50 protein-coding genes (2 of these 50 running past the window's edge) are annotated in these 57,671 nt (G+C 73.7%); 30 read left to right on the forward strand and 20 right to left on the reverse strand.

From position 1 onward, the window contains the following. From EKG83_RS12280 to EKG83_RS12325, 10 genes are all read left to right on the forward strand, one after another. Positions 1-1,115: the 3' portion of a family 43 glycosylhydrolase gene (locus tag EKG83_RS12280; protein WP_228122585.1), read on the forward strand. The gene continues 361 nt to the left of window position 1, outside the view; only the last 1,115 of its 1,476 coding nucleotides appear in the window; its start codon lies off the left edge, out of view; it ends in the stop codon at positions 1,113-1,115. Between the two features lie 165 nt (positions 1,116-1,280). Continuing rightward, positions 1,281-2,264 (forward strand): LacI family DNA-binding transcriptional regulator, encoded by a 984-nt coding sequence (locus tag EKG83_RS12285; RefSeq protein ID WP_033427357.1) that lies wholly within the window; start codon positions 1,281-1,283, stop codon positions 2,262-2,264. 198 nt (positions 2,265-2,462) lie between these two features. After that, positions 2,463-4,121, forward strand: coding sequence for a ribulokinase (gene araB, locus EKG83_RS12290; RefSeq protein ID WP_033427222.1), 1,659 nt, complete (start codon positions 2,463-2,465; stop codon positions 4,119-4,121). After that, positions 4,122-4,775: an L-ribulose-5-phosphate 4-epimerase gene (locus tag EKG83_RS12295; RefSeq protein ID WP_033427223.1), complete on the forward strand. Its 654-nt coding sequence runs from the start codon at positions 4,122-4,124 to the stop codon at positions 4,773-4,775. A gap of 20 nt (positions 4,776-4,795) precedes the next feature. Then, positions 4,796-6,304: an L-arabinose isomerase gene (gene araA, locus EKG83_RS12300; protein ID WP_033427224.1), complete on the forward strand. Its 1,509-nt coding sequence runs from the start codon at positions 4,796-4,798 to the stop codon at positions 6,302-6,304. Between the two features lie 29 nt (positions 6,305-6,333). Continuing rightward, a complete protein-coding gene (gene chvE / locus EKG83_RS12305) occupies positions 6,334-7,446 on the forward strand; it encodes a multiple monosaccharide ABC transporter substrate-binding protein (protein ID WP_033427225.1) in 1,113 nt (370 codons plus the stop codon). A 7-nt stretch (positions 7,447-7,453) separates the two neighbouring features. Then, positions 7,454-8,980: a multiple monosaccharide ABC transporter ATP-binding protein gene (gene mmsA / locus EKG83_RS12310; RefSeq protein WP_033427226.1), complete on the forward strand. Its 1,527-nt coding sequence runs from the start codon at positions 7,454-7,456 to the stop codon at positions 8,978-8,980. After that, positions 8,977-10,191, forward strand: a complete 1,215-nt coding sequence (gene mmsB, locus EKG83_RS12315; protein ID WP_033427227.1) for a multiple monosaccharide ABC transporter permease — start codon at positions 8,977-8,979, stop codon at positions 10,189-10,191. Before mmsA ends, mmsB begins: the two co-directional genes overlap by 4 nt. Positions 10,192-10,411: 220 nt before the next feature. After that, positions 10,412-11,536 carry a hypothetical protein gene (locus EKG83_RS12320; protein ID WP_033427228.1) on the forward strand — a complete coding sequence of 375 codons (1,125 nt, stop codon included), beginning with the start codon at positions 10,412-10,414 and terminating at the stop codon, positions 11,534-11,536. Between the two features lie 76 nt (positions 11,537-11,612). Further along, entirely contained in the window at positions 11,613-12,398 is a 786-nt protein-coding gene (locus EKG83_RS12325) for a DeoR/GlpR family DNA-binding transcription regulator (RefSeq protein ID WP_033427229.1), read from the forward strand. A gap of 336 nt (positions 12,399-12,734) precedes the next feature. Here EKG83_RS12325 and EKG83_RS12330 read toward each other — a convergent pair whose 3' ends face one another. The 4 genes from EKG83_RS12330 to EKG83_RS12345 form a co-directional block, all read right to left on the reverse strand. Beyond that, positions 12,735-13,691 (reverse strand): TolB family protein, encoded by a 957-nt coding sequence (locus tag EKG83_RS12330; RefSeq protein ID WP_033427230.1) that lies wholly within the window; start codon positions 13,689-13,691, stop codon positions 12,735-12,737. Beyond that, entirely contained in the window at positions 13,688-14,899 is a 1,212-nt protein-coding gene (locus tag EKG83_RS12335) for an MFS transporter (protein ID WP_033427231.1), read from the reverse strand. Before EKG83_RS12335 ends, EKG83_RS12330 begins: the two co-directional genes overlap by 4 nt. Positions 14,900-14,964: 65 nt before the next feature. Next, a complete protein-coding gene (locus tag EKG83_RS12340; protein WP_033427232.1) occupies positions 14,965-16,356 on the reverse strand; it encodes a CBM96 family carbohydrate-binding protein in 1,392 nt (463 codons plus the stop codon). Between the two features lie 121 nt (positions 16,357-16,477). Continuing rightward, positions 16,478-17,332, reverse strand: coding sequence for a LysR family transcriptional regulator ArgP (locus tag EKG83_RS12345; RefSeq protein ID WP_033427233.1), 855 nt, complete (start codon positions 17,330-17,332; stop codon positions 16,478-16,480). 69 nt (positions 17,333-17,401) lie between these two features. Between EKG83_RS12345 and EKG83_RS12350 the strand changes: the two genes are divergently transcribed. After that, a complete protein-coding gene (locus EKG83_RS12350; RefSeq protein WP_153278038.1) occupies positions 17,402-17,986 on the forward strand; it encodes a LysE/ArgO family amino acid transporter in 585 nt (194 codons plus the stop codon). A gap of 50 nt (positions 17,987-18,036) precedes the next feature. Here the strand turns inward: EKG83_RS12350 and EKG83_RS12355 are convergent, their stop codons facing one another. Then, complete coding sequence (locus EKG83_RS12355; RefSeq protein WP_084715839.1) at positions 18,037-19,029, reverse strand: arabinan endo-1,5-alpha-L-arabinosidase; 993 nt, start codon at positions 19,027-19,029, stop codon at positions 18,037-18,039. A gap of 103 nt (positions 19,030-19,132) precedes the next feature. Beyond that, positions 19,133-20,224, reverse strand: coding sequence for an epoxide hydrolase family protein (locus EKG83_RS12360; RefSeq protein ID WP_033427234.1), 1,092 nt, complete (start codon positions 20,222-20,224; stop codon positions 19,133-19,135). Positions 20,225-20,641: 417 nt separating this feature from the next. On the opposite strand from EKG83_RS12360, the gene EKG83_RS12365 reads away from it, so the two are divergent. Continuing rightward, entirely contained in the window at positions 20,642-20,962 is a 321-nt protein-coding gene (locus EKG83_RS12365) for an MmcQ/YjbR family DNA-binding protein (protein ID WP_211268969.1), read from the forward strand. Between the two features lie 108 nt (positions 20,963-21,070). Here EKG83_RS12365 and EKG83_RS12370 read toward each other — a convergent pair whose 3' ends face one another. The 5 genes from EKG83_RS12370 to EKG83_RS12390 form a co-directional block, all read right to left on the reverse strand. Further along, positions 21,071-22,273, reverse strand: coding sequence for a hypothetical protein (locus EKG83_RS12370; protein ID WP_051764213.1), 1,203 nt, complete (start codon positions 22,271-22,273; stop codon positions 21,071-21,073). Beyond that, entirely contained in the window at positions 22,270-23,778 is a 1,509-nt protein-coding gene (locus tag EKG83_RS12375; RefSeq protein WP_033427235.1) for an alkaline phosphatase D family protein, read from the reverse strand. Before EKG83_RS12375 ends, EKG83_RS12370 begins: the two co-directional genes overlap by 4 nt. Positions 23,779-23,903: 125 nt before the next feature. Further along, the gene (locus EKG83_RS12380) at positions 23,904-24,839 is read right to left on the reverse strand and encodes a hypothetical protein (protein WP_033427236.1); all 936 of its coding nucleotides are present in this window, start codon (positions 24,837-24,839) and stop codon (positions 23,904-23,906) included. A 113-nt stretch (positions 24,840-24,952) separates the two neighbouring features. Next, complete coding sequence (gene galK / locus EKG83_RS12385) at positions 24,953-26,047, reverse strand: galactokinase (RefSeq protein ID WP_051764215.1); 1,095 nt, start codon at positions 26,045-26,047, stop codon at positions 24,953-24,955. Continuing rightward, positions 26,037-27,035: a LacI family DNA-binding transcriptional regulator gene (locus EKG83_RS12390; protein WP_033427237.1), complete on the reverse strand. Its 999-nt coding sequence runs from the start codon at positions 27,033-27,035 to the stop codon at positions 26,037-26,039. Before EKG83_RS12390 ends, galK begins: the two co-directional genes overlap by 11 nt. A gap of 139 nt (positions 27,036-27,174) precedes the next feature. Between EKG83_RS12390 and EKG83_RS12395 the strand changes: the two genes are divergently transcribed. Beyond that, positions 27,175-29,898: an AbfB domain-containing protein gene (locus EKG83_RS12395; RefSeq protein WP_033427362.1), complete on the forward strand. Its 2,724-nt coding sequence runs from the start codon at positions 27,175-27,177 to the stop codon at positions 29,896-29,898. On the opposite strand, the gene EKG83_RS12400 is transcribed toward EKG83_RS12395, so the two are convergent. Next, positions 29,850-30,425 carry a hypothetical protein gene (locus EKG83_RS12400; RefSeq protein WP_033427238.1) on the reverse strand — a complete coding sequence of 192 codons (576 nt, stop codon included), beginning with the start codon at positions 30,423-30,425 and terminating at the stop codon, positions 29,850-29,852. The genes EKG83_RS12395 and EKG83_RS12400 overlap by 49 nt on opposite strands. Before the next feature lie 81 nt (positions 30,426-30,506). Next, on the reverse strand, positions 30,507-31,073 hold the full coding sequence (locus tag EKG83_RS12405) for a dienelactone hydrolase family protein (RefSeq protein WP_033427363.1): 567 nt from the start codon (positions 31,071-31,073) through the stop codon (positions 30,507-30,509). A 103-nt stretch (positions 31,074-31,176) separates the two neighbouring features. Between EKG83_RS12405 and EKG83_RS12410 the strand changes: the two genes are divergently transcribed. Further along, a complete protein-coding gene (locus EKG83_RS12410; protein ID WP_033427239.1) occupies positions 31,177-32,163 on the forward strand; it encodes a sensor histidine kinase in 987 nt (328 codons plus the stop codon). Further along, positions 32,160-32,792: a response regulator gene (locus EKG83_RS12415; protein ID WP_033427240.1), complete on the forward strand. Its 633-nt coding sequence runs from the start codon at positions 32,160-32,162 to the stop codon at positions 32,790-32,792. Before EKG83_RS12410 ends, EKG83_RS12415 begins: the two co-directional genes overlap by 4 nt. A gap of 45 nt (positions 32,793-32,837) precedes the next feature. Here EKG83_RS12415 and EKG83_RS12420 read toward each other — a convergent pair whose 3' ends face one another. After that, on the reverse strand, positions 32,838-34,010 hold the full coding sequence (locus tag EKG83_RS12420; RefSeq protein ID WP_033427241.1) for a S8 family peptidase: 1,173 nt from the start codon (positions 34,008-34,010) through the stop codon (positions 32,838-32,840). A 213-nt stretch (positions 34,011-34,223) separates the two neighbouring features. Here EKG83_RS12420 and EKG83_RS12425 point away from each other — a divergent pair, with 213 nt between their 5' ends. Then, positions 34,224-36,041, forward strand: coding sequence for a DNA/RNA non-specific endonuclease (locus EKG83_RS12425; RefSeq protein WP_033427242.1), 1,818 nt, complete (start codon positions 34,224-34,226; stop codon positions 36,039-36,041). A gap of 210 nt (positions 36,042-36,251) precedes the next feature. Here the strand turns inward: EKG83_RS12425 and EKG83_RS12430 are convergent, their stop codons facing one another. Further along, positions 36,252-36,965 carry an SDR family oxidoreductase gene (locus tag EKG83_RS12430; RefSeq protein ID WP_033427243.1) on the reverse strand — a complete coding sequence of 238 codons (714 nt, stop codon included), beginning with the start codon at positions 36,963-36,965 and terminating at the stop codon, positions 36,252-36,254. Positions 36,966-37,067: 102 nt separating this feature from the next. Between EKG83_RS12430 and EKG83_RS12435 the strand changes: the two genes are divergently transcribed. Next, positions 37,068-37,883: a helix-turn-helix transcriptional regulator gene (locus tag EKG83_RS12435; RefSeq protein ID WP_033427244.1), complete on the forward strand. Its 816-nt coding sequence runs from the start codon at positions 37,068-37,070 to the stop codon at positions 37,881-37,883. A 464-nt stretch (positions 37,884-38,347) separates the two neighbouring features. Here the strand turns inward: EKG83_RS12435 and EKG83_RS12440 are convergent, their stop codons facing one another. Then, positions 38,348-39,544, reverse strand: coding sequence for an FAD-dependent monooxygenase (locus tag EKG83_RS12440; RefSeq protein WP_033427245.1), 1,197 nt, complete (start codon positions 39,542-39,544; stop codon positions 38,348-38,350). An 82-nt stretch (positions 39,545-39,626) separates the two neighbouring features. On the opposite strand from EKG83_RS12440, the gene EKG83_RS12445 reads away from it, so the two are divergent. After that, the gene (locus tag EKG83_RS12445; protein WP_033427364.1) at positions 39,627-40,163 is read left to right on the forward strand and encodes a TetR/AcrR family transcriptional regulator; all 537 of its coding nucleotides are present in this window, start codon (positions 39,627-39,629) and stop codon (positions 40,161-40,163) included. Between the two features lie 6 nt (positions 40,164-40,169). On the opposite strand, the gene EKG83_RS12450 is transcribed toward EKG83_RS12445, so the two are convergent. After that, on the reverse strand, positions 40,170-40,844 hold the full coding sequence (locus tag EKG83_RS12450) for a phosphotransferase (RefSeq protein ID WP_051764217.1): 675 nt from the start codon (positions 40,842-40,844) through the stop codon (positions 40,170-40,172). 66 nt (positions 40,845-40,910) lie between these two features. Here EKG83_RS12450 and EKG83_RS12455 point away from each other — a divergent pair, with 66 nt between their 5' ends. The 6 genes from EKG83_RS12455 (at position 40,911) to EKG83_RS12480 (ending at position 47,904) form a co-directional block, all read left to right on the forward strand. Continuing rightward, positions 40,911-41,192, forward strand: coding sequence for a hypothetical protein (locus EKG83_RS12455; RefSeq protein WP_033427246.1), 282 nt, complete (start codon positions 40,911-40,913; stop codon positions 41,190-41,192). Between the two features lie 13 nt (positions 41,193-41,205). Next, positions 41,206-43,020: a glutamine--fructose-6-phosphate transaminase (isomerizing) gene (glmS, locus tag EKG83_RS12460; RefSeq protein WP_033427247.1), complete on the forward strand. Its 1,815-nt coding sequence runs from the start codon at positions 41,206-41,208 to the stop codon at positions 43,018-43,020. Positions 43,021-43,185: 165 nt separating this feature from the next. After that, positions 43,186-43,851 (forward strand): maleylpyruvate isomerase family mycothiol-dependent enzyme, encoded by a 666-nt coding sequence (locus EKG83_RS12465; RefSeq protein ID WP_033427366.1) that lies wholly within the window; start codon positions 43,186-43,188, stop codon positions 43,849-43,851. A gap of 88 nt (positions 43,852-43,939) precedes the next feature. After that, positions 43,940-44,098, forward strand: coding sequence for a hypothetical protein (locus EKG83_RS12470; protein ID WP_153278039.1), 159 nt, complete (start codon positions 43,940-43,942; stop codon positions 44,096-44,098). Positions 44,099-44,138: 40 nt separating this feature from the next. Continuing rightward, positions 44,139-45,821, forward strand: a complete 1,683-nt coding sequence (locus EKG83_RS12475; protein WP_051764219.1) for a caspase, EACC1-associated type — start codon at positions 44,139-44,141, stop codon at positions 45,819-45,821. 76 nt (positions 45,822-45,897) lie between these two features. Then, positions 45,898-47,904, forward strand: coding sequence for a DHA2 family efflux MFS transporter permease subunit (locus EKG83_RS12480; RefSeq protein WP_033427248.1), 2,007 nt, complete (start codon positions 45,898-45,900; stop codon positions 47,902-47,904). On the opposite strand, the gene EKG83_RS12485 is transcribed toward EKG83_RS12480, so the two are convergent. Further along, positions 47,894-48,499 (reverse strand): TetR/AcrR family transcriptional regulator, encoded by a 606-nt coding sequence (locus EKG83_RS12485; protein ID WP_033427368.1) that lies wholly within the window; start codon positions 48,497-48,499, stop codon positions 47,894-47,896. The genes EKG83_RS12480 and EKG83_RS12485 overlap by 11 nt on opposite strands. A gap of 62 nt (positions 48,500-48,561) precedes the next feature. Here EKG83_RS12485 and EKG83_RS12490 point away from each other — a divergent pair, with 62 nt between their 5' ends. After that, positions 48,562-48,789 carry a hypothetical protein gene (locus EKG83_RS12490; protein ID WP_051764222.1) on the forward strand — a complete coding sequence of 76 codons (228 nt, stop codon included), beginning with the start codon at positions 48,562-48,564 and terminating at the stop codon, positions 48,787-48,789. Between the two features lie 2 nt (positions 48,790-48,791). Here the strand turns inward: EKG83_RS12490 and EKG83_RS12495 are convergent, their stop codons facing one another. Beyond that, positions 48,792-49,685, reverse strand: a complete 894-nt coding sequence (locus EKG83_RS12495; RefSeq protein ID WP_051764224.1) for an effector-associated domain 2-containing protein — start codon at positions 49,683-49,685, stop codon at positions 48,792-48,794. Between the two features lie 130 nt (positions 49,686-49,815). On the opposite strand from EKG83_RS12495, the gene EKG83_RS12500 reads away from it, so the two are divergent. Beyond that, positions 49,816-51,123, forward strand: a complete 1,308-nt coding sequence (locus tag EKG83_RS12500) for a hemolysin family protein (protein WP_051764226.1) — start codon at positions 49,816-49,818, stop codon at positions 51,121-51,123. Between the two features lies 1 nt (position 51,124). Here the strand turns inward: EKG83_RS12500 and EKG83_RS12505 are convergent, their stop codons facing one another. Next, positions 51,125-52,564, reverse strand: coding sequence for an aminopeptidase P family protein (locus EKG83_RS12505; protein WP_033427249.1), 1,440 nt, complete (start codon positions 52,562-52,564; stop codon positions 51,125-51,127). A gap of 187 nt (positions 52,565-52,751) precedes the next feature. Between EKG83_RS12505 and EKG83_RS12510 the strand changes: the two genes are divergently transcribed. From EKG83_RS12510 to EKG83_RS12525, 4 genes are all read left to right on the forward strand, one after another. Beyond that, complete coding sequence (locus EKG83_RS12510) at positions 52,752-55,220, forward strand: hypothetical protein (protein ID WP_051764228.1); 2,469 nt, start codon at positions 52,752-52,754, stop codon at positions 55,218-55,220. A 153-nt stretch (positions 55,221-55,373) separates the two neighbouring features. Further along, entirely contained in the window at positions 55,374-55,769 is a 396-nt protein-coding gene (locus tag EKG83_RS12515) for a hypothetical protein (RefSeq protein WP_033427250.1), read from the forward strand. After that, the gene (locus EKG83_RS12520) at positions 55,762-56,163 is read left to right on the forward strand and encodes a hypothetical protein (RefSeq protein ID WP_033427251.1); all 402 of its coding nucleotides are present in this window, start codon (positions 55,762-55,764) and stop codon (positions 56,161-56,163) included. The genes EKG83_RS12515 and EKG83_RS12520 overlap by 8 nt, the downstream gene beginning before the upstream one ends. 321 nt (positions 56,164-56,484) lie before the next feature. Then, positions 56,485-57,671, forward strand: partial view of an efflux RND transporter permease subunit gene (locus EKG83_RS12525; protein ID WP_033427373.1) — the start only. 1,903 nt of this gene lie beyond the right edge of the window; 1,187 of the gene's 3,090 nt are visible here — the first part of the coding sequence; the start codon lies at positions 56,485-56,487; the stop codon falls past the right edge of the window.

A 57,671-nucleotide genomic window follows, 5' to 3' on the forward strand; every position in this document is an offset into this window, starting at 1 on the left:
TCGACGGCAAGTGGTACATCTACTTCGCCGCGGGCGACTCGGACCAGCCGTTCCGCATCCGCACCTACGTGCTGGAGTCGGCCAACGCCGACCCGCGCGAGAGCGGCTGGGTGCTGCGCGGCCAGATGGTCACCGCCTGGGACACCTTCACCCTCGACGCGACCACGTTCGAGCACCGCGGCAAGCGCTACTTCCTGTGGGCGCAGAGCGAACCCGGCATCAACACCAACAGCAACCTCTACATCGCGGAGATGGCCTCGCCGCTGGCCCTGAGGACCGCGCCCGTGCGCATCGCCCAGCCGACGCTGAGCTGGGAGGTCCAGGGCTTCCGGGTCAACGAGGGCCCGGCGGTGCTGATCCGCAACGGCCGGGTGTTCGTCACCTTCTCCGCCAGCGCCACCGACGCCCGCTACTGCATGGGCCTGCTGACCGCCGACGAGAACGCCGACCTGCTCGACGCGCGGTCGTGGACCAAGACGCCCACGCCGGTCTTCACCACGAACGACGCCACCCGCCAGTACGGCCCGGGGCACAACTCGTTCACCACCGTCGGCGACCGGGACGTGCTGGTCTACCACGCCCGCGACTACCGGGACATCACCGGCGACCCGCTGTTCGACCCCAACCGGCACACCCGCGTGCAGCGGCTGTACTGGAACGACGACGGCACGCCCGCCTTCGGCGTCCCGGTGGGCAAGGGCGGCCCGGCGGTGCGGCTGTCGCCGGTGGACTCGCCGCACCTGGTCGTCCGGCACTTCGAGTACCGGCTGCGGGTGGACGGCAACGTGCGCGAGCTGGCCGACTCCCAGTTCCGCATCGTGGACGGCTTCCTCGGCGCGGGCACGGCGGCGGTCCAGTCGGTCAACTTCCCGGACCGCTACGCCCGGGTCGACGGGACCTCGCTCCGGGTCGACCCGTACGAGGACGGCGACGCCTACGGGCGGCTGGCCTCGTTCGTGCGGGTCGAGGGGCTGGCCGATCGGGACGCGGTGTCGCTGCGGCTGTCCGCCGACCCGTCGGCGTACGTGGCCCACGACGGCTCCGGGCGGCTGGTGGTGACCAAGCCGGGCAACGACCGCCGGGCGCGGGAGCGGGCGACTTTCCGACTCGCTTGATCGAACCCACCGGTAGCGAAGGTCCCTGGTGGACAATGTGGCTGCTGGACAACGTGACGGGCATCGTCGCAGCGAAGAAGCGGTGTTATCGCTAACATCGAGGATGTAGGACAAGATGACTGAGATGGGGCGGTAGTGGAGCAGAAGACCTCGCGCGATCCCGCGATGACGGATGTCGCCCGACTCGCCGGGGTCTCGCACCAGACGGTGTCACGGGTGCTCAACGGCCACCCGAACGTCCGGGAGCAGACCCGGCTGCGGGTGCGCGCGGCGATCGCCGAGCTGGGCTACCGGCCCAACAAGGCGGCCCGCGCGCTGGTGACCGGCCGGTCCCAGCTCATCGGGGTGGTGGCGCAGAACTCCACCCTCTACGGCCCGGCCTCGCTGCTCGCGGCGTTCGAGCAGGCGGCGGCCGGTGCCGGGTTCGCGGTGAGCGTGGGCCGGGTGAACGTGCTGGACCGCACCTCCATCTCGGACGCCGTCGAGCGGCACCGCGACCAGCGGGTCGCGGGCATAGTGGTGATCGCGCCGACCGCGTCGGCCAACGACGCGGTCGGCGACGTCTCCGCGGGCATCCCGCTGGTCACCGTGGACGGCGACCCGGACCGCTCGACCCCGCTGGTGACCGTCGACCAGGCGGCGGGCGCCTTCGCGGCGACCCGCCACCTGCTCGACGCGGGCCACCGCACGGTCTGGCACGTCTCGGGTCCGCCCGACTGGTTCGACAGCGCCGGCCGCATCAGGGGCTGGCGCTCGGCGCTGGAGGCCGCCGGCCTGGAGGTCCCCCCGGTCGTGCCCGCCGACTGGAGCGCCGCCTCGGGGTACCGGGCGGGCCAGATGCTGGCCCGGATGCCGGAGGTCACGGCGATCTTCGCGGCCAACGACCACCTCGCGCTGGGCATCCTGCGCGCGATGAGCGAGCGCGGCCGCAAGGTGCCGCACGACGTGAGCGTGGTCGGCTTCGACGACGTGCCCGAGGCCGCCTACTTCATCCCGCCCCTGACCACCATCCGGCCCGACTTCGACGCCGTCGCCCGGGAGACCCTGGAGCTGTTGCTGGCCCAGGTCGGCGACGGCGAGGTGGGTGCCTCGCAGCGCACCATCGCGCCCAGGCTGGTGGAGCGGGACAGCGTCGCGCCACCCGCCTGACGGCCGGATCGCGACCCGCGCGCCCGGGACTTCCCGGGCGCGCAATTCTTTCGTGTTCCGGAACCGGTGCCGCCGCACCTAGGCTGGGTGCGGGACGCGGCGTCGTCCCAGGCTCCATTGTGCACGCTCACCAAGTCGTTAAGAGCACGTTGCAGGGGGGTCTTGACGTGATGAATGTTAGCGATAACACTGCCTCTCATGGCGAGTGAACCGTTGGTGGTGGGTGTCGACTTCGGCACGTTGTCCGGCCGCGCCGTCGTGGTGCGGGTGCGCGACGGCGCCGAGCTGGGCACGGCGGTGCACGAATACCGGCACGGCGTGCTGGACCGGGCGCTGCCCGACGGCCGCCCGCTGCCCCCCGACTGGGCCCTCCAGGTCCCGCAGGACTACGTCGACGTCCTGAAGAACGCCGTGCCCGCCGCCGTCGCCGCGGCCGGCGCGGACCCGGCGGACGTGATCGGCATCGGCACGGACTTCACCGCGTGCACGATGGTCCCGGTCAAGGCCGACGGCACGCCCCTGAACGAGCTGCCGGAGTTCGCCGGCGAGCCGCACGCCTACGTCAAGCTGTGGAAGCACCACGCCGCGCAGGGCCAGGCCGACCGGATCAACGCCCTGGCCGAGCGGCGCGGCGAGTCCTGGCTGCCCCGCTACGGCGGCCTGATCTCCTCGGAGTGGGAGTTCGCCAAGGGCCTCCAGCTGCTGGAGGAGGCGCCCGCGGTCTACGCGGCGATGGACCACTGGGTCGAGGCCGCCGACTGGATCGTCTGGCAGCTGAGCGGCACCTACTCCCGCAACGCCTGCACCGCCGGTTACAAGGGCATCTACCAGGACGGCTACCCGTCGCCGGAGTTCCTGAAGGAGCTCAACCCCGACTTCGCGGGCTTCGTCGCCGACAAGCTGGACCACCCGCTGGGCCGGCTGGGTGACAAGGCCGGGACGCTCACCGCCGAGGCCGCCGCCTGGACCGGCCTGCCCGAGGGCATCGCGGTGGCCGTGGGCAACGTCGACGCGCACGTCACCGCCCCGGCCGCGCGGGCCGTCGAGCCCGGCCAGATGGTCGCGATCATGGGCACCTCCACCTGCCACGTGATGAACGGCGACGTGCTGCGCGAGGTGCCCGGCATGTGCGGCGTCGTGGAGGGCGGCATCGTCCCCGGCCTGTGGGGCTACGAGTCGGGCCAGAGCGGGGTCGGTGACATCTTCGCCTGGTTCGTCGACCACGGCGTGCCGCCCGAGTACCACGAGCGGGCGCGCGAGCGGGGCATCTCGGTGCACGAGCTGCTCACCGAGCTGGCCGCCGAGCAGCGCATCGGCGAGCACGGCCTGATCGCCCTCGACTGGCACAGCGGCAACCGGTCGGTGCTGGTCGACCACGAGCTGTCCGGCCTGGTCATCGGCCAGACCCTGGCCACCCGCGCCGAGGACACCTACCGGGCCCTGCTGGAGGCGACCGCCTACGGCACCCGGGTGATCATCGACTCCTACACCGACGCGGGCGTCCCGGTCACCGAGCTGGTCATCGCGGGCGGCCTGGTCAAGAACGCGCTGCTGATGCAGATCTACGCCGACGTGCTGGACATGCCCCTGTCGGTGATCGGCTCCGAGCAGGGGCCCGCGCTCGGGTCGGCCATGCACGCCGCGGTCGCCGCGGGCGCGTACCCGGACATCCGCGCCGCCGCCGGGGCCATGGGTTCGGTCGAGCGGGGCGTCTACCAGCCGATCCCGGGCAACGTCGAGGTCTACGAGCGGCTGTTCGTCGAGTACCAGGAGCTGCACGACCACTTCGGGCGCGGCGCCAACGAGGTCATGCACCGGCTCAAGGCGCTGCGCCGCGCCGCCAAGGGGGAGAAGTAGATGTCGGTCCTGGAGGACCTGCGCCGCACGGTCGCCGACCTGCACCGCGAGCTGACCCGCTACGAGCTGGTGATCTGGACGGCGGGCAACGTCTCGGCGCGCGTGCCGGGGCGGGACCTGATGGTCATCAAGCCGTCCGGGGTGTCCTACGACGAGCTGGGGCCCGAGGCGATGGTCGTCACCGACCTGCACGGCAACCTCGTCGAGGGCGACCTGGCGCCGTCCTCGGACACCGCCGCGCACGCCTACGTGTACCGGCACATGCCCGAGGTGGGCGGCGTGGTGCACACGCACTCGCCCTACGCCACCGCGTGGGCGGCCCGGGGCGAGCCGATCCCCTGCGTGCTCACCATGATCGCCGACGAGTTCGGCGGCGACATCCCGGTGGGCCCGTTCGCGCTCATCGGCGACGACTCGATCGGCCGCGGCATCGTGGAGACGCTGCGGGCCGGCCGGTCGCCGGCCGTGCTGATGCGCAACCACGGCCCGTTCACCGTCGGCAAGGACGCCCGCGCGGCGGTGAAGGCGGCGGTGATGCTGGAGGACGTGGCGCGCACCGTGCACTTCGCCCGCCAGCTCGGCACGCCCCACCCGATCGAGCAGCACCACATCGACAGCCTCTACGCGCGCTACCAGAACGTCTACGGGCAATGAGCCCACGAGGGGAGCCCCGCATGTCCTCTGCTGCGAAGCCGCAGGTCTGGTTCCTCACCGGGAGCCAGCACCTCTACGGCCCGGACACGCTCGAACAGGTCGCCCAGCAGTCGCAGCAGATCCAGCGGATGCTCACGGGGTCGGGGCGGATCTCCGCCGAGCTGGTGTGGAAGCCGGTGCTGACCGACACCGCGGCGATCCGCGACGTGATGACGGCGGCCAACAGCGACCCCAGCTGCATCGGCGTCATCGCGTGGATGCACACGTTCTCGCCCGCCAAGATGTGGATCACCGGGCTGGACGTGCTGCGCAAGCCGCTGCTGCACCTGCACACGCAGCTGAACGAGGCGCTGCCGTGGGCCACCATCGACATGGACTTCATGAACCTCAACCAGGCCGCGCACGGCGACCGGGAGTTCGGGTTCATCCAGACCAGGATCGGCGTGCCGCGCAAGACCGTGGCCGGCCACGCGAGCGACCCGCGGCTGGCCGAGCGGATCGACGGCTGGGTCCGCGCGGCCACCGGTCACCACCACCTGAACGGGTTGAAGCTGGCCCGGTTCGGCGACAACATGCGGGGCGTCGCGGTCACCGAGGGCGACAAGGTCGAGGCGGAGCTGCGCTTCGGCGTCAGCGTCAACACCTACGGGGTCAACGACCTGGTCGAGGTCGTGGACGCGGTGGCCGACGCCGAGATCGACCTGCTGGTCACCGAGTACGCCGACACCTACCGGCTCGCGCCCGAGCTGGCCAAGGACGGCGCGCGGCACGACTCGCTGCGCTACGCCGCCCGCATCGAGGCCGGCCTGCGCCGGTTCCTCACCGACGGCGGCTTCGGCGCGTTCACCACGAACTTCGAGGACCTGGGCGGGCTGCGGCAGCTGCCCGGCCTGGCCGTGCAGCGGCTGATGGCCGACGGCTACGGCTTCGGCGGCGAGGGCGACTGGAAGACCTCGGCGCTGCTGGCCGCGGTCAAGGCGATGGGCGCGGGCACCGGCCGCGGCACCTCGTTCATGGAGGACTACACCTACCACTTCGGCCCCGGCGAGCCGAAGATCCTGGGCGCGCACATGCTGGAGGTGTGCCCGACCATCGCGGCCGACCGGCCGTCGTGCGAGGTGCACCCGCTGGGCATCGGCGGCCGGGAGGACCCGGTGCGGCTGGTGTTCGACGCCGCCGCCGGCCCCGCCGTGGTGGTCGGCCTGGCCGACCTGGGCGAGCGGTTCCGGCTGGTGGCCAACGAGGTCGAGGTCGTGCCGCCGGACGAGCCCCTGCCGAACCTGCCGGTGGCGCGCGCGGTGTGGAAGCCCGCGCCGTCGCTGTCGACCTCCGCGGAGTCGTGGCTGACCGCGGGCGGCCCGCACCACACCGTCATGACCCAGGCCGTGGGCGCCGAGGTCCTGCACGACTTCGCGCAGATGGTGCACACCGAGCTGGTGGTCATCGACGGCGACACGACCACCGCGTCGTTCGCCGACCGCCTGCGCTGGAACCAGGCGTACTTCCGACTCGCGCAGGGCCTGCGCTAGCAGCACCACCCTAGGGAGAGAGAGAAACAATGAGGTTTCCGCGGATCGCCGCCATCGCCGCGGCCGGACTGGTCCTGGCCGCGTGCGGGTCGACGGAGAAGACCGGCGACCAGCAGAGCGGTGAGGCCGGGGGCGCGCTGGTCGGCGTGACCATGCCGACCCGCTCGTCGGAGCGCTGGATCCACGACGGCGACAACATCAAGAAGGCGCTGGAGGCCAAGGGCTACCAGGTCGACCTGCAGTACGCCGAGAACGACATCCCGACGCAGGCCAACCAGATCGAGAACCAGATCACCAAGAACGCCAAGCTGCTGATCATCGCCTCGATCGACGGCACCGCGCTGACCGGCCAGCTCCAGCAGGCCGCCGACGCGAAGATCCCGGTCATCTCCTACGACCGGCTCATCCGCAAGAGCCCGAACGTGGACTACTACGCCACCTTCGACAACTTCAAGGTCGGCGTGCAGCAGGCCACCTCGCTGCTGACCGGTCTGAAGGTCATCAACGCCGACGGCAGCCCCGGCACCGCCACCGGCCCGCTCAACGTCGAGCTGTTCGCCGGCTCGCCGGACGACAACAACGCCACGTTCTTCTTCAACGGCGCGATGTCGGTGCTCCAGCCGTACATCGACAAGGGCACGCTGGTGGTCAAGAGCGGCCAGACCGACTTCAAGACCGTGTCGATCCTGCGGTGGGACCCGGCGACCGCGCAGCGGCGCATGGAGGACATCCTCACCTCCACCTACCAGGGCGGCGCCCAGGTCAACGGCGTGCTCTCGCCCTACGACGGCCTGTCCATCGGCATCCTGTCCGCGCTCAAGAGCAACGGCTACGGCACCGCCGGCTCGCCCTACCCGGTCGTGACCGGCCAGGACGCCGAGGTCGCCTCGGTCAAGTCGATCATCGCGGGCGAGCAGTACTCGACCATCCAGAAGGACACCCGCGAGCTGGCCGCGGTGACCGTGGACATGGCCGACGCCGTGCTCAAGGGCAACAAGCCGCAGGTCAACAACGAGAAGGACTACGACAACGGTGTCAAGGTCGTCCCCGCGTACCTGCTGGAGCCGGTCATCGTGGGCAAGGACAACTACAAGAAGGTCCTGGTCGACTCGGGCTACTACACCGAAGACCAGCTGAGGTAGCAGGGGCATGTCCGACGACATCCTGGTGATGCGCGGCATCACCAAGCGGTTCGCCGGGGTCACCGCGCTGCACGGCGTCTCGCTCGCCGTGCGGCGCGGTGAGATCCACGCGATCTGCGGTGAGAACGGCGCGGGCAAGTCCACGCTGATGAAGGTGCTCTCCGGCGTGCACCCGCACGGCTCGTACGAGGGCGAGATCGTCTTCGAGGGCGAGCCCTGCGAGTTCGCCGGCGTGCGCGACAGCGAGCGGCGCGGCATCGTGATCATCCACCAGGAGCTGGCGCTGTGCGGTCAGCTGTCCATCGCGGAGAACCTGTTCCTGGGCAACGAGCGGGCCCGGCGCGGGTTCATCGACTGGAACCGCACCAACCACGCGGCGGGCGAGCTGCTCGCCCGCGTGGGCCTGCGGGAGAACCCGACCACGCCGGTGCACGACCTGGGCGTGGGCAAGCAGCAGCTGGTGGAGATCGCCAAGGCGCTGGCCAAGGACGTCCGGCTGCTGATCCTGGACGAGCCGACCGCGGCGCTCAACGACGACGACTCCGCGCACCTGCTCGACCTGCTGGAGGGCCTGCGCGACGAGGGCGTCACCTCGGTGATCATCTCGCACAAGCTCAACGAGGTGAAGCGGATCGCCGACAGCATCACCATCCTGCGCGACGGCCGCACCATCGAGACGCTGCCCGCCGGTGACGTGAGCGAGGAGCGGATCATCTCCGGCATGGTCGGCCGCGACCTGGAGCACCGGTTCCCGCCGCGCACGCCGAAGGTCGGCGAGGAGGTGCTGCGGATCGAGGACTGGACCGTGCACAGCCCGTCGCAGCCGGACCGCGTGGTGGTGGACCGGGCCAACCTGGTGCTGCGGCGCGGCGAGATCGTGGGCCTGGCGGGCCTGATGGGCGCGGGCCGCACCGAGCTGGCGATGAGCGTGTTCGGCCGCACCTACGGCGTGGGCGTGTCCGGGCGGGTGCTCAAGGACGGGCGCGAGATCGACACCCGGTCCGTCCGCAAGGCCATCCGCAACGGCATCGCCTACGTCAGCGAGGACCGCAAGCGCTACGGCCTCAACCTCATCGAGGACGTCAAGCGCAACGTGTCCGCGGCCGGGCTGGGCAAGCTCGCCCCGCGCGGCTGGGTGGACGAGAACGAGGAGTTCTCCGTCGCCGAGCGGTTCCGGCGGTCGATGAACATCAAGACCCCCGGCGTCGGCACCCAGGTCGGCACGCTGTCCGGCGGCAACCAGCAGAAGGTCGTGCTGGCCAAGTGGATGTTCACCGACCCGGACGTGCTCATCCTCGACGAGCCCACGCGCGGCATCGACGTGGGCGCCAAGTACGAGATCTACTCGATCATCAACGAGCTGGCCGACCAGGGTCGGGCCGTGCTCGTCATCTCCTCGGAGCTGCCGGAGCTGCTGGGCCTGTGCGACCGCGTGTACGCGCTGTCGGAGGGCCGGATCACCGGTGAGCTGAGCCGGGAAGAGGCCAGCCAGGAACGCCTGATGCACCACATGACCCAGGGACAGACCTCATGACCACGAAGACCGCGCCGCCCCCGGTGAAGGCGCAGGCCGGGCCGCAGCGCCGGTTCACCATCAACATCCGGCAGTCCGGCATCTACGTGGCGTTCGCGTTCATCGTGGCGCTGTTCGCGGTGCTGACCGACGGCCAGCTGCTGCAGCCGCAGAACATCTCCAACATCATCGTCCAGAACTCCTACGTGCTGATCCTGGCCATCGGCATGATCCTGGTGATCATCGGCGGGCACATCGACCTGTCCGCCGGGTCGGTGGTGGCGCTGACCGGCGCGATCTGCGCGGTGCTGACCGTGCAGGCCGGCGTGCCGTGGTGGCTGGCCGTGGTGATCACGCTGGTCGCGGGCGCGGTGATCGGCGCGGCGCAGGGCTACTGGATCGCGTTCTTCGGCATCCCGGCGTTCATCGTGACGCTGGCGGGCATGCTGGTGTTCCGCGCGCTGACCCTGACCGTGCTGGGCAACCAGGGCATCGGCCCGTTCCCGAACCCGATCCGCACCCTGGCCAACGGCTTCACCGCCGGCTACCTGGGCAACGTCGGCCTCGGCCCGCTGGGCGGCGCCGACCTGGTCAGCCTGCTCGTGGGCGTCGCGGTGGTGGCCGGGCTCGCGTTCGCGCAGTGGCGCAAGCGCAAGGCCCGACTGGGTTACGGCCAGGTCGTGGACCCGTTCCCGGTGTTCGTGCTCAAGATCGTCCTGGCGGCCGCGGTCGTGCTGGCCGTGGTGGTGCAGCTGGCCCGGTTCCGCAACCTGCCGTGGGTGCTGGTGCTGCTCGCGGTGCTGGTGCTGGGCTACTCGGTGATGGCCGACCGGTCGGTGTTCGGCCGGCACATCTACGCCATCGGCGGCAACCTCCAGGCGGCGACCCTGTCCGGCGTGAAGGTCAAGCAGGTGACCTTCTGGATCTTCGTCAACATGGGCGTGCTGTCCGCGCTGGCCGGCGTCATCTTCGCGGGCCGGCTCAACCAGGCCGGCCCGACCGCGGGCACCTCGTTCGAGCTGGACGCGATCGCGGCGGCGTTCATCGGCGGCGCGGCCGTGCAGGGCGGCGTGGGCAAGGTGGTCGGCGCGATCACCGGCGGCCTGATCATGGGCGTCATCAACAACGGCATGTCGCTGATCGGCGCGCCCAGCGAGCGGGTGATGCTGGTCAAGGGCCTGGTGCTGCTCGCGGCCGTGGCCTACGACGTGTGGACCAAGCGCCGCTCCTGACCGGGGGTGCGCCGTCGGGGGCCCGGCCCTTGACGGCGCACCGCCGTTCCGATTCACTCTGGGAACGCTCCCAGCCAGAACCGGCCGGCGAGCCGCACCAACTCCGGCGGCGGCCCCCCGTCCCCCGGTGGACCGCCGCCACTCCCGCGAAGACCGGAACCCGCAGGACATCCGCCGCCATGGAGGAAAGCGCTTACCAACTCGATCGGGAGACCAGCAGATGAAAGCCCTACTCGCCGTGTCGGCGTTGACCGCGGCGTTGCTCCAGGTCGTCACCGCGCCCCAGGCCCAGGCGGCCTGCGGCGACGGCTCGTACCAGGCCGAGGTGACCGGGTCCGGCAGCAGCTTCACCGCCCGCCGGGGCGGCGGCACCGTCTACACCGGCAGCAGCCTGCGCGCCGCCCTGCAGGCCGCCAACGACAGCCTCACCGCGAACCGCACGTCCAAGGAGCGGATCGTCGTCCGGGCGTCCGGCTCCATCCCCGCGGGCGAGCGGTACTCGATGCGCAGCTACACCGCGATCGACGTCTGCGGCACCATCAACGTGTCCGGCTCCGGCTCGGGCGACTACGCCCCGGTCTACGCGCGCGGCGTCCGCGACATCGAGGTCCAGAACCTCACCCTCACGGGCACCCCGGTGTACGGCATCTTCATGCGCAACGTCACCAACGTCGTCATCGGCAACGTGAACATGCGCCTGTCCAGCGGCCTGGGCGTGCGCATCGACAACCGCGGCGACACCAGCCAGTGGACCCGCAACGTCCGCATCGACTACGCCTACGTGCAGGGCGCGAGCTCGCACGCCGTGGAGACCTACGGCGTGGACGGCCTGACCATCGGCACGGTCGTGGCCCGCGGCGTCGGCGAGTCGGGCCTGCTGCTCAACCAGACGATCAACGCCACGGTCGGCACCGTCGACGCCGACAACGCGGGCGCGGGCACCGGCTACGCCGCGTTCCGCACCGCCAACCGCAACGGCCGCATCGGCGACAGCTACCCGATCAACGTCCGGGTCGGCCAGGTCATCGCCCGCGGCGGCGGCCGGGGCATCTTCTGCGTCTCGGAGAGCGGCGGCCTCCAGGTCGACCGGGTCGACATCGCCAACACCGGGAGCAACTCGATCCTGATCGAGAACTGCTACAACGTGAACCTCGCCGCGCAGAGCGGCACCGTCACCGGTCCGGGTGACATCCGGCTCGCCGCGCGCACCGAGTTCCCGGTGACCCGGGACGTCGTCATCCAGAACCTGAGGGTGACGAACTCGGCCATCCGCGAGAGCCCGTGCGGCACGAACACCACGTTCCGCAACAACACGCTGGTCAACAGCAGCCAGAGCATCTGCTGAGACGCCCCGGCCGGAACGTTCCGCCGCCCGCCCCCGGATCGGTAAGGTGCGGTGCCGGGGCGCGGGAGGTGGCGGGGTGAACCGTTACGACCGGTTGAACGCACTGCTGGAGCTGGTGGCCGAGCGCGGCCGCGTGGAGGTCGACGACATCGCCGAGGAGCTCGACGTCTCCGGCGCGACCATCCGCCGCGACCTCGACCACCTGGCGGAGCAGCAGCTGCTCACCCGGACCAGGGGCGGCGCGGTGGCCCACGCCGTCGCCTACGACCTGCCGGTGCGCTACCGCACCGTGCGCCGGGCGGGTGACAAGCAGCGCATCGGCCGCGCGGCCGCCGGGCTGGTCAGCCGCGGCGCCGTGGTCGGGGTGACCGGCGGCACGACCACCACCGAGGTGGCCCGGGCGCTGGCGACCAGCGCCGAGTTCGGCGGCGCGGAGGGTGACGGGCTGGTCACCGTGGTCACCAACGCGCTGAACATCGCCGGCGAGCTGGCCGTGCGGCCCCAGGTGAAGCTGGTGGTGACCGGCGGCGTGGCGCGGCCGCAGTCCTACGAGCTGGTGAGCCCGCTGGCGGGCCGGATCATCAACGCCCTGAGCCTCGACGTGGCCTTCCTGGGCGTGGACGCGATCGACCCCGACTCGGGCGCCCACGCGCACCACGAAGGTGAGGCCGAAGTCAACCGGATGCTCGCCGCCCGCGCCAGGCGGGTCGTCGTGGTGGCCGATTCCTCGAAGGTGGGCGCGCGGGCGTTCGCCGAGATCTGCCCGATCACCGACGTCCACGTGCTCGTCACCGACAGCGACGCCGACCCCGATGACGTGCGGCGATTCCGCGAACGGGGGGTGGAGGTCAGGCAGGTCTGAGGCGGTCCACTGTGGTGGTTCAGACGAGCGTTCCTCTAGATCGGCCGGCCCGGGTTGCGGTCCGGTCACGCCGTCCGGGGAAGTGCTTGACACCGCGCTGTGGCGCGAGACACAGTGACCGCCGTTCCGAAGCGGGTCGAACGCGGGGCGCCGGGGTCTGATGTGGACGACCGACGGCCCCGGCGGGGACGACGTGGACGACTGGGGGCGGGAGAACACGTCTTGGCGGAGGACCACCGAGGACCTGACCGCGAGCCGGGAGACAGCTGCGCGGTCCGCAAGGGCCGGCCGTCACGTGATGGGAGAGCCCGTGACGGCCGGCCACCGCGGCGCGGGTCAGTCGGGCGCGGCGGGCGAGTTCGCCTCCGGGACCAGCACGGACGGGGTGCCGGTGCCGTCGGCGGGCACGGACCACACGTCGTTGACGCCGTCGCCGCGCTGGAGCCCGTAGGCCACGGTGCGGTCGTCGAGCCACGCGGGCTGGTCGTCGACGCTGCGGGTTTCCGCCAGCGGCGTCACCGCCCCGGTGGCGAGGTCACGCACGGACAGCCGCCAGCCGCGCCGCGGGTCGCCGCCCACGGCCGCCTTGTAGGCGATGCGCGTGCCGTCCGGGGACAGCGACGGGCACTCGACGCCGTCGGCGACCGACCGCAGGGTCCGCGCGGCGAAGTCGCCCTCCACCAGGTAGCGGTGCCCGCCGGTGGACATCGTGGCGTAGAAGCGGTTGTCGTCGGCGGCGAACGTGACGCCCCAGAAGTTGCGGTCCGCCGCCGCGGTGACCACACCGTCCACCGAGGACGTGAACTCCTCCAGGGACGTGACCAGCGCCCCGGTGCGGGTGTCGAGGACCCCGGCGCTGGTGGAGAACCCGTTGGCCGCGTACGAGTGGCCGTCCACGAACAGCGTCCAGGCCACCATCCGCCCGCCGGCCGACACCCGGGCCCGGTTCGGGAACCCGGTCAGCGGCACGGTCCGGACCTCGCGCAGGGACGCGTCCAGCACGGCCAGCCCGCCCGCCCCGAACGCGCCGACCGGCCGCAGGCACGCGGTGGTGCCGCCCGCGCTGTAGGCCCGGTCGCACCGCTGGTCGGTGACCTCCCGGGGCCCGGCCGGGTCGGACCGGGAGACCGTCGACAGCAGGCCGTTGCTCAGCACCACCAGGCGCGGCCCGCTCACCGCGCCCGCCGCGGGCGCGGCCCCGGACGGGCCGGACAGCACCGCGTGGCCGACCACCACGCCACCGAGCAGCACCGCCACCGCCGCCGTGACCAGCAGCTTCGCCCTCGTCCTCATGAACGCCCCCGCACCAGCGCGAACGTGGCGACCAGGGCGAGCACGGCGCCCGCCGCCGCCAACCGGGTCGCGGCCCCGGGCCCCCACGCCTGCCAGGCCAGGCCGAACAGCACGGACGACCCCAGGTACCCCAGGGCCTGTCCACTCTGGATCACGGCGATGCCGGTGGTGCGCAGCCGCTCCGGCAGCAGCGGCCCGGCCAGCGCCATCAGCACGCCGTCCGTGGCCGCGTAGAACACGCCGTAGAGCGCCACGACCACCACCACGAGCGACCAGCCGCCCAGCGGGCCGGCGACGAGCAGGTACACCGCGGCGAGCGCCGCGTACCCGCCGAGCACCACCGGCAGCCTGCCCACGCGGTCGGCCAGCGCGCCCAGCGGCGCCGCCAGCAGCAGGTAGACCAGGCTGGTGCCGACCGCCAGCAGCGGGAACCAGCCGATCGCCAGGCCCTCCCGCTCCTGGAGCAGCAGGTACACGAACCCGTCGCCGACGGTGGCCAGGCCGAGCAGGGTCGCCGCGAGCACGACCCGCCGCACGCCCGCGTCCCGCCACAGCCCGCCGACGGCGGAGACCCGCACCGGTCGCGCCGGCAGCGCCGAGCGGTGGTCGCGCACGAACAGCACCAGGACCAGCACGCCCAGGGCGGCGACGCAGGCGCTGGTCACGAACACGGAGTCGAACGACCCGCCGGTCGCCGCGAGCACCGCCAGGGCGACCAGGGGGCCGAGGAACGCGCCCACGCCGTCCATGGCCCGGTGCGCGCCGAACGCCCGGCCGAGGTCGCCCGCCGGGGTCGACAGGGTGATCAGCGCGTCCCGGGGCGCGGTCCGCAGGCCCTTGCCGGCCCGGTCGAGCGTGATCACCGCGCCCAGCGCGGCGGTCGAGGTGCCCGCCGGCAGCAGGCCCAGCTTGGCCACCGCCGACATGCCGTAGCCGAGGGCCGCCACCGCCTTGCGCCGGTCGGTGCGGTCGGCGAGGTAGCCGCCGACCAGCCGCAGCAGCGTGGTGGCGCCGGTGTGGAGACCGTCGATGACGCCATAGGCGGCCGGACTGAGCTGGAGGCCGACGACGAGGTAGAGCGGCAGGACCGCGGTGACCATCTCCGACGAGACGTCGGTGACCAGGCTGACCGCGCCGAGCGCGAAGACGTTCCCGCTCAGGCCCTTCCAGCCCAGCGCTCTGGGGCGGGGGATCGTGGACAGGTACACGGCGCACCTCCGGGGCGGGGTGCCGCACCCGGCCCGGGCGGACCGGGTGCGGCTCGGTGGCGGGGTCAGTGGCAGGCGGTGGTGCCGTTGTCGGTGAAGCTCCTGCCCGCCTCCGGCACGAACTGCCAGGAGAAGCCGTCGCTGTGCAGGGTCAGCTTCAGCACGCCGTAGGTGTCGCTGTTGCGCACCTCGCTGTTGGGCTTGATGGTGCCGAACGAGTAGTGGCTCGCGCCGCCCATGCCGGCCACGAACGTGCGAATGCCGCGCGCGGTGTCCAGCGCGCCGCTCGGGTTCTGCGGCGCGAATCGCTCGTACTGGTGGTTGTGGCCGAACAGCACCACGTCGGCGTTGTAGTCGTACAGCGCCTGGAACAGCGGGCGCGTCGCCGTGGACGGGGCGTGGTTGGCGCCCGAGGTGAACAGCGGGTGGTGCCAGTACGCCGCCGTGCACGGCTTGGTGTTGGCGGCCAGGTCCGCGCGCAGCCACTTCTCCTGCGCGGAGCCCGCCGAGGTGGTGATGTTGGAGTTCAGCGAGACGATGTGCCAGTTGCCCAGGTCGTACGAGTAGTAGCCCTGGCCGGACGGGCCGGCCACCGAGCCGAAGTAGTTGTAGTAGCCGGTGGCGCCCGACGTGTTGTAGTCGTGGTTGCCCGGTGACGGGCGCGTGCGCGCCTTGTGCCTGCCCCACGTCGGGTCGTAGTAGTTGGTGAACTCCGCGGCGGTGCCGTTGTCGTAGACGTTGTCGCCGGTGGTGAAGACCGTGCCGGGGATGCCGTCCAGCAGCGCGGCGGTGGCGCTGTCGCCCGAACCGGAGTCCGCGATGTCGCCCGCGCCGACCAGGACCGGGTCGCCGCCGGTCCCCGGGGTGGTCGTGGTGGTGCCGGTGGTCAGGACGAGCTGCGGCGCGGTGGCCGAGCCGGACTCGCGCGAGTCGTAGTCCGCGCCGTCGGTGCTGGTCGAGGTCACCGCGATGCCGTAGGTGCCGTTGGCCCTGACCAGCGAGGTGACGTCGACCTCGTACCAGGCGTTGCGGGACACCGGACCGAGGCTGGTGAGCGACACCCCGTCGACGGCCGGCTGGTTGTTCCAGGTCACCGACGTCTCCGACCAGGTGGTGTCGGACATCGCCCGGAACGCGCCGCCGGACGGGCCGGCGGAACCCGACACGTCGTCGGTGTGCAGGCGCAGCTTGGCGTTGGTCACCGCCCCGGACACGCCGGAGACGGTGAACTTGAGGAAGATCCGCTTGACCGGCGAGCCGTCCACGCCGAGCTGGCCGGAGGTGCCGAAGTTGGTGCCGGTGGCGGAGTCGTCGACGTAGGTGTCGGCGACCGGGGTGAAGGTGGCGGTGGCCGCCGACGCGGCCGGGAGGTTGTCGGAGGAAGCGACGACGGTGAGGGCGGCGGCGGTGACGACACCGACGGCGAGCACCGCCAGTGGAGCTCTGCGACCTTGCATGCGAAACCCTTCGCTTCGGGTTGCCCGGACAGAGGCGTCGCAGAGAGTAGGCGGGCGTGGACAAGGCGTGGCCATGTCCGAGGGGACGGCAGGTGAACGTCGGGCGAAGCGCTCCCGCCGCTCAGTGCAGCTCGGCCGCCGCCGCCCGGAACACCGCGTCGGCCACCCGCGACAGCGGCGGCGAGTCGAGCTTCCACTGCTGCCAGTGCAGCGGCACGTCCACCGGGCGGTCCGGGGCCAGGTGCACCAGGCCGCGGTGCCGCCGGACCTGCTGCTCGGTCAGCATCGCCCAGCCCGCGCCCGCCACCACGGCGTCCTCGAACACGTGCCCGTCCGGCAGGTGGTGGCGCCGCGCCGCCGCGTCGCGGCCGGTCAGGTCCCGGCAGAACGCGTCCTGGAGGTCGTCCTTGGCGTCGAACACGATCACCGGCGCCTCGTGCAGCGGCCGGTCCGCCCAGCGGCGCGCGAACCGCTTCGCCGCGACCGCGTGGTAGCGGATGCTCCCGAGTGGACGGGCGCGGCAGCCCTGCACCGGTTGCGGCGACGACGTCACGGCCGCCACGACCAGGCCCCGGCGCAGCAGGTCCGCGGTGTGGTCCTGGTCCTCCCGCCGCACGGCCAGCACCAGGCCGTCGTCGCCGGCCAGCTCGGTGACCACGCGGCGGAACCAGCTCGACAGCGAGTCGGCGTTGACCGCCACCGGGATCGGTGTCGGGTCCTCGACCAGGCCCAGCGCCTCGCGCGCGTCCCGGTCCAGCAGCGCCTGCTGGCGGCCGTAGCGGGCGATCACCTCGCCGGAGTCGGTGAGGCGGGCGGGTTTGGAGCGCACCAGGAGCACCCGCCCGGTGCGCTGTTCGAGCTGCTTGATGCGCTGGCTCACGGCCGAGGGCGTGACGTGCAGCGCCCGGGCCGCGGCGTCGAACGTGCCTTCGTCCACAACGGCCAGCAGGGTGCGCACGCACTCCGGATCGAGCATCACGCCTTCTAATGATAGGTAAGGAACTGTAGCTGGTCTTATGGGTCGTTCGTTCCTACCGTCGGTGCCGTGATCCCCGCTGTGCTCGCCGGGCTCGGTACCGGCCTGTCCCTCATCGTCGTCATCGGTGCCCAGAACGCCTTGGTGTTGCGGCAAGGCGTGCTGCGCCAACGGGTCCCGGTCATCGTGACCATCTGCGCGGGGTCCGACGCGCTGCTCATCGCGCTCGGGGTGGGCGGTGTGGGCGCGGCGTTGACGGCCTGGCCGGGCGCGTTGGAGGTGGTGCGGTGGGTCGGCGCGGCGTTCCTGGTCGGGTACGGGGTGCTGGCGGCGCGGCGGGTGCTGCGGCCGGCGGCGCTGGAGATCGGCGGCGCGGCCTCCGCGGCGATCGCCACGTGCCTGGCGCTCACCTGGCTCAACCCGCACGTGTACCTGGACACCGTGCTGCTGCTGGGCACCGCGTCCACCGGGTTCGGCGGGGACCGCTGGTGGTTCGGCCTCGGGGCGATGGCGGCCAGCGCGCTGTGGTTCGGCGGCCTGGGGTTCGGCGCGCGGTGGCTGTCCGGGGTGTTCACCCGGCCCTCGGCCTGGCGGGTGCTGGACGCGGCGGTCGCCGTCGTGATCACGGCGACCGGCGTCTCCCTGGTGCTCTAGGCGATGGCGGGAGGCGGGGCGCCGCGAGCCCGTGGCGCCCCGGCCCGCGGTCAGTGCGCGTACGGCCAGCCCGACGAGTCGTAACCCAGCAGGTTGACGCCCAGCAGCGAGGCGCCGCCGGAGGTGTAGTAGTGGTAGGCCAGGATGTCGCCGTCCACGTCGGTGAACACGTCCTGGTGCCCCGGGCCGATGACCGCGTCGTGGGTCGCCAGGATCTCGGTGCCGCCACCGGAGTTGAGGTCGCGGCCGCCGCGGTCCAGGTACGGGCCGGTGACGGAGGTCGAGCGGCCGACCATGACGCGGTAGGTGCTCGACGCGCCGCGGCAGCAGTAGTCGAACGACACGAACAGGTAGTAGTAGCCGCCGTGCTTGACGATGGTGGGCGCCTCGACGGGCCCGCCGTTGCGGCTCGCGACCGACCGGATCGTGCCGTCCAGCCGCTTGCCCGTGGACGGGTTGAGCTGGACGAGCTTGATGCCCGACCAGAACGAGCCGAAGCTCAGCCACCAGCGGCCCTGGTCGTCGACCACCAGGTTGGGGTCGATGGCGTTGAAGTTGTCGCTGGTGCGCGACTCGACGACCAGGCCCTGGTCGGTCCAGGAGCCCGCCGCGCCGGTGGTGCTGGTGGCCAGGAAGATCGCCGACCGGTTCGAGCCGAAGCTGGACGCCGAGTAGTACAGGTGGTAGCGGCCGTTCTGGTACGACAGGTCCGGGGCCCACAGGTTGCGGCTCCCGTTGGTGTAGGTGGTCGTCCACGGCGCGCCGTTGGGGAAGACCTGGCCCGCGTTCCGGAAGGCGATGCGGTCGGTCGAGGTCTTCAGCGCGATGTTGTCGCCGGTGTGCGCCACCAGGTAGCCGCCCTCGGGGCGCTTGGCGAACGACGGGTCGTGCACGCCCACGTCGCCCGTCACCCGACCGGGGTTCGGGTAGGCCATCGCCTGGATTGCGTTAGCGCTACCACTGATCGTCAGGCTGGCTGCCGCGGTGAGGGCGGTTAACGTTGTTGCTGCCCACGCGATCGCCTTTGACCTGCGTGTTTGCATGCTTCGCCTCCTTGCGAGCATCGCTGGGAACCCTCCCAGGTGGGGCCAACTATCCCGAGCGCGACGTTCCGGCGTCAAGGGTTGAGACGATTCAATGTGAGCGCTAACAGGTGGCCCGGGGTGCCCGTCCCGCGAAGAACGCCCGGATGTCGGCCACCAGCAGGTCCGGCACCTCCAGCGCGGCGAAGTGGCCGCCCCGGTCGAACTCGCTCCAGTGCTCGACCCGGTGCGTCCGCTCGGCCAGCGGCCGGACCGGCAGCACGATGTCGTGCGCGAACACCGCGACGCCCAGCGGTGCCGGGCAGGCGGGCTTCGGCGCGAGGCCGCTCTCCCGGGTCAGCCGCGCCGACGAGCCGGCGGTGCCGGTGAGCCAGTACAGCATCACGTTGGTCAGCACCCGGTCCACCGGGATGGCCGAGGCGGGGTCGGTCCACTCGGTGAACTTCTCCGCGATCCACGCGAGCTGCCCCGCCGGCGAGTCGGTCAGCGCGTAGGCGACGGTCTGCGGGCGGGTGCCCTGCAGGACCTGGTAGCCGGGGCGCTGCCGGAGGTACCCCTCGATCCGGTCGAGCCTGCGCCGGTCCTCTCCGGACAGTTCGACGCCCTCGACCGGCGGCGTGGGCAGGTAGTTGACGTGCACCCCGACGACGCGGTCCGGTGCCACCGCGCCCATCGCCTGCGCGATGCCCGAACCCCAGTCGCCGCCCTGCGCGCCGTAGCGGGGGTAGCCGAGGCGGGTCATCAGCTCGGTGAACGCCCGCGCCACGCGCGTCACGTCCCAGCCGCGCTCGGTGGTGGGGCCGGACAGGCCGAAGCCGGGGATGGACGGCACGACGACGTGGAAGTCGCGCGACAGGGGCCCGACCACGTCCAGGAACTCGACCACCGAGCCGGGCCAGCCGTGGATCAGGACCAGGGGCAGGGCGTCCGGGCGCGGTGAGCGGACGTGGAGGAAGTGCACCCGCTGGCCGTCGACGTGCGTGGTGAACTGGGGGAACGCGTTCAGCTCGGCCTCGTGCCGCCGCCAGTCGTAGTGGTTCAGCCAGTGGTCGGCCAGCGCGCGGGCGCGGGCGAGGGGGAAGCCGTAGTCGAAGCCGGCGCCGGGCAGCTCGTCGGGCCAGCGGGTGCGGGCCAGGCGGTCGGCCAGGTCGTCGAGGTCGGCTTGCGGCACGTCCAGCTCGAAGGGCTCGATCATCGCTTACTCCGTTGGTGTGACCAATGTTGGTGACACCAACGATAAGTGATGGACGTTGGTCTTGCCAACGGTTTGGTGGTTCCGATGGGCTCGCGGTGGACGGTGGGGGCGCTGGAGCGGGTTGGCGCGCGGGTGGTCCCGGGAGAGCCACCTTTTCGCGGTCTCGTGCTCGTCCTGGTCCTGGCCGGTCGTCTCCCGCCTTCCGGACGGGGTCCCGATCCGGGCGAGCAGGATGATCGAGGCCGGCGGGAAAGCGCGCCGGCGCCCGGGAAGGCGAGTACGACGGGAATGGTCCGGCCGACGATGCGACCCTTTTCCGTGGTGTCGTCATCGTCGGGGGGACAGTCCGGCGTTGTGCCGCGCAACCCCGGTCGGGCAACGGGTTCGGGTGCGGATGCCCCGGGACGCGGTACCAGGTTGATCACCACGGCTACCCGGGACGACGTGCGCCGCATCGCCACCGCGCTGCCGGAGGTCACCGAGCGCCCCGCGTACGGCATGACCGCCTGGCGGGTGAGGGACAGGCTGTTCGCCCGGGACCGGCCGCCGAACAGGACCGACCTCGCCGCCCTTGGCGACCGGGCGCCGGACGGGCCGGTCCTCGCGGTGCGCGTGCCGGACCCCGGCGCGAAGGAGGCGCTGCCGGCCGACGACCCCGCCCGCTGCTTCACCACCCCGCACCCGGACGGCGGCCCCGTGGTCCTGGTGCGGCTCCTCGACGTCCGGTCGACGAGCTGACCGGGCTGATCACCGGAGCCTGGACCTGCCGGGCGCCGAAGCGCCTCGTCGAGCGGTTCGAACGGGGGCGGCGCGGCGCCCCGGGGGTGGGCGCCGCGCCACCCGGGGTCACCAGGTGCTGTTGACCAGCCCGGTGCCCAGGTAGACCTGGTCGAACCCGTTGCCGTCGTTGTCGTCGGTGTACGCGACGGTGATGCGGCCCCACGGGTCGACGCCCAGCGCGGGCTCGTCCTGGCGGCCGGTGGCCGTGCTGACGGTGGTCTGCCGGGGCAGCCTGCCGTCGACCGTGCCGTCCGGGTTCAGGCCCTGCGTCACCACGTCCTGCGCCTCCGCCCACGTCACCACGACGTTGAGCTGGTCGTCGACGCCGATCCGCGGGTCCGCGCCGGCCAGCACGGTGTCGGTCGCGGTCCGGGGCGCGCCCGCGGCGGTGAACGACCTCGCGGCCACGGCGGGGGTGCCGGTGTGGTCGGTCTCCCACGCCACCGCGAAGTCGCCGTTGAAGTTGGCGGCCACCACGGGGTGCCGCTGCTGGCCGTCGCCCGCGGCGTTGGCGGTGCCCTGGGCCACCTTCACCCCGCCGGCGGGGGTGAGGACCTTCCGGCCGACGTTGAAGAAGCCGTTGCCGTCGCCGTCCTCCTCCCAGACGACGATCGCGTTGCCCGCCGCGCCCACGGCCACGTCCGGGCGCTGGTGGGTGCCGCCCGCGGGGTGGACCTGGGCCTCGTAGGTCTTCGAGGTGACCGAGGCGAAGCCCGCCACCCGCACGGTCGGTGCGGCGGTGCCCTGCCGGTCCTCCCACGCCACCGCGAAACCGGCGCCGTCCGGGTCGGCGGCCACGGCCGGGTCGAGCTGCTGGCCGTCCGCGCTCGCGTTGGCCCGCGCGGAACCGGTCACGGTGCCGGTGGTCGACAGGGTCCGCACCTGGACGTTGTAGTAGCCGTTGCCGTCGCCGTCCTCGGACCACGCGACGACCGCCGTGCCGTCCTCGTGCAGGGCCACGTCCGGTTGCACGTGCCGCCAGTCGCCGGTGCCGCCCGCGGACAGCTTGACCTCGTAGCGGGAGGCGCCGTCGCGGAACAGGCGGACCCACACCTCGCTGTGCAGCGGGTCGGTGGGCGTCGCGGAGTCGCGGTCGTCCTCCCAGGCCACGGCGGTCCAGCCGTTGCGCGTGGCCGACACCGCAGCGTTGTCCTGGTCGCCGGTGGCGGTGCTGTTCGCGGTGGTCCAGGTGGCCGCCGCCGAGGCGGTGCCCGGGGCGAGGAGCACCAGGCCGCACGCGACGGGGATGGTGATCAGCTTCTTGTTCACGGCGCCTGCAATCCGGGGTTGCCCGCCTCGACGACGTAGCTCTGCACGGTCTTGACCGGGTAGTCGCGGGTGGTGACCCGGTCCACGCAGCGGAAGTCCACGCCCACCTGCGCGGGCGTGGTGACGGTGCGGACGTAGCCGCGGAGGTTCTTGTGGAACTTCACGTGCGGGTTGAGGCTCGACAGGCCGGTGTCGGCGGCGTTGCCGTCACCGCCGGAGGTCACCGAGGTGGTCACCAGCTCCGTGCCGACCACCCGGTCCTGCCGGTCGTAGTCCAGCATCAGGTCCGCGGCCCACGACCGGTGCACGTCGCCGGTCAGCACGACGGTGTTGCGCAGGCCCGCCGCGTCCCAGCCGCGCTGGAGCCGGTCGCGGTTGGCGGTGTAGCCGTCCCACGAGTCCATCGACCTCGCGCCGTCGGCCGAGGCGAGCTTCTGCGCGAAGAACACCTGCTGGCCCAGGAAGTCCCAGGTGCCCAGGCGCTGCCGCATCCCGTCGAGCAGCCACGCCTCCTGCGCCGCGCCGGTCAGCGTGCGGGCCGGGTCGTCGGCCTCCGCGCACACCTTCGTGCCGTCGCCGCACGCCTGGTCGTCGCGGTACTGCCGGGTGTCGAGCAGGTGGAACGTGGCCAGGCTGCCCCAGCGGACCCGCCGGTAGAGCTGCATGTCCTCGGCGACCGGCCGCTGTGCGGCGCGCAGGGGCATGTGCTCGTAATAAGCCTTGTACGCGGCCGCGCGGCGCGCCCGGAAGTCCCCGGCGGGGGAGGTGTTGGCCCGCACCAGGCCGGCGTAGTTGTTCTCCACCTCGTGGTCGTCCCACACCACCAGCCACGGCGCGGCGGCGTGCGCGGCCTGGAGGTCCACGTCGGTCTTGTACTGCGCGTGCCGCACCCGGTAGTCGGCCGGCGACGCGATCTCCGCGGCCGGCGCGTGCCGGCGCACCCTGGTGGTGGTCGCGGCGCCCTCGTAGATGTAGTCGCCCAGGTGCAGCACCAGGTCCGGGTGCTCCTCGGCCATGCGCCGGTAGGCGGTGAAGTAGCCCTCCTCGTAGTGCGAGCAGGAGGTGAACACCGCGGTCAGCGCCGGGCTGGTGCCCACCGCGGGCGCGGTGACGGCGCGGCCCACCGGCGAGATGTGCCCGGCGGCGCGGAACCGGTAGGAGTACTCCCGGCCGGGCTGGAGGCCGGTGACCTCGACGTGCACGCTGTGCGCCCAGTCCCGCGCGGCGGTGGCGGTGCCGCTGCGGACCACCCGGGTGAACCGGCTGTCGTCGGCGACCTGCCAGTCCACGGTCACCGGGGCGCTGGACATGCCGCCCAGGCCGTCGGCGTCGAGCGGGCTGGGCGCCAGGCGCGTCCAGATCACGAAGCCGTCCGCGGCGGGCTCGCCGGAGGCGACGCCCAGGGTGAACGGGTAGGCCAGGGCGTTGGCGGTGGTGGGGACGAGGACGGTGCCGGCGCCGGCTATGCCGCCGGCGATGAGCGTTCGTCGGGTCAGCGGGGACATCGCTCTCCTCGGTGCGGGGCCGTGGGGACACCTGCCTACCGGGTGGAGGTGATCACCGCGTGTACGCGCGGTGGATGTCGGGGGCGCGACGGGAGGGACAAGACGGGAAGCCGTAGCGGTGCGGGTCAGCGCGACCGGGAGCGGCCCCGGCGCGGGGAGTCGGCGTCGGGCAGGTCGACCCGGCGCAGCGCGTCGATCGCGCTGGACAGGTCGGCGAGCATGATGTCGAAGACCATCGGGCTGTTCTCCTCGCCGATGGCGGCCCTGAACTCCTCGGCCCTCCGGCGCGCGGCGTCCAGGTAGTCCACAGTGGACCGCAGCGTCTCCTCCGGCGGGAAGCGGACGTGGTCGCACAGCAGGCCCTCCAGGGCGATCTCCGCCTTCAGCACGTCACCGGTCATGACCGCGAAGACGTCCCACGCCTCGGGGCCGACGGCGTCGGTCCGGGCCAGGGCCTCGTACGCCGTGTTCTTCCGCCCCACCGACTCCCGCAGGTCGCGGCGGATGCCGATCAGCTTCTGCCGCTCCTCCGGGTCGAGGCGGTACCGCTCCGGCCCGCCGGTCCCGCTCAACGCCCGGCGCAGGGTCACGGCGTTGGCGAAGACCTTGTCCAGGTCGGAGACGACCACCCGCAGCAGCGGGGCGTGCCGGTAGAAGTCCAGCACCTGGGACTGGGCGTGGTAGTACTCGGAGAGACGGTCCTGGGCGGCCTCGACGTTGCGCTCCAGCAGCGCGATCCCCTCGAACACCCCGTCCCGGTCCAGGCGTCGCCGCACCACGTCGTCCAGCGCCTCCCCGACCGGTCCGGGGGGCGCCCGGCGGATCAGGTCGAGGGCCGCGTCCTCGTTCGTCCGGCTGAACGCCCTGGTGAAGCACACGCCCGCGAGCGAGGCCAGCAGGCCGACCACGAAGTCCTTCTGCGAGTTGTAGACCTCGCGGAGGTTGGAGAAGGCGAGTGCCGCGATCACGATCGCGACCACGACGCCCAGGGTGGCCCACATCAGCTGGGACCGGGAGAGGCTGAAACGCCGTTGCGGGACCGGGTCGGCGCTCTCCGGCATGTCCGCCCCCCGTGTGGTCGAGCGCTCTCGCGAAGTCCGACGAGTATGCCAAGGGCCGGGCCACGGGGCGGTGGATTCCGTCCTTCCGTCACCCGTTCGTGGCGTTCGGGACGTCAGCCGGCGGGGTCGACCCGGTGCGCGCCGCCCGCCGCCGTGGCGGTCCAGCACTCCGGTGCGGTGAAGCCGTTGCCGGCGAAGGCCGAGCGCACGGCCGCCGCGGCGGCGTCGACGGCGTCCTGCTCCACCAGGGCGATCACGCAGCCGCCGAAGCCGCCGCCGGTCATGCGGGCGCCCAGGGCGCCCTCGTGCAGCAGCGCGTCGACCGCCACGTCCAGCTCCGGCACGGTCACCTCGTAGTCGTCGCGCAGCGACTCGTGCGAGGCCGTCAGCAGCGGGCCGACCTCGCGCAGCCGGCCGGCCCGCAGCAGGTCCGCCACCGCCAGCACGCGCGCGTTCTCGCCGACCACGTGCCGCACCCGGCGCTCCAGCTTCTCCGGCAGGTCCCAGTGCTCGCCCACCAGGTCGCGCAGCGCGGCCACGCCCAGCAGCTCGGCGGCCCGGTGGCAGTCGCGGCGGCGGGCCGCGTACTCGCCGTCCACCAGCCGGTGCGGCGCCCTGGTGTCCACGACCAGCAGCGCGAGCCCGGCGGCGGCCGGGTCGAACGGGATGTGCTCGACCGCGAGCGTCCGGGTGTCCAGCAGCAGCGCGTGCCGCTCCCAGGCCAGCAGGGACGCGGACTGGTCCATGACCCCGCACGGCACGCCGACGAAGTCGTTCTCGGCGCGCCGCGCGACCCGGGCCAGCTCCCGGCGGTCCAGCGCGACCCCGGACAGCTCGGTCACCGCGAGGGCCACCGCGCTCTCCAGCGCCGCCGACGAGGACAGGCCCGCGCCCCGCGGCACGTTGCCGTCGACCAGCAGGTCGAAGCCGCCGACGGGGTGCCCGGCCGCGCGCAGCGCCCACACCACGCCCGCCGCGTACGCGGCCCAGCCGGTCACCGCGCCGGGCGCCAGGTCGGTCACCCGCACCTCGGTCACGCCCGCGGCCTGCTTCGACGCCACCCGCAGCACGCCGTCGTCGCGGCGGGAGGCGGTCACCCGCACCGAGTGCGGCAGCGCGACGGGCAGCACGAAGCCGTCGTTGTAGTCGGTGTGCTCGCCGATCAGGTTGATCCGGCCCAGAGCCTCGAACACCCCGTCACGCGCCACCCGTGCTCTCCCTCAACCGCAGCGTGAACGGCGTCCGGACGTGCTCCGTCGGCCGCTCTGGGTCCTCGACGCGCCGGCGCAGCAGGTCCACCGCGGCGCGCGCGATGGCCGCCTTGTCCGGTGCGACCGTGGTCAGCGAGGGGAGGCTGTAGGTGCCCTCCTCGGTGTTGTCGAAGCCTACGACAGCAAGATCGGCGGGCACGCGCACACCCCGCTCGGCGGCGGCGCGCACCGCGCCGACGGCCAGCAGGTCGTTGAAGCAGAACACCGCGTCCGGCGGCTCGGGGGAGTCCAGCAGCCGGGCCATGGCCTCCGCGCCGTCCCGGCGGTGGTAGTTCAGCGCGGTCGCGACCAGCTCCTCGCGCACGGGCAGGCCAGCCTCGGCCAGGGCGAGCCGGTAGCCCTCCAGGCGCAGGGCGGCGGTGCCGCGGTGGGGGTGCGCGCCGATGGCGGCGATCCGGGTCCGGCCGAGGGACGCCAGGTGCGCCACGGCCTCGCGCGCCGCGGCCACGTTGTCGATGCCGACGTGGTCGAACGGCACGTCCACGTCGTGCTCGCCGAGCAGCACCACCGGGATGCCGGGCGCCAGCTCGCCGAAGTCGCGGGCCTGGAGCGCCTCGGGGCTGACGATCGCGGCGTCGATCATGTGCGGGCCGAGGGCGGCGAGCGTGTCCCGCTCGCCCTCCCGGGTGCCCAGGGTCTGCTCGATCAGCACGGTCCACTCGTGCGCCCGCGCGGCCCGCAGCACCAGACCCGCCAGCTCGGCGAAGTAGGGCACCACCAGCTCGGGCAGCACGAGGGCCAGGAAGCCGGTGCGGCCCCGGCGCAGATTGCGGGCGCCCAGGTTCGGCCGGTAACCGGTGGCGGCCAGCGCCCGCTCGACCCGGCGGCGGTTCTCCGGTTTCACGAACTCGTAGCCGTTGACCACGTTCGACACCGTCTTCACCGACACGCCCGCCAGCGCGGCGACGTCCTTGAGGGTGGCCAACCGACGCCTCCGCAAGATCGGTCCTCGGGAACGACCGGTAATGGTAGCCGGCGCCGGAAATCCTTTACAACGTTGTATCAACGATGTAAGAACGGGAGTGACCCACGTCACCACCTTTCGGCCGACCGTGGAGCAAGCCATGCGCAAGCTGCTGTCCGGCTTGACCGGACTCCTCCTCCTGAGCACCCTCGTGACCGTGCTGCCCCCGACCGCGCACGCCGCGGTGTGGCAGCCCAAGCCCGCGCCGCTGACCACGCCCTGGACCGGTCAGGTGTCGCCCGCCAACGCCCTGCCGGAGTACCCGCGCCCGCAGCTGGTCCGCCCCGACTGGCTCAACCTCAACGGCGTCTGGGAGTTCGCCGGCGCGCCGGACCTGGGGTCGCCCCCGTTCGGCCGGACCCTCGCCGAGGGCGTCCTGGTGCCCTACCCGGTCGAGTCCGCGCTCTCGGGCATCAAGCGGCACGAGGACCACATGTTCTACCGCCGCTCGTTCACCACCCCCGCCGGCTGGGCCGGTCGCCGGGTGAAGCTGAACTTCGGCGCGGTCACCTGGGAGACGCGGGTGTGGGTCAACGGCGTGGCCGTCGGCACGCACACCGGCGGGTTCGACTCGTTCTCGTTCGACGTCACCGACGCCCTGCGGGCCGGCGCCAACGAACTCGTCGTCGGCGTGCGCTCGACCGTCGACGGCAGCGCCTACCCGGTGGGCAAGCAGCGCCGCTCGCCGAGCGGCATCTTCTACACCGCCGCCTCGGGCATCTGGCAGACCGTCTGGCTGGAGCCGGTCGCGGCGGAGCACGTCACCCGCCTGGACACCGTTCCCGACGTGGCCGCGGGCGTCCTGGACCTGGTCGTGCGGGGCACGGCCGGCCGGCAGGTGCGCGCCGAGGTGCTGGCCGGCGGTCGGGTCGTCGGCGCGGCCGACGGCACGACGGGCGCGCACCTGCGGGTGCCCGTGCCCGACGCCCGGCTGTGGTCGCCGGACGACCCGTTCCTCTACGACCTGCGGGTCACCCTGGGCAGCGACGTCGTCACCGGCTACTTCGGCATGCGCTCGCTGGGCAAGGCGGTGGTCGGCGGGGTCGTGCGGCCCCTGCTCAACGGCGAGTTCGTCTTCCAGCTCGGCACCCTGGACCAGGGCTACTGGCCCGACGGCGTCTACACCGCGCCCACCGACGCCGCGCTGCGGTCCGACCTGGAGCGGCAGAAGGCGCTCGGGTTCAACATGGTGCGCAAGCACATCAAGGTCGAGCCCGCCCGCTGGTACTACCACGCCGACCGGCTCGGCCTGATGGTGTGGCAGGACATGCCGTCGCTGGACGCGGTCGACGAGGTGCCCGGCGGGCGCGCCAACTACGAGTCGGAGCTGCGGCGCGTGGTCGACCAGCTCAAGGGCGTCACCTCGATCGTGCAGTGGGTGCCGTTCAACGAGGGCTGGGGCGAGTACGACGCGGGCCGCATCGTCGACCTGGTGCGCTCGATCGACGACACCCGGCTGGTCAACCACAACTCCGGCTCGAACTGCTGCGTCTCCGACCCGGACCCGGGCAACGGCGACGTCATCGACGACCACGCCTACCAGATCTCCTCCACCACCCGGCAGCCCGACCGCGACCGGGTCGCGGTGCTCGGCGAGTTCGGCGGCCTGGGCCGGCGGGTCGTCGGCCACGAGTGGCAGCCCGGCGCCGGGTTCGCCTACGGCGCGCTGTACCCGGACGAGGCGTCGCTGACCAACCGGTACGTGGAGATCACCCGAGAGGTCGGCCGCCTCGTGCACACCCGCGGCCTGTCCGCGTCGGTCTACACCGAGCCCTACGACGTGGAGAACGAGGTCAACGGCTTCTACACCTACGACCGGCAGGTGCTGAAGGTGACCGAGGCGCGGGTCCGCGAGGTCAACCTCCGGGTGCTGGCGCAGGCCGCCGGCACGGAGGTCGGGCGCGGCGAGGCGGTCTCGCTGCGCGTGACGACCGAGGGCTACACCGACCGCTACCTGCGCCACCGCGACGGCCTGGCCCGCACCGACGTCATCGGCGACGACACGGGCCGCCTGGACGCCACCTTCCACGTGCGGCCCGGCCTGGCCGACCCGGCGTGCGCCTCGTTCGAGTCGCGGAACTTCCCCGGCCGGTTCCTGCGGCACTCGGCGTACCGGATCAGGTCCGACGCGAACGACGGTTCGGCGGGCTTCGCGGCGGACGCCACGTTCTGCCCGCGCGCGGGCGCCGGCGGCACGGTCCTGGAGTCGCGCAACCACCCGGGCCACTTCGTCCGGCACTACGCGGAGGCGGTGTACCTGGCCCGGTCGGGCGGGCCGAACCCGTGGGACACGGCCACGAGCTTCGCGGCCGACACCACGTGGGCGGCCTCGGTGCCGCTGTGGCGCAGCGGGGCCGACCTGCCGCTGGACCAGGCGCGGTCGTTCCGGGTGACCACGCCCGGCTACACCGACCGCTACCTGCGGCACCGCGACGGCCTGGCGCGCACCGACGTGGTGGGCGCCGGCAGCGCCGCCCTGCTCAAGGGCGACGCCACGTTCGTGGTCCGGCGCGGCCTGGCCGACCCGTCGTGCTACTCGCTGGAGTCGCGCAACCTGCCCGGCCTGTACCTGCGGCACGCGGACTTCCGGGTCCGGCTGGGCGCACCGGACGGCTCCGAGCTGTTCCGGCGGGACGCCACGTTCTGCGCCCAGCCCGGTGCCGGCGGCGTGCGGCTGCAGTCGATCAACGAGCTGGGCGCGAGCGTCCGGCACTACGCGGAGGAGGTCTGGGTCGCGGTGAACGGCGGTGCGCACACCTACGACAACCCGTCGTCCTACGACGCGGACGTGACGTGGGCCGTGGTCGCGGCCTGGGCGCCGTAGCGGGTCCTCAGCGACAGCGCCAGCCACACCAGGGAACCGCCGACCACGACGTGCAGCCCGCTGGTCAGCACGGTGTCCGGCAGGCGGGCGGCGAGCGTGAACACCGGCAGCGCCACCGCGTAGGCCCAGGCCGGCACGGGCGGGTGGGCCTTCGCCCGCAGCATGGCGACGCCGAACAGCACGCAGCCGACCGCGAAGACCAGGGCGCTGACGAGCAGGACCACCCGGGTCGGTGCGGCGAGCACCGGGGCGCCCAGGTGGAAGACCACGATGTTCAGCGCGTACGCCGCCGCGCCGAACAGGCCGAGCCCGACGGTGTTGACCGCGTAGGCGACGTCGCCCAGCCGCGTGCGCGGCTGGGTCAGGTGCAGGGCGGTCAGCAGGGGCGCGGCGAGCGCCGGGGAGACGCCGATGACGAGGCTCGTCACGGCCGTCTCCCCGGTGACCGCCTCCACCGCGCCGGGGATCGCGATCAGCAGTCCGGACAGGGCGCCGCACACGGCGCCGAAGCGCAGCAGGAAGTTCATGCGGCGGACGCTATTGCCGGCCCCGGGGGTGCCGGGAGTGCCGACCGACCGGTCCGGGGGGTGCCGATCGGCACGTGCCGGTCAGGCCCGGCGCGCCAGCAGGGCCAGCGACCGCTCCACGACCAGCCCGGTGGCCGCGGCGTCGTAGACGTCCAGGCCGCTGTCGGTGAACAGGTGCGTCGACCCGCGGTAGGTGAACAGCTCCGCGTCCGGCGCCTGCTCCACCAGCGACCGCATCACGTCCAGGTCGCCCCAGTCGTCCTCGTCGTTGACGTGCGCCTGGATCGCCACGTCGGGCGGCCAGGAGTCGCCGTAGGTGTCGGCGGGCACGGCACCGTGGTAGAGCAGCACGGCCAGGGCGCCGGGGCGGGTCTGGGCGAGCCGCTGCGCGGGCATGGCGCCCAGCGAGAAACCCGCGTAGACGACCCGCTCGGGCAGCTCGGACGCCGCGTCGACACCGCGTTGGACCACCGCGTCGAAACCGATCCCCTCGACGTGCGCCACGCCCTCTTCGAGGGTGGCGAACGTCTTGCCGTCGAACAGGTCCGGGGTGGCGACCCAGTGGCCGGCGGCGCGCAGGCGGTCGGCGAAGGCCCGGACGCCCGGGGTGAGGCCCTGGACGTGGTGGAACAGGATGATGTCGGTCATGGCGGGCAGTGTGCCGGCGGGGTGCGACACCCCGCGGCGTCGGGCGGATGCGGCCGAGGTGAACGCCGGCCCCGGCCGGCCGCCCGCCGCGTAACCTGCGCCTGTGCGTCGCGTGCCGTGGTTGTCGCCCCTGCTGTGCGGGGTGGTGTTGGTGGCCGGTGCCTACGCGGGGCTGGCCGGGCTCGGCGAGACCCGCTGGGTGCCGTTCGCCGCGGGGCTCGTCGGGCTGGTGCTGGTCGACCGGGTGCGGTGGGTGCCGTGGCTCGGGTTGGCGCTCCAGGCGGGGCTGGTGGTGCTGGTCGCGTTCTCCGACGGGTCGGGGATGGCGCGGGTGCTGTTCCTGCTGCTGCCGTTCGGCGCGTACTTCGCGTTCGGGCGCGCGGTGGCGGTCGGGGTGGGCGTGGGGTGCGCCGCGTTCATGGTCGTCGCCTTCCAGGTGACCGCGCCCGGCTGGACCCGGTCGGTCGAGCACGTGTCCGACCTGCTGATGTTCGGCATCGGGGTGGTCCTGTCGCTGGCCATGGCGGAGCTGTCGGCGGCGGCCGAGCGGAACCGGGTGGCGCGCGACGTGCACGACGGGGTCGGGCACCACCTGACGGCGGTCGCGGTGCTGCTGGAGAAGGCGGTGGCGTTCCGCGGGCACGACGCGGCGGTGGCGGACCGGGCGGTGGAGGACGCGCGCGAGTCGGCGCGGCGGGCGCTGGGGGACGTGCGGGCGTCGGTGCGGGCGCTCAGCGGGCCGTTCCGGTTGGGGGACGCGCTGCGGCAGCTCGTCGGGGGACTGGACGTGACCGTGGAGTGCTCCGGTGACGAGAGCCGGTACGCCGCGCCGACGCTGCTGGCCCTGTACCGGGCGGCGCAGGAGGGGGTGACCAACGCGTTGCGGCACGGCGGGGGCGCGCGGGTCGAGGTGACGGTCCACTGTGGAGCCAGCAGGGCCGAGCTGACCGTGGTCGACGACGGGCCCGGGTTCGGGCGGCGCGAGGGGTTCGGGTTGCGCGGGCTGCGGGAGCGCGTCGCCGAGGTGGGCGGGTCGGTCGACGTCGACGGCAGCGGCGGCACCAGGCTCACCGTGGTGGTGCCCCGGTGAGCGACGTGCGCGTGGTCGTGGTCGACGACCAGCGGCTGGTCCGCGAGAGCGTCGCCGCGCTGCTGGACCTCCAGCCGGGCATCGCCGTGGTCGGCACGGCCGGGGACGGGCGGGAGGCGGTCGAGGTGACCACCGCCGCGGACCCGGACGTGGTGCTGATGGATGTGCGCATGCCGGACCTCGACGGGATCGACGCGCTGAACGCGCTGCGCGCCCGCGGCTGCCGCGCCCGGGTCGTGGTGCTGACGACGTTCGACGACGAGGAGTACGTGGTGCGCGCCCTCAAGGCCGGCGCGAGCGGCTACCTGCTCAAGGACCGGCCGGCCGCCGAGCTGGCGGCGGCGGTCCGGCTGGCGCACTCGGGCGTGGTCCAGTTCGACCCGGCCGCGGCGGCGCGGCTGGCGGACGCGCTGGTGCCCGGCAGGCCCCGGGAGGAGCACGACCTGACCGGGCGCGAGGTGGACGTGCTGCGCCTGGTCGCCACCGGGGCCACCAACCGGGAGATCGCCCGCCGGCTGCACCTGAGCGAGGGCACGGTGAAGAACCACGTGTCCCGCATCCTCACCCGGCTCGGCCTGCGCGACCGCACGCAGGCCGCCGTGTACGCCCGCGACCACGGCATCGGCTGAGCGCTGAACGTTGAACGTTGAAGCCGTGGTCGCGGGCCGGTCGGGCTACGCCGGGATCATGCCCATGTAGAGCAGCAGGTTCGGCGAGCCGGCACCGGGGTTGACCACCACGCCGGGCGTGGCGTTGGCGGTCAGCGCCGCCGCCACCTGCACCGCCGAGTCACCGGGGAAGCGCTGCCGCCACAGCGCCGCCACGCCCGCCGCGTGCGCGGAGGCCGCCGAGCCGCTGATGGTCGAGTACGCCGTGTCCGACGTGCCCCACGCCGACGTGATGTTCACGCCCGGCGCCCACACGTCGATGCAGCCGCCGTAGTTGGAGAAGCCCGCCTTGTTGTCGTTGGCGTCCGTGGCGCCCACGGTGGTGGCGAGCGGCGTGCTGCCGGGGGAGTAGTTGCACGCGTCGGCGTTGGAGCTGCCCGACACCACCGAGTAGTGCACGTTCGCGTTGATCGACGCGGTGATGGCGTCGTTGAACGCCTGGTGCCGCGGCCCGCCCAGGGTCATCAGGGCCACCGCCGGCCGCCCGCTCGCCGCCGCGTCCCGGGTGATCCAGTCGATGCCCTGGATGACCTGGGCGTAGGTGCCGGAGCCCTGGCAGTTGAGCACCCGCACGGACACCAGCGCCACGTCCTTGGCCACGCCGGTGGTCCGGCCGCCGATGATGCCCGCCATGTGCGTGCCGTGCCCGTTGCAGTCGTTGCCGGGCGGGGTGACGCCGCCGACGTTGTCCAGGCCGGGCACGGCCGCGCCGTCGAACTCCTGGTGGGTGTAGCGGATGCCGGTGCCGACCACGTACGCCCGCACGCCCGGCGCGGTGTTGGGGTGGTGGTACTTGGCGTCCAGCGGCAGGGTGCGCTGGTCGATCCGGTCCAGCCCCCAGGACGGCGGGTTGGGCTGCACGTCGAGCGCGGCGGCCTCCAGGCCCACCTTGAGGTCCTGCGCCACGTAGGCCACGCGCGGGTCGGCGGCCAGGCGGCGGGCGGTGGCGGCGTCGGCGTGGACGGCGAAGCCCGGCAGGGCCGAGCCGTAGGTGCGGGTGATGCCCGGCACGGCGGTGCGCGCGGACGCCAGGTCGGCGTGCCGCTTGAGCACCACGATGTAGCTGTCCGCCACGGCGTCGGGGTGCCCGCTGTAGAGCACGGGCGCGGCCGCCTGGGCGGGTGGTGCGGCGAGCCCGGCTAAGAGCGCGGTCGCCGCGACCAGGGTCGGGAATCTCATGGCTCCTCCAACAAGGCAGGGGGTCGTCAGGGGAACTCGCCTCTGCACCACAGCACGTCTCGGCGTCACGCAACAGGGGAAGATCACCCCACTGTGGCAGTTGGACGCCCACTTTAGGCTGAATGGGTGAACACATTCGGTGGCCGCTAACACTCGTTCGGAGGAGGTCGACAGCAAGGCCAGCGATACGCGCACACCAGGGGGACCGCGCTCATGGCCAGGAAGAAGAACGAGACACCCAAGTCGCTCCGGCAGTTCGTGCGCACGAAGGGCGCCGGCTACCTGCGTGACCCGAACGTGTCATCCATCGGGATCGGGTACAAGGTGTCCGGCGGTCGGACGACCGCCGAGGTGGCCATCCAGTTCACGGTCCGGCAGAAGGCCGAGCCGGAGGACCTGGGCGCCCTGGGCACCGCGCTGCTGCCGGACGTGATCGAGGTGGACGGCGTGCCCGTGCCCACCGACGTGCTCCAGCGCGACTACCGGGCCGAGTTCCGGGTGCTGGCCGAAGCGGAGGTCGACCCGCGCAAGACGCGCGTGGACCCGGTGGTGCCCGGTGTGAGCGTGGGGCACGTGCGGGTGTCCGCGGGCACGGTCGGCTGCATCGTCTACGACCGCGAGGACGGCACGCCGTACGTGCTGAGCAACTGGCACGTCCTGCACGGGCCGCACGGCGCGCTCGGCGAGGACGTGGTGCAGCCCGGCGTGCACGACGACAACCGCACCGACCGCAACCGCCTCGGCCGGCTCGTCCGGTCGCACCTGGGCGCGGCGGGCGACTGCGCGATCGCCACCATCGAGGACCGCGCCTTCGCCGCGGAGGTGCACGGGCTGGGCGTGGGCGTGGAGAAGATCGGCGAGCCGGACCTGGGCGACAAGGTGGTCAAGAGCGGCCGGACCACCGGCGTGACGCACGGCGTGGTCCGGCGCGTCGACGTGCTGGCCAAGATCGACTACGGGGCGGGGATCGGCCACCGGGAGATCGGGTGCTTCGAGATCGGCCCCGACCGCGCCAAGCCCGCGCCCGACGGCGAGATCAGCACGGGCGGCGACTCCGGCGCGGCGTGGCTGTTCAAGTCCGCCAACGGCAGGCCGGGCCGGACCCTGGCCGGCCTGCACTTCGCCGGCGAGGCGGCGAGCAGCCCGGACGAGCACGCGCTCGCGTGCCTGCCCGGCTCGGTGTTCGAGAAGCTGGGCATCGCGGTCAAGCCGCCGCGGAAGCCCGCGGTCGCCGAGCGCGGCTTCGACCCGGACTTCCTCGGCACGCCCGCGGGCCTGCCCGTGCTCGGCGACGCGACCCGCGCGGACGCCGTCGTGCTCGACGGCTCGCCCGTGATCGACTACACCCACTTCTCGCTCGCGCAGTCGAGGACGCGGCGCTTCGCGTTCTGGGTGGCCTGGAACATCGACGGCGGCGGCCTGAAGAAGATCAACCGCACCGGCATCCCGTTCGTGCTCGACCCGCGCGTGCCCGCCGAGCACCAGGTCGGTGACGAGCTGTACCGGGACAACCGGCTCGACCGGGGCCACCTGGCGCGCCGCGCCGACCTGCTGTGGGGGCCGGACGCGGAGCAGGCCAACGTCGACTCGTTCTACTTCACCAACATCACGCCGCAGATGGACGACTTCAACCAGAGCGCGCGGCGGGGGCTGTGGGGGCGCCTGGAGGACGCGGTGATGGCCGACGCGCAGGTGGACCGCCTGCGCGTCAGCGTCTACGGCGGGCCGGTGTTCCGCGAGGACGACCGGGTCTTCCGCGGCGTGGCCCTGCCGCGCGAGTACTGGAAGGTGGTCGTGTTCGTGTCGGGTGGGGTGCTGACCGCGCGGGCGTTCCTGCTGAGCCAGAACCTGAACGCGCTGGAGTCGTTGGAGCTGGACGAGTTCCGGGTGTTCCAGGTGAAGGTGGGCGAGGTGGAGGAGCGCTGCGGGTTCGCCTTCCCGGAGGAGGTGCGGGCGGCGGACACGCTCGTGCTGCCGTCCGCTGTGGACGAACGCGCGCCGCTGGGGGCGTTGAGCGACATCGGGTGGTGACCGGGTCGCCGGGCGGCGCGCACCGCCCGGCGACCGGCCGGTCAGACCCGCCCGAGCGCCCGACCCGCCCGACTGCCCGCGCCCGCGCCAGCCCCGCCTGAGCAGCCCGACCCGCCAGACTGCTCGCGCCAGCCCTGCCCGCACCTGCCTCGCCCGCACCTGCCCCGCCTACGCCGCTTGCCCCGCCCGCGCCTACCCCGCCCGCGCCGGTCACACCAGCCGGTGCCCGCCGTCCACGTGGATCACCTCCCCGGTGAGGAACCCGTTGCGCAGCACGGCGTCGAACGCCCCGGCGACGTCCTCCGCCCGCCCGACCCGCCCCACCGGCAGCCGCCCCGCCATCGCGGCCAGCCGTTCGTGCTTGGCCTCGCCCGCCAGCACGTCCCAGACCGGCGTGTCGACCCAGCCGGGGGAGACGACGTTGACCCGCACCGGCGCCAGCTCCAGCGCCAGCGCGCGGGCCAGGGACTCCAGCGCGCCGTTGGCCGAGGCGATCACCGACGCGCCCGGACCGGGCCGGTAGGCGGCGACGCCCGACGTGAACGTGATCGACCCGCCGGGGTTGGGGCGCACGTGCTTGGCCACCAGCCACGGCCCCAGCAGCTTGGTGTCCACCACGGCCCGCGCCCGCTCCAGGTCGAACTCGCCCAGCGGGGCGTAGGCGCCGGTGGCGTCGGCGGCGGTGACCACGACGTGGTCCAGCGGGCCGGTGTCGGCGAGGTCGCGGACCTGCTCCTCGCGGGTGATGTCGAGCTGCCGGGTGCGCAGCAGGCCGGGTGCGCCGAGCACCGCGGCCGCTCGGGCGAGCCGGTCGGCGGACCGGCCCGCGATGGTGACGCGGTCGCCGCGGTCGAGCAGGAGCCGGGCCAGCGCCAGGCCCATGCCGGAGCCGCCGCCGATGACGAGGACGTGCTGGGTTGTCATGCGACCACCGTCGCCGGTCGCGCCCCGGCCGCGGAAGGCCGTGCCGGTCCTGGTCCCCGCAGGGCCACCCGGCGCGGCCGGGGCGAGTGGCAGACTCTGCTCGTGAGCAGCGCACTGGGGGAGTTCCTGCGCCACCGCCGCGGCCGCGTGCGGCCCACCGACGTGGGCCTGCCGGCGGGACCGGGGCGGCGGCGGACGTCCGGGCTGCGCCGCGAGGAACTGGCCGCCCTGGCGGGCGTGAGCGTGGACTACTACACGCGGCTGGAGCAGGGCCGCGACACCAACCCCGGTGACGCGGTCCTGGACGCCCTGGCCACCGCGCTGCGCCTGGACGACGACGAGCGCGCCCACCTGCACGGCCTGGTCCGCCGCCCCCGCACCGCCCCCGCGCCCGACCGCGCCCGCCCCGGCCTGCGGTCGCTGCTGGCGGCGGTCCGGCCCCTGCCGGGGTACGTGCTGGACGCGGTCAGCAACGTGCTCGCGCTCAACCCCGAGGGCGCGTGGCTGCTGCCGGGCCTCGACGAGGCGCCGCCGGAGCGCCAGAACCTCGTCCGCTACGTCTTCACCCACCCGGCCGCGCGGCAGGTGTTCGCGGCGTGGGAGGGCATGGCGCGCGACTGCGTGGCCCACCTGCGCACCGTCCCGGACGACGCGCCGGGGCGGCGGGAGCTGGTGGACGGGCTGCGCGCGGCCGACGCGGACTTCGCCGCGCTGTGGGCGGACTACGAGGTGCGGGTCAAGAGCGGCGCCCCGCGCCCGTTCCGGCACCCGCGCGTGGGGCGGCTGACCCTGACCTCCGAGGTGCTCAACGCCGTCGACGGCCAGCGCCTGGTGGTGTTCCGGGCCGAACCGGGCACCCCCGACCACGACGCCCTGCGCCTGCTGGCACCCGCGTACGCCCGCGGCACCGCTCCGTAGCCCGCTCACCTCAGTATGATCATCTCCGTCGAGGGGAGCCGGGACGAGGTCGTCGGTGACGCGCATCAGGTGCTCCTCGGGGGTTTGATCGTCACCGCAACCCTCCGGCGGGAACGGGCCCGGAACAACGTCGACCCGTGGCACGACCGTGAAGCCACGGCTGACGGTGCGGTGGAGCGGCGGGTCGGCGTCACCGAGGGAGTCGTCGGTGCGGGTGCCCGGTGGTCGTCCTCCCATCCCACCGCCGGGCTCCCGCACCTCCTGGGGAACCGCTCCCCCCGAGTCGGCTCCCACTCCCATTGCTACGCCACCGGGGTTTGTTCAGCCTCGGGCGATGGACGCTGAACAGCCCGGACTGAACAATCGCCCGGCAGGGAGGGGCGGTGGCGATGGCTCGGAACGAGAGTCCGCCCCGGGCGACGTGGTGTGGCGTTCCTCCCCGACCTGCCGGACGACCCGCCCTGCTAGCGCCGCGCCGGCAGCGGGTACTCCGGCAGCTCCACCGAGTCGTGCAGGCGCAGGCCGCTGCGGTCGAGGCGGACCAGGAGGCGGCCCAGGGGCGTCGGCAGGTGCTTGAAGGCCCTGATGCCCTGCCGCAGCACCCAGAGGTCGCGCTTCGAGGCCGGTACCAGGCGCTTGGCCGCGCCCAGCGCCAACTCCCGGCTGCCGCGCACGTACTCGCCCATCCGGGCCTCGTAGGAGCGGAACGCGCGTTCGTGGTCGTCGCGCGCCGCGGCGAGTTCGCCTGCCAGCGTGTACGCGCCGACGACGGCGAGGCTGGTGCTGCCGCCGACCGCCGGGCCCGGGCAGTAGCCCGCGTCGCCGACCAGGGTGACCCGGCCGCGCGACCAGGTGTCCAGGCGGAGCTGGGTGACCGAGTCGAAGTAGAACGAGCCCTCGCGGTGGTCCAGCCAGCCGGACACCTCGGGGTCGGCCCCGGCGAACGCCTCGTTCAGCAGTTCGCGCTGCCGCACGACGTCGCGGTGGTGGTAGTCCAGCGGTTCGTCGGTGCGGAACAGGAACACCGCCCGCGCATCCGGCAGGTGCCGGGCGGTGTAGACGCCGGCGAGCCGGCCCACCTCCGCGTGCATCACCGTCCCGTCGGCCGGGGCGCGGTCCTTCGGCAGCGACAGCACGGCCAGGTGCGCGCCGATGAAGTGGTCCGGCACCTGCCCGAACACCAGCCGCCGGACGTTGGAGTGCAGGCCGTCCGCGCCGACGACCAGGTCGAACCGGCGGGGCGCGCCCCGCTCGAAGGTGACCTCGCCGTCGTCGGAGATCGAGGTGATCGAGTCGCCGAACACGTACTCCACGTCGTCGCGCGTCGCGTTGTAGAAGATCTCCGCCAGGTCGTCGCGCATCACCTCCACGTGCCGCTCGCTCATCGCGCCGAAGAACCGGCGCATGTCCATCTCGACCGGGCGCGCGCCCGGGCTGCGCACGACCAGGCGCTCGGTGCCGGTGGCCTTGTCCAGCACCTGGGGCAGCACGCCCATGCGCTCCACCACGTCCATGGCGGGCCGGAACAGGTCCACCGCGTGGCCGCCGGTCTTGCGCAGCGCGGGCGCGCGCTCCACCACGGTCACCTCGAACCCGTACCTGCTCAGCCACCACGCCAGCGCCGGTCCGGCCACGCTCGCGCCGGAGATCAGGACCCCCATGACGCCATCCCCCTTACTTAACGGTTGGTAAGTACGACGGTAGCAGCGGCTTGCTGAGAGTCGGGGTCGTTAAGCTGCGGTGGTGTCCAGAGCGAAGTCCGATACGAAGGCGCGCGCCCAGGCCGTGGCGCGGGAGCTGTTCCTCCGGCAGGGGGTGCGGCGGACCAGCCTGCAGGACATCGCCGACCGGCTCGGCATCACCAAGCCCGCGCTCTACTACCACTTCTCGTCGCGCGAGGAGCTGGTGCGCAGCATCGTGCAGCCGCTGATCGAGGACGGCGACGCGTTCATCGCCGAGGCCGAGGCCCGCGCGGACGACGACCCGCGGGTGCTGCTGGAGGGCTACTTCGACTTCCAGTTCGCGCACCGCGAGGTGGTCGCGCTGATGATCCGCGAACTCGTCGCGCTGGCCGACCTCGGCCTGGTCGCCAAGGTCCTGGACTGGCGCACGCGGCTCGCGGTGCTGCTGGTCGGCGAGGACCCGCCGCTGGCCGACGCCACGCGCGCCACGGTCGCCCTCGGCGGCCTCTCGGACTGCGTGATGGTGTTCGCCGACCAGCCTGTGGAGGCGGTGCGCGCCGCCGCCGTGGCGGCCGCGCTGGACGCGCTGGGCCGGTGAACCCCGCTACGACAGCGCCTGGCCGACGATCCCGCTGGGGGACAGGGCGCCTTCGAGGTGCGCCAGCGCCTCGGCGGCGTCGCGCGCGTGGTCGAGGACCCGGGTGGCGGCCTCGGTGACGTCACCGAGCGCGCGGGTGCAGCGGAAGTGCGCCAGCAGCTCCCGGTTCGCCCGGTACGGGCCGTAGCCCTCGAAGAACCACACCTGCTGCTCGCCGGTCACCGGCCGGTGCGGCAGCACCCCGCCGCCCAGCACGAACAGCAGGTCCTTCTCGGGCGGCGCGAGCACGGCGCGGTCGAAGCCCGCGAACTCCACGTCGTCGGGACCGGTCGGCACCACGTTGCCCTGGTGCAGGTCGGCGTGGCAGGGCACGACCGGCGACGGCCGCACCGGCACGAGCGCGCGTCCGCGCACCGCCCGCAGCCGCCACCGCTCCGCCGCCCAGCGCTCGACCAGCCGGCGCGCCGGCTCGTCCTCCGGGACGTGCCGCGCCACGTCCCGGTCCACCCGGTCGAATGCCTCCACCAGCGGGCCGACGTCGTAGGTCTCGCGGGGCAGCCGGGCGATCCCGCCGGTCACCGGCCGGGCGTGCAGCTCCGCGAGCCGCCGGCCCCAGGCGACCCAGTGGGCGCGGGTCGCGGGGCCCGTCGTCCCCGGGGCGGGGTCGGGTCGGAGGTCCACGCGCCCTTCTTACCGCCCGTGCCCGAAAGCGGGCACGGATTTTGGTTCGGTGGTTGTCTGGTCGCCATGCTGGGCCGCGTGGGCGACGAGGTGCCGGAGGACCTGCTCCGGCACGTGGTGCGCACGACCGGGCTGCCGCCCGCGCTCGCGCACCGCGTCGTCGCCGACGTCATGGGCTACTTCGTCGAGACCACCGAGGAGTACGTGCTGCGCCGGCACGCGGAGCTGCGCCGGGGCGGCCTGCCCAACGCGCGGATCTGGGAGCTGCTGCGCGCGGAGCTGGACGTGCGGCCCGTGGCGGCGCCGCCGCTGTCCGAGCGCCAGTTGCGGCGGATCGTCTACGGCTAGGTGAGGGGTCGGCATGTGCGGGATCGTGGGTTACGTCGGGGTCGAGGACGCGGTGCCGGTGCTGCTGGAGGGCCTGCACCGGCTGGAGTACCGGGGCTACGACTCGGCGGGCATCGCGGTCGCGGGCGACGGGCTGGAGGTCGTCAAGACCGCCGGTCGCGTCGGCGACCTGCGGCGGGCCGTCCCCGCGGGCACGTCCGGGCACGCGGGCATCGCGCACACCCGGTGGGCCACGCACGGCGAGCCCAGCGACCGCAACGCGCACCCGCACGTGGACGCGGCGCGGCGGGTCGCCATCGTGCACAACGGGGTGTTCGAGAACTCCGACCGGCTGCGCGCCCGGTTGCGGGAGGAGGGCGTCGAGCTGGCCTCGGACACCGACTCCGAGGTGCTGGCGCACCTGGTCGCCCGCAGCGGCGCGGCGAACCTGGAGGACGCGGTGCGCGAGGCGTTGGCGCGGGTCGAGGGCACCTACGGGGTGATCGTGCTGGACGTCGAGCGGCCCGGTGAGCTGGTCGCCGCGCGGCGCGGCAGCCCGGTCGTGCTGGGCGTGGGCGAGCGGGAGATGCTGGTCGCCTCCGACGTCGGCGCCCTGGTCCGCCACACCCGGCAGGTCGTCTACCTGGAGGACGACGAGATCGCCACGGTCACCGCCGACGGCTACCGCACCTCCACCATGGACGCCCGCGCCACCACCCGCGCGCCCACGTCGGTGGACGTCGCCGGGCCCGACTACGAGCTGGGCGACCACCCGGACTTCATGCACAAGGAGATCCGCGAGCAGCCCGACGCGGTCGACCGCTGCCTGCGCGGCCGGCTGGACCACCGGTTCTCCTCGGCCCGGCTGGACGGCGTCGGCCTGACCCCGCAGGACTACCAGCGCATCCGGCGGGTCAAGCTGCTCGGCTGCGGCTCGGCGTACTACGCGGGCCAGATCGGCGCGCAGCTGGTCGAGGAGCTGGCGCGCATCCCCGCCGACGCCGAGCCCGCCTCGGAGTTCCGCTACCGCAACCCGGTGGTCGACCCGGACACCCTGTACGTGGCGATCAGCCAGTCCGGGGAGACGCTGGACACGCTGGCCGCCGTGCAGGAGCTCAAGCGCAAGGGCGGGCACGTCATCGGCGTGGTCAACGCGGTCGGCAGCACCATCGCGCGCGAGTGCGGGCACGGCGTGTTCCTGCACGCGGGCCCGGAGGTGTCGGTGGCGGCGACCAAGTCGTTCACCACGATGGCCGCGGCGCTGGCCATGCTGGCGCTGGACCTGGGCCGGGTGCGCGACCTGTCCATCACCGAGGGGCGGCGGCTGGTCACCGGGCTGGCCGGGCTGCCGGGCGCCATCACGCGCGTCCTGGCCGACGAGGAGGCGGTGGCGGCCGTCGCGCGGAAGTACGCGGGCGCCGAGCACATGTTCTTCGTGGGGCGGGTGCGGGGGTGGCCGGTGGCGCGCGAGGGCGCGCAGAAGCTGAAGGAGATCTCGTACGTGCACGCCGAGGCGTACCAGGCGTCGGAGCTCAAGCACGGGCCGCTGGCGCTGATCAACCCGGGGATGCCGACGGTGGTGGTGGTGCCGGACGACGAGCTGGTGGCCAAGAACGCCGCCACCATCGAGGAGATCAAGGCGCGGGGCGGCCCGGTCGTCGCGGTCACCGACGCCGACCTGCCGCCGGGCCTGGCCACGGACGTCATCCGCGTGCCGCGCGTCCACGACCCGCTGGCGCCGATCACCCTCTCGGTGCCGCTGCAGCTGTTCGCCTACCACCTGGCCCGGGCCCTGGGCCGCGACGTCGACCGCCCCCGCAACCTGGCCAAGAGCGTCACCGTCGAGTAACCCCACCGCGCGAGTCGAACCTCCGGACCCGTCGTGTCGAACGCTCGGCACCCCCGAGTTCCACGTTCGGCGACCCCGGTGGTCGGCGCGAACGTGGAACTCGGGGGTGCTGGAGGTTCGACACGGGGGTGCTGGAGGTTCGACTCGCGCGGCTAGGTTGGGGTGGTGGAACCACCGTTGACGGGAGTGGTCGCGGCGCACCGGCGGTTGGTCGAGGTGATCGCCGACCTGGACGACGCGGGGGTGCTGGAGCCGTCCCTGCTGCCGGGGTGGACGCGGGGGCACGTGCTGGCGCACCTGGCCGACGCCGCCAGGGCGCGGGCGCGCGTCGTGGAGCACGCGTTGCGCGGCGAGGTCGTCGCGCTGTGGGAGCCGGGGGAGCGGGACGCGGTCATCGAGGCCACCGCGTCGCGGAGCGCCGACGAGCACCGGGCCGCGACGGCCGAGCACGGCGGGCGGCTGGAGGAGGTGTGGGCGGGCGTCGGGGACTGGGACGCGCCGGTGCTGGGCGGTGGGGTGGACCTCGTGCCCGCCGTGTTCACCCGGTGGCGGGAGGTCTGGATCCACCTGGTGGACCTCGACCTGGGGGTCCGGCCGGCGGAGTGGGGCGCGGAGTTCGCCGCGCACGTGGTCGACGTGCTGTTGCCCCGGTTGCCCGAGGGGGTTGCGGTGCGGGCGGTCGACGTGCCGAGGACGTGGGGGAGCGGCACCGAGGTGGTCGGCGGGGTGCGCGACCTCGCGGCGTGGCTCGCCGGTCGGGAACCCGACACCCCGCTCGCCGGGCCGCTGCCGGAGCTGGGGCCGTGGCCCGCGTACCCGACGCGACGCTGAGCCGGTTGCCGGTCCCGCCCCGACGGCCACCGCCGGCTCGTCGAGCGCGACACCGGCCCGGTGGCCGGCTCGACCGGGCTGTTCCGGCGTGCTGGAGATCGGGTGTGGCGTCGTGCCCTCGCGGCGGGCGCTCGTCCGGTTCGCCCCCACCGCACCGGGCGTCGACGTGGTCCGGGCCGAGGTGGAGCCGGCCGACCCCGCCGCGGCCCGGGTGCCGGAGGAGGCCGGTTACCGCGTGACGAGGTGATCGGGTCCGCACCCGGTCGCCCCGCCCTAGGATCGGCCGGGTGCGGATCGCCCTGGTGATCACCGCGGGTCGGTACGCCGACCTGCCCCGCCTGCACGCGCCCCGGCACGACGGCGGGCAGCTCGCCGAGGTGCTGGCCGACCCGGAGGTCGGCGACTTCCGGGTCGAGGTGCTGGCCGACCGGAAGGTCGACCGCGTGCGGCGGCGCGTCAACGAGGTGCTCGCCGACGCCGGCCCCGACGACGTCGTGCTGCTGTACTTCTCCGGGCACGGCGTGAAGGACGTGTCGGGCGAGCTCTACCTGGCGGCCGTCGACACGCGCCGCGACCTGCTGCCCGCCACGGGGTTGTCCGCGCGGTTCGTGCGCGAGCTGGTGGACCGCTGCCGGGCGCGGCAGGTGCTGGTGTGGTTGGACTGCTGCTTCGGCGGCGCGTTCCCGCAGGGCGCCTCGCCGAAGGCGGGCGGGGACGTGGACGTGGTGGACCAGGTCCAGCCCGCGCGGGGCTGCGCCGTGATGGCCGCGTCCACGGCGATCGAGTACGCCTACGAGCGCGGCGGCGAGGTGCGGGGCGGGCCGCGGGGCTCCTACTTCACCAGGGCGCTGGTGGCGGGCCTGGCGACCGGCGAGGCGGACCTCGACGGCGACGGCTGGGTCGACGCCGACGAGCTGTACCGGTACGTGTACCGCAAGGTGGTGGCCGAGACCCCGTGGCAGCGCCCCACGCGCAGCGGTCAGGTGACCGGTGACCTGCGGGTGGCCCGCGGCAAGGCCGGTCCGCGCACCGGGGAGCAATCCCCTCCGCCGCCTGCCGCGGCACGTCGCCGGCGGCCGGCGGCCTACCTGGCGGTGGCCGTCCTGCTCGCGGTCAACGGCTGGTTCGGCTACCAGGCGGTGACCGGCGCGGAGGAGGGGCCCACGTGCCCCTCGGACAGCCTGAGGCTCGTGGTCGGCCCCGCGTTCGGCCCGGTGCTGCGGGACCTCGCCGGCCGGTACCGGCGGGACTGCCCGGCGGCGGACATCACCGTGGTCCACATCGACGACGGCGACGGACCGCGCCGGATGGCGGAGGAGGGCGACGGGTCCGCCTGGGTGTCCGACGACTCGGCCGGGGACCTGGTCGCCACCCCGCTCGCGGTCGTCCTGTACTCGGTGGTGGTGCACGAGGACGTGGGCGTCAGCAGCCTCACCCCGGAGCAGCTGCGCGGCATCTACGACGGCACCCACCGCAACTGGACCGCCCTCGGCGGTCGGGACGTGCCGATCCGGTTGGTGAGCAGGGCGGCCTCGTCGCCGCTCCGCGCCCGGCTGGAGAAGCAGCTCGGCGTCACATCGCCCCCGTCCACCTCGGACGACTGCGAGTCCCCGGACGGCGCCCCCGACCAGGCCGTCGCGTGCGAACGCGTGAACACCCAGGACGTGCTGGGGACCATCAACCAAACGCCGGGGTCCATCGGGTACGCCACCGCGTCCCACGCGGTGGGGTACCGGCACGTCAACCGGCTCAAGATCGACGGCCGGGAGCCGGCTTTCGAGCTCGTCCGGAACGGCACCTACCCGCTCTGGAGCGTGCTGCGCCTGCACACGCGCGGCACACCACCCGAAGGCACGCTCACCGCGCACCTCGGCCGGTTCCTCGGGGGCGAGGCGGCGCGCGGCATCCTGCTGGAGCACGACTACCTGCCCTGCACCGGCGAGTCGCGCCCGGAGCTGTGCGGGAACTGACCGCGTCACCCGGGCAGGTGACCGTGCACGGGCGGTGGGCCGGTGATCGCCCTATGGTCGCCCCGGGAGGTCCACCGTGGTCCATCGGGTCGATCAGGCCGACCGGCACGACGTCGGGCGGGGCGCGCGCAACGCCGTCGTCTCCGTGATCATGCTCGGCATGCTGCTCGCCGCGCTGGACCAGACCATCGTGGCGACCGCGCTGCCGACCATCGTCAGCGACCTCGGCGGCGGCGGGCACCTGTCGTGGGTGGTCACGTCCTACCTGCTCGCCGAGACGATCATGACCGCGCTGATCGGCAAGTTCGGCGACCTGTTCGGCCGCAAGAAGGCGTTCCTGGCCAGCGTGGTGCTGTTCATGGTCGGCTCGTTCCTGTGCGGCTGGGCCGACTCGATGACGTGGCTGATCCTGGCGCGCGCGGTGCAGGGGCTGGGCGCGGGCGGCCTGATGGTGACCTCGGCGGCCGTCATCGCGGACGTGGTGCCGCTGGCCCAGCGCGGCAAGTACCAGGGGTTCATCGGCGCGGTGTTCGGCGTGGCCACGGTGGTCGGGCCGCTGCTCGGCGGGCTGTTCGTGGACCACCTGAGCTGGCGGTGGGCGTTCTACGTCAACCTGCCGCTGGGCGTGGTGGTGCTCGCGGTCGGCGCGGTGGCGCTGCCCGGCGTGCGCGGCGACCGGAAACCGCGCATCGACTACCTCGGCATCCTGCTGATCGGCCTGGCCGCGACCGGCCTCACCCTGGTCACGTCGTGGGGCGGCGTCGAGTACCCGTGGGGTTCGCCGACGATCCTGTGGCTGGCCGCGGGTTCGGTGGTGGCGCTGGTGGCGTTCGTGCTCGTCGAGCTGCGCGCCGCCGAACCGATGCTGCCCATGCGGTTGTTCCGCAACCGCGTGTTCACCGTGTGCACGGTGCTGAGCTTCGTCGTCGGGTTCGCCATGCTGGGCGGCGTCACGTTCCTGCCCACCTACCTGCAGTACGTGCACGGCGCGTCGGCCACCGAGTCGGGCCTGCAGATGCTGCCGCTGGTGCTGGGCCTGCTGGCGGCCTCGGTCACCACCGGCACCGTCATCGGCAAGACCGGCCGCTACCGGGTCTTCCCGCTGGTGGGCAGCCTGCTGATGGTCGCCGGGATGCTGCTGCTGTCCCGGCTGGGCGTCGGCACGCCGTTCTGGGAGGCGTCGCTGTACATGCTCGTGCTCGGCCTGGGCGTCGGCATGTGCATGCCGGTGACGATGGTGGTCGTGCAGAGCACCACCAGCTACGAGGACCTGGGCGTGGCCACCTCGGGGGTGAGCTTCCTGCGCACCCTGGGCAGCTCGTTCGGCGTGGCGATCTTCGGCACGATCTACGCGGGCAACCTGCCCGAGCACCTGGCCACCGCGATCCCGCCGGGCGTGGACCCGCGCGCGGCCACGAACGTCCAGGCCCTGCACGCGCTGCCCGCCGCGCAGAAGGCGCCGATCGTCGCCGCCTACGCCGACACCCTGCACCTGGTGTTCCTGTCGGCCGCGCCGGTGGCCGCGCTCGCGTTCGTGGTGGCCCTGTTCCTGCGCGAGGTCCCGCTGCGCGACACCGCGCGGGCCGCCGCGAACGGCGTGGGCGACAACTTCGCCGAGCCCCGGACGTGGGACTCGGGGCAGGAGCTGGAGAAGCTGGTCGCGCTGATCGTCGGCAGGGAGCGGCGCGACCCCACGCCGGACGTGCTCGCCGCGTCGGGCGTGCCGCTGACCCACGCGCAGGCGTGGCTGGTGGTCAGGGTGTTCAAGCAGGGCGTGCGCCACGGCGACGCCACCCTGGAGCGCCTGGCCGAGGCCACCGGCGTCCCGGCGGGGGTGTTCGAGCCCGTCGCGCGCCAGCTCCAGACCCGCGGCTACCTGGTGGAGCACGGGGGGCGGTACCACTTCACCCCGCAGGGCACCGAGGTGTTCACCCAGCTGGTCGGCGCCTGGCGCGGCTGGCTGCTGGGCAGGCTGACGGACTGGCACTGCGACGACGCCGAGTTCACCGAGGCGGTGGACCGCGTGGCGGCCGAGCTGACCACGAGCGGCCGGGCGCTGGCCCGCCACCCGGTCAGCGCCTGACCCCCTCGGCGGGGAACACCGCGGCGAGCACGCCGGCGGTGGCGGCCGCGACGTCGGCGGCGGGGTCCACCGCGCGGCGCAGGGCCAGGCCGACGCCCAGCGCCCCCAGCGCGACCACCACCTGCGGCAGCGGCATCGCCGGGCGCAGGCGCAGGCGTGCGCAGTGCCGCTCCAGCAACGCGGCCAGCCGCTCGTCGTGACGTCGCTGGGCGTCCGCCACCGCCGCCGCGGCACCGGGTCGGCCCGCGGTCGCGGCCAGCACCTCCGCGGCCGCGGCGCTCCACCGGGCCGCGTCCTCGTCGGGCGGGTCGACGGGCGTCAGCGCGGCGAGCAGGTCCTCGCGGTCCGCCGCGCGGTCGAGGACGTCGTGCAGCGCCCGCAGGCGCGATTCCGCCCGGTCCTCGACGATGGCGAGCCACAGGCCCTCCTTGCCGCCGAAGTGCTTGTAGAGCGCGCCGCGCGTGTAGCCGGCCTCGGCCGCGACCTCCTCCACCGTCGCGGCCAGGTAGCCCCGGCGCAGGAACACCGCGCGCCCCGCCGCCAGCAGCCGCTCGCGGGTGCGCCGCTGCTGCTGGGCCCTGGTCGTCCGCTCCACCCGCCACACCCGTTCAGTAACAGACTGTTTCTGGATACACGATGTTACTGTAGCTTGGCGGCATGACCGTTCTCGGGCCGTTACTGCAGGTCCTGGCATTCCTCTCGGTGCCGGCGGGCTTCGCGTGGTTCGCCACGCGGGCGCGCCGCAGCGGCAGCGGGCACTCGCTCATGGCGCCCTTCGAGGAGATCTGGGACCCCGGCGCCCACCGGACGCACCTCGAAGTCCAGGTGCGGGAGGACCGCCGGGCGCCGACGCCCTCGCCCGGGGACCCGCCGGCCCGGGCCTGACCTCAGCCCGCGCCCCGGCGGGCCATCAGCTCGTCCAGCTCCGCCATGGCCGTGGTGCCCTCGGCGTACAGGCGCACCTGCTCGACCAGCGCCTCCAACCCCTCCGGGTAGTGCTCGCAGGTCATCAGGATGCTGATCGCGTCGGCGCGGGCGGCGGCGTGCCGGGGCACGACACCGGCGAACGGCAGCCCGCGCACCACCAGGTTCCGCCCCTCGGGCGTGTCGAACCCGGGCACCCGCAGCAGCGCGTCGGCGAACGCCCCCAGTTGCCGCGCCGGTTCGGGGCGTCGTCGCGGCGCGGTCGCGGGCACGAACGGCCGGTCGTCGTCCACCAGCCGGATCCACACCTCGGCGCGAGTCTCCTTCACGTCCGCGTCGATCCTGCGGAACGCCTCGGGCCGCGCGGCCGGCTCGTGCCGCACCACCGCCCGGTAGAACGGGTCCGACGCGATCAGCAGCAGCGTCGCGGCCGACTCCCGCAGTGCCCGCTTGGCCTCGGGCGCGTCGAGGATGCGGTAGGTGAAGATCATCTCAGCGCTGGTCTTGCCGTGCTCGTCGTAGTGCACCTCGCCCGCGTGGACCGCCATCCGCAGGCGCAGCCGTGCCTCGGACGAGTGAATGTGGTTGTGCTCGCGCAGCGCCGCGACCAGCCGCTCCGGCAACTGCTCGACCAGCACGTCCTTGGGCGTGTCCGCGGGCAGCAGCACCATCACCGCGTCGCCCGCGTCGTCCCGGGCCTTGTCGTCCCAGGGCAGGTCGCAGTCGGCGAACGCCCTGACCAGCACCCCGTACAGGCCCTGGCGCACGGCGGTCCGGTGCGCCGACGTCCGCACCGGGTCGCCGTAGCTCTCGACGTCCACCACCACGAACGACCGGTGGCTCGCCCCCGACCCCATAGGACCTCCCCGACACGGTTGTAACCCACACGGGGCCCGGCGGGGCAGCCGTGCCACTCGAAATGACCAATGCCAAGTAGCGTTGCGCGCACCTGGTCTGTTTCCACGGCATAAGGGGTAATGGGTAGGCGTGGACGGGTACGGATTCACCCTGGCGCTGGTCGCCGTGCTGGTGCTGCTCAACGCGCTGTTCGCCGGCTCCGAGATGGCGCTGATCTCGCTGCGCGAGGGGCAGCTGCGGGCGCTGGAGCGCGAGGACAGGCCCAGCGCGCAGACCCTCGTGCGCCTCGCGCGCGACCCCAACCGCTTCCTGGCCACCATCCAGATCGGCATCACCCTGGCCGGCTTCCTGGCCTCGGCGACGGCGGCGGTGTCGCTGGCCCGGCCGATCGTGCCGCTGCTGTCCTTCCTCGGCGCCGCGGCGGGCCCGGTGGCGATCGCGCTGGTCACGATCGTGCTGACGTTCCTGACCCTGGTGTTCGGCGAGCTGGCGCCCAAGCGCCTGGCCATGCAGTACGCGCTGCGCTGGGCGCTGCTGGCGGCCCGCCCGCTGCACGTGCTGTCCACCGTCTCCCGGCCCGCGGTCTGGGCGTTGAGCACGTCGACGAACGTGGTGGTCCGCCTGCTCGGCGGGAAGCCCGACGTCGACTCCGAGCAGATGTCGCCGGAGGAGCTGCGCGAGCTGGTGACCGCCCAGCGCGGCCTCAACGCCGAGCAGCGGATGATCATGACCGGCGCGCTGGAGATCAGCGAGCGCAGGTTGCGCGAGGTGCTGGTGCCGCGCCGGGCGGTGGTCACCCTGGACGCCGACGCGGACGTGCCGACCGCCCGCGCCGAGCTGGCCGCGTCCGGGCACTCGCGCGCGCCGGTGGCCCGCGGCGGCCACCTGGACGAGGTGGTCGGCATCGTGCACCTGCGCGACCTGCTCGACGACGACGCCAAGCTGGCCGACGTGGTCCGCCCGCCCGTGGTGTTCCCGGACTCGGTGAAGGTCTCCGACGCGCTGCGCCGGTTCAAGGCCGAGCGCGCCCAGCTGGGCCTGGTGGTCGACGAGCACGGCGCGGTGGCCGGCATCGTCGCGCTGGAGGACCTGCTGGAGGAGATCGTCGGCGAGATCATGGACGAGACCGACCGCGACGTGATGGCGGTGCGCAACGCCGCGGACGGCTCGATGGTGCTGCCCGGCACGTTCCCGGTGCACGACCTGGTGGACATCGGGGTGGAGCTGCCCGACGCGCCCGAGGGCGACTACGCCACCATCGCCGGGCTGGTGCTGGTGCTGCTCGGGCGGATCCCGGAGCGGCCCGGTGACCGGGTCTCGGTGTCCGGCTGGAACGTCGAGGTGCTGGCCGTGGAGCACCACGCCATCACGTCGGTCCGGTTGAGCCGCAGGCCGCGCAGGCGGGAGCCCGCCCCGGAGGACGGGCCCGGCGCCTAGGTCACCGCCCCGCGGCGGCCACCCAGGACTCCAGCCCGGCGACGTCGGACGGCAGCGCCGCCGACAGCACCCGGTTGCCCTCCGGCGTCACCACCACGTTCTCCTCCAACCGCACCCCGAGCCCGCGCAGCTCCGGCGGCACGGTCTCGTCGTTGGGGTGGAAGTACAGCCCGGGTTCCACGGCCAGCGCCATGCCGACCTCCAGCACCCCGTCGTGGTACGCCTCGGCCCGCGAGTTGGCGCAGTCGTGCACGTCCAGGCCGACGAAGTGCCCCACGCCGCACGCGATGTAGCGGCGGTGGTGCTGCCCCTCGGGGGACAGCGCCTCGTCCACCGACACCGGCAGCAGGCCCCAGTCGTGCAGGCCCTCGGCCAGCACGCGCATCGCCTCGCGGTGGAACTCCCGGTACGCGGCACCCGGCCCGACCACCGCCAGCGCGGCCGCCGAGGCGCGCTCGACCAGCTCGTGCACCCGCCGCTGCGCCGGGTTGAAGGTGCCGGACACCGGCAGGGTCCGGGTGATGTCGGCGGTGTAGAGCGTGTCCAGCTCCACGCCCGCGTCCAGCAGCAGCACGGCGTCCTCGGGCACCGGGCCGTCGTTGCGGACCCAGTGCAGCACCGGCGCGTGCGGCCCGGCCGCCACGATCGAGGCGTAGCCGGGGCCGTTGCCCGCGGTGCGCGCCCGCCGGTCGAACGTGCCCTGCAACCAGCGCTCGCCGCCGCCCTTGACCGCCGTCGGCAGCTCGGCCGCCACGTCGGCGAAGCCCAGCAGGGTGGCGTCCACGGCGGCCTGGAGCTGGCCGACCTCCCAGTCGTCCTTGACCCGCCGCAGCTCGGCGAGCACGGTGCGCAGCGCGGCCGAGTTGTCCGGCCCGGCCAGGGCGTCCAGCAGCGGGTCCACCCCGTGCGTGGCGTGCACGGCGGGCAGCCTGCCGCGCAGCGCCGAGGGCAGCTCGTCGAGCGGGCGGCAGCGCACGCCCAGGGCCCGCGACCACTCCGCCAGGCCCGGCACGGGACCGATCCACAGCTCGCCGTCGCGGGCGTTGGCGAAGAAGTCCGGCTCCTCGGGGCCGGCGGGCGGGCGCAGGAACAGCTCCGCCTCGTGCCCGCCGCCCACCGGGCGCATGACCAGCACCGCGCCCTCGGCGGAGCAGCCGGTCAGCCACGAGAAGTCGCTGTCGGGCCGGAACCCGAAGTCGGTGTCGTTGGACCGCACGGGCGCCCAGCCGGCCGCCACCGCGATGCGCGCGCCGGGCAGCGCGGCGCTGAGCCGGTCCCGGTGCGCGGCGGCGGCCTCGGCGACGCCGGGCGCGACGCGGGCGTCGCGGTCGGCCGGGCCCCAGCCGTGCCGGACGAACTCGCGGAACCCGGCGGCGTCGACGAGCCTGCTCGGGTCGCGGCGGGCGGGGGTGGTGCCGGGGTTGGTCCCGGGAGTGGTCACTGCGCGCAGCCTTTCGGGTCGGGGCCGTTACCTCGCCCGGTCGCGGTCGGCGACCGGGCCTCCGACCAGCATGCCCCTCGGCGTCCCGCGTTCACCCGGGTGGGTGCCGCTGCGGTGAAAACGACGTCACCGGACCGGCCGATCGGGTAGGCAACACGAACCCACCCGGTTGGCACGGAGGTGTCGCATGCGCCCCGAGGACGTCGTCGAACTGCGGGTGCACGGCGTGTCCGGCACGCCGCCCGAGCACGTGCTGGGCGACCCGTTCCCGACCCCCGTGGCGGGTGACGACGTGGCCCGCTTCCTGCGGGCCGTCAGGCCCGCCGCCACCCTGCCCGGTGAGCGGCCGGTGCGGGAGCGGGTGGTGGAGGCGTTCCACTGGGGCCGGTTCACCTCCGGCGGCGCCGGCCGGGCCCTGTGGCTGCTGATGGTGCCGTTCGCGGTGCTCAACCTCGCCCGGTACGCGCTGCTGGGCGCCGGCCGGTTCGCCGAGGCCGTGCTCCGGCTGCTGGGCCTGGTGCTGACCTGCACGTTCGTCACCACGATCGGGTACGTGTCGCTGGAGCTGGTGGTGCGGCAGTGCGCGGCCGTCGAGGAGTGCCGGGCCGGGCGGGCGTGGCTGGCGCCCCTCGCCGACTGGCCGTTCGGCGCGATGCTGCTGGTCGGCACGGCACCGCCGGTGCTGGTGGTGGCCGTGCTGTGGTGGTTCGGCCGGCAGACCTTCCTCTACGAGCCGCGCGGCACGCACCACGCGTGGGAGAGCAGCGCGGGCAGCCTGGGCGACTACGCGTTCTGGCACACCTCGCCGCGCACCCCCGTGCTGCGGGACGCGCACGTGGCGTCGGCCTGCGTGGTGCTGGGCGTGCTGCACGCGGGCGCGCTGCCCGGCGCGCTGTCGTGGTCGGTGATCGGCCTGGGCCTGCCCCTGCTGGCGTGGGCGGTGGGCTGCGTGGTCGCCTCGCCGGACCGGCGCGCGGTCGACACGCGCCTGCTGAAGTGGCTCGCGGTCGGGTACCTGGTGCTCGCGACGGGCCTGGCGACCGCGTTCCTGTGGCAGGTGCCCGCCGACCCGCCGCCGGCCGGGTACGAGGCGCTGACGAACGTGCTGACCGCGTTGGCGATGCTGCTGCTGGTGGCGCTGTTCCTGGCGTGCGCGCGGATGCGCCGCGCACCGCGCGGGGTCGAGCTGATGGCGGTGGGCGAGCGGTTCCGGCCGATGTGGCACGGGTACGCGGCGGTCGTCGTCGCGGCCCTGGCGACCACGCTGGCGGTCGGCTTCAGCGGCGGCCTGGCCTACCGGGTCGTGGCGTGGCTGGGCGAGCCCGCGCCCACCGGTCGGCCGGGGCTGGAGCTGAGCACGAGCTACCTGTTCGGCGCCGGCCTGTGGGGCGTGCTGGCGATCGCGTTCGCACTGCTGGTGCCGCCGCTCACGGCCGCGATGGTGCGGCAGGCGTCCAGCGCGCTGGTGCTCGCCGCCGGTGCCGCGGCGGCGGGTGCCGCGGTGGTGCTGCGCTGGACGACCGCCCCGCCCTGGGCGTTCTGGGCCGCGGCGGTCGGCGCCGGCGTGCTGTACGCGGTGGGCGTGTGGTCGGGCGTGCACCACGCGGTGGGCGCGGCGACCCGGGCCGGCGTGTGCGAGGACTACCCGGGCGAGCCGGACCGGCCGGGCGTCGCCAAGGTCGTGCTGAGCAGGCGGCTGGCCTCGGCCAAGTACCGGTACCACTGGGTGCTCGGCACCCTGGCCGTGCTGGGCGGGGTGCAGGTGGTGGCGAGCGGTGTCGTGGCGCTGGCGCGGCTGGCGCACCCGGACTGGCGGGCCGCGCCGCCGCCGGGCCTGGCCGACTGGCTGTCCTCGCGCCCGGCGCGGGAACTGGGCGGGTTGGGCAGCCTGGTGGTGTCCGGCCTGGTGCTGCTGCTGTTGCTGCTGGGCGTGCGGTCGTGGCAGAGCGGGAAGATGCGCACGGTCGTGGGCGTCCTGTGGGACCTGGTCGCGTTCTGGCCGCGCACCGCGCACCCCATCTGCCCGCCCCCGTACGGCGGTCGCGCGGTGATCGAGCTGACCTCGCGGGCGGTGCGGCTGACCGGGCACCACGGTGTCGGCGCGGTCGTGCTGTCCGGGCACAGCCAGGGCAGCGTGGTGTGCTTCGCCGCGCTGGCGCTGCTGCGCCGCGAGGCGGAGCGCCCCGACCGGGCCGACCGGCGGCGCTACATCCGGCAGCACGAGGCCGCCGAGGCGCTGCACCGGATCGGCCTGGTCACCTACGGCTCGCAGCTGCAGTGGGCCTACTCGCGGCTGTTCCCGCACTACCTGGGGCACGCGGAGCTGTGCCGGCTGCACGCCGGGCTGGAGGGCCGGTGGTGGAACGTGCACCGGCTCACCGACCCGCTGGGCGGGCCGGTGCAGGCGTGGGCGGAGACCGAGGACGAGCGGGTGTGCGCGGGGGACAGGCTGTGGGGCGTGCGCTGCGGCTACGACGTGCGGCTGCGCGACCCGGAGTTCCTCGACCCGGACCCGGACATGGTCGCCTCGCCCCTGCGCGGCCACGGCGACTACTACCGGGACCCGGTGTTCGACGAGGTGGTGGCGCGGGTGGCCGAGGAGGTCACGGCGCGGCGGGACGCGGCGGTGCTGCGGGCGCTGAGCCCGGGCGGGTGAGGTCGGCGGGGCGGTATCGGGCGTCGTCGCGGCTCCGGTGGAAGGCGACCCCGCGGCCGGCGTCACCGCGGTCGGGCGCGCGAGGGCCGAGGACGTGTCGACCCACCCGAACGGGGTAGGTTTCCCGGGTATCCACCACCCCGGGAAGGACAGATGACCGGAGTCCTCGCGACCGCGCTGATCGTCGTGGCGCTCGTCGGTGCCGCGTGGTCGCTCGCGCTGACCGTCGCCGACAAGCCCATCACCTTGGCCACCAAGGCGACCCTCGGCCTGGCCGGCGTCGTGGTGCTGCTCGAACTCGGCCTGCTGGTGCAGCTGGTCGTGGGCGTCCTCGACGTCCTCGACGTCGAGTCGAAGCCCGCCGGGGTCGACTTCAACGGGTTCACCTTCGTCGGCTACCTGATCGGCGCGGCCATCCTCCTGCCGGGCGGTGCCTTCTGGGCGCTGGCCGAGCGCACGCGCTGGGGTGCCGGGGTGCTGACCGCGGTCTGCCTGGGCGTGGCGGTGATGGTGGTGCGGCTCAACCAGCTCTGGCCCGTCCATGCCTGACTCCCTGAAGGAGGCCACCCGGTCCGGTCCCGGGCGCCTGCTGGTCGCCGTCTACGGGATCTTCGCGCTGGCGGCGACCGCCCGCTCGGCCGTGCAGCTGTCCACCCGCTTCGGGCACGCGCCGCTGGCCTACCTGCTGTCGGCGTTCGCCGCCGTCGTCTACGTGGTCGCGACGGCCGCGCTGGCGGGCGCGGTGTCCCGGCGGGTGGCCTACCTCGCCTGCGGCGTCGAGCTGACCGGCGTGCTCCTGGTCGGCGCGGCGAGCCTGCTGTTCCCCGCGGCCTTCCCGGACGCCACCGTGTGGTCCGGCTTCGGCAGCGGCTACCTGTTCATCCCGCTCGTGCTGCCCGTGCTCGGCCTGCTCTGGCTTCGGCACACCGAACGGGCCGGCTGAACCGATCCGGCCACCGCCGGCGTAATGCGGGCGGAGCCGGGGCCGGACCCGGCTGCCGTCCGTGGCGGCGGCGCGTGTGGACCACGGGTGCCCGGCAGGGGCACCGCCGCCGTGGGCGCGGGGCCGGGGGTGGGGACACCCCCGGCCTCCGTGATGAACATCACCCGTTCGGGTCTATCGATGGGTGAACACGATCACCGCTGGTCACGAGGATGGAACCCGGTCCGCGCCTGAGCCGGTTCTCAGGAGGGGTGTGCGACCGTTCGCGCATCAAGCGTGACGCCGCGTGCCTGCGCTCCGCCCACCAAGGAGATGCCCAAGATGTCCGTGCTGGCTCGGCTGAGCCTGGCCAACCGAAGTCTCGTCGGGCTGCTCAGCCTCGTCGTGATCGGCTTCGGCGTGCTGACGCTGCCCTCCGTCAAGCAGCAGCTGTTCCCGTCCATCGAGCTGCCCGCCGCGGTGGTCATCGCACCGTACCCGGGCGCGTCGCCGGACCTGGTGGACAGCCAGGTCGCCGAGCCCATCCAGGCCGCCCTGCGCGGCGTGGACGGCGTCGAGCAGGTGCTCACCCGCTCCGCCGAGAGCTCCGCGACCGTGCAGGTGATGTTCACCTACGGCACGGACGTCGACGCCGCCGTCACGCAGATGCAGCAGGCGGTGAACCGGCTCGCGCCGCGCCTGCCCGAGGGCGTGGAGCCCACCGTCGCGCAGGGCGGCACCGACGACATCCCGGTCGTCGCGCTCGCCGCGACCGCCGGCGCGGACGACATCGCCACCGCCGCCCGGCTGCGCGCCGAGGTCGTGCCCGAGCTGGAGGCCATCCCCGGCGTCCGCCAGGCCACCGTCAGCGGCGAGCGCGACCGCCAGGTCACCGTCACCGTCGACTACGCCCTCCTGGGCGCCCGCCGCGTCGACCCGCAGGCCCTCACCACCGCCCTCACCACGGCCGGCGCCACCGTGCCCGCGGGCACCGTGCCCGACGCGGACAAGACGCTGACCGTCCAGGTCGGCGGCGCGGTCACGTCCGTGGACGGGCTGCGCGAGCTGCCCCTGGCCTCGCCCGCCGGTCCGGTGAAGCTCGGCGACGTGGCCACCGTGGAGTCCGCGCCCGCCCCCGCCACCGTGCTGACCCGCACCGACGGCGAGCCCACGCTGGGCATCAGCGTCACCATGAACGCCGACGGCAACGCGGTGGAGATCTCCCGCGCCGTGCGCGACCGGCTCGACGAGCTGGGCGAGGCCGCCGACTCGAAGCTCACCGTCGCGTTCGACCAGGGCCCCGAGGTGGAGAAGGCCATCAGCGGCCTGACCACCGAGGGCCTGCTCGGCCTGCTGTTCGCCGTCGTGGTGATCCTGCTGTTCCTGCTGTCGGTGCGGTCCACCCTGGTCACGGCGGTGTCCATCCCGCTGTCCGTGGTGGTCGCGCTGATCGCCCTCTACACCGGCGACCTGTCGCTGAACCTGCTCACCCTGGGCGCGCTCACCATCGCCGTCGGCCGCGTGGTCGA

It is taken from the genome of Saccharothrix syringae, from assembly GCF_009498035.1.
Lineage (GTDB): Bacteria > Actinomycetota > Actinomycetes > Mycobacteriales > Pseudonocardiaceae > Actinosynnema > Actinosynnema syringae.

Coding starts and splice junctions, on each gene's coding strand:
- araB (WP_033427222.1), top strand. CDS start 2,463: ATGGCGAGTGAACCGTTGGTGGTGGGTGTCGACTTCGGCACGTTGTCC.
- EKG83_RS12355 (WP_084715839.1), bottom strand. CDS start 19,029: ATGCAAACACGCAGGTCAAAGGCGATCGCGTGGGCAGCAACAACGTTA.
- EKG83_RS12510 (WP_051764228.1), top strand. CDS start 52,752: ATGCGCCCCGAGGACGTCGTCGAACTGCGGGTGCACGGCGTGTCCGGC.
- EKG83_RS12420 (WP_033427241.1), bottom strand. CDS start 34,010: ATGAGATTCCCGACCCTGGTCGCGGCGACCGCGCTCTTAGCCGGGCTC.
- EKG83_RS12490 (WP_051764222.1), top strand. CDS start 48,562: ATGACCGTTCTCGGGCCGTTACTGCAGGTCCTGGCATTCCTCTCGGTG.
- glmS (WP_033427247.1), top strand. CDS start 41,206: ATGTGCGGGATCGTGGGTTACGTCGGGGTCGAGGACGCGGTGCCGGTG.
- EKG83_RS12405 (WP_033427363.1), bottom strand. CDS start 31,073: ATGACCGACATCATCCTGTTCCACCACGTCCAGGGCCTCACCCCGGGC.
- mmsA (WP_033427226.1), top strand. CDS start 7,454: ATGTCCGACGACATCCTGGTGATGCGCGGCATCACCAAGCGGTTCGCC.
- EKG83_RS12295 (WP_033427223.1), top strand. CDS start 4,122: ATGTCGGTCCTGGAGGACCTGCGCCGCACGGTCGCCGACCTGCACCGC.
- EKG83_RS12430 (WP_033427243.1), bottom strand. CDS start 36,965: ATGACAACCCAGCACGTCCTCGTCATCGGCGGCGGCTCCGGCATGGGC.
- EKG83_RS12455 (WP_033427246.1), top strand. CDS start 40,911: ATGCTGGGCCGCGTGGGCGACGAGGTGCCGGAGGACCTGCTCCGGCAC.
- EKG83_RS12495 (WP_051764224.1), bottom strand. CDS start 49,685: ATGGGGTCGGGGGCGAGCCACCGGTCGTTCGTGGTGGTGGACGTCGAG.
- EKG83_RS12375 (WP_033427235.1), bottom strand. CDS start 23,778: ATGTCCCCGCTGACCCGACGAACGCTCATCGCCGGCGGCATAGCCGGC.
- EKG83_RS12395 (WP_033427362.1), top strand. CDS start 27,175: ATGCGCAAGCTGCTGTCCGGCTTGACCGGACTCCTCCTCCTGAGCACC.
- EKG83_RS12425 (WP_033427242.1), top strand. CDS start 34,224: ATGGCCAGGAAGAAGAACGAGACACCCAAGTCGCTCCGGCAGTTCGTG.
- chvE (WP_033427225.1), top strand. CDS start 6,334: ATGAGGTTTCCGCGGATCGCCGCCATCGCCGCGGCCGGACTGGTCCTG.
- EKG83_RS12380 (WP_033427236.1), bottom strand. CDS start 24,839: ATGCCGGAGAGCGCCGACCCGGTCCCGCAACGGCGTTTCAGCCTCTCC.
- EKG83_RS12400 (WP_033427238.1), bottom strand. CDS start 30,425: ATGAACTTCCTGCTGCGCTTCGGCGCCGTGTGCGGCGCCCTGTCCGGA.
- EKG83_RS12340 (WP_033427232.1), bottom strand. CDS start 16,356: ATGCAAGGTCGCAGAGCTCCACTGGCGGTGCTCGCCGTCGGTGTCGTC.
- mmsB (WP_033427227.1), top strand. CDS start 8,977: ATGACCACGAAGACCGCGCCGCCCCCGGTGAAGGCGCAGGCCGGGCCG.
- EKG83_RS12360 (WP_033427234.1), bottom strand. CDS start 20,224: ATGATCGAGCCCTTCGAGCTGGACGTGCCGCAAGCCGACCTCGACGAC.
- EKG83_RS12515 (WP_033427250.1), top strand. CDS start 55,374: ATGACCGGAGTCCTCGCGACCGCGCTGATCGTCGTGGCGCTCGTCGGT.
- EKG83_RS12345 (WP_033427233.1), bottom strand. CDS start 17,332: ATGCTCGATCCGGAGTGCGTGCGCACCCTGCTGGCCGTTGTGGACGAA.
- EKG83_RS12520 (WP_033427251.1), top strand. CDS start 55,762: ATGCCTGACTCCCTGAAGGAGGCCACCCGGTCCGGTCCCGGGCGCCTG.
- araA (WP_033427224.1), top strand. CDS start 4,796: ATGTCCTCTGCTGCGAAGCCGCAGGTCTGGTTCCTCACCGGGAGCCAG.
- EKG83_RS12320 (WP_033427228.1), top strand. CDS start 10,412: ATGAAAGCCCTACTCGCCGTGTCGGCGTTGACCGCGGCGTTGCTCCAG.
- EKG83_RS12330 (WP_033427230.1), bottom strand. CDS start 13,691: ATGAGGACGAGGGCGAAGCTGCTGGTCACGGCGGCGGTGGCGGTGCTG.
- EKG83_RS12440 (WP_033427245.1), bottom strand. CDS start 39,544: ATGGGGGTCCTGATCTCCGGCGCGAGCGTGGCCGGACCGGCGCTGGCG.
- EKG83_RS12285 (WP_033427357.1), top strand. CDS start 1,281: ATGACGGATGTCGCCCGACTCGCCGGGGTCTCGCACCAGACGGTGTCA.